Source organism: Roseateles paludis (assembly GCF_039872745.1).
Classification (GTDB): Bacteria; Pseudomonadota; Gammaproteobacteria; order Burkholderiales; family Burkholderiaceae_C; genus Pelomonas; species Pelomonas paludis.
In genome coordinates this window covers 1-54,007 of sequence record NZ_JBDPZD010000001.1, presented here as the reverse complement: position 1 = coordinate 54,007, position 54,007 = coordinate 1, and the positions used below count along the sequence as shown (strand labels likewise).

Here is a 54,007-nt window from a genome sequence, read left to right as displayed (position 1 = left end):
GCGTAGAACAGCACCTCGCCGTCGCTCAGCTCGGCCATCTCGGCAAGGCGCGGGTCAGCGGCATGGAGCACGGCGGCGCCGTCGGACAGCACCACGTCCACTTGCGTGCGCATGACCTTGAACATCTTGTCGGCATCCTGGATGTCATGGTCCGCCAACTGCTCCATGCCGCCCATGTCGGTGACGACGCCGACGTTGCAGCGGTCGTAGGAGAGGCCGTCGGTCAGGATGGAGCGCGCGTCGTTCTCGATCACGGCGGCGTTGACGACACGGTTCATCAAGAGGCGATGGGCCGAGTCCCAGCGCGAGGAATCGCGCTTCTCGACGCAGCGGGTGCCGAGGAACAGGCCCTCGCGGCAGGCCAGGCCCACGTGCTTGCCATTCAGGTGCAGCAGCCAGGCGACGAGGCGCGACACGATGCTGCCCCCGCGCGAGCCGGCCACGCCCACGATGGGGATGCGGCCGGTTTCGTCCTCGGCAAACAGGTGGTCCACGATGGCCTGGCCCACGGGCTGCGGGCTGCCGGTGGCGGGCTTCAAGTGCATCAGCAGGCCGGGGCCGGCATTCACCTCGACGATGGCGCCGCCGGTCTCTGAGAGCGGCCTGCTGATGTCGGGGGTGACGAGGTCGATGCCGGCGATGTCGAGGCCCACGGTGCGTGCGGCCAGCGACACGGCATGCGCCACCTCGGGGTGGACCAGGGCCGTGCAGTCGTTGGACACGGTGCCGGTGCGCTGCACCATCACCTGCTTGCCGGCGGGGGGCACGTCGTCCGGCCCAAAGCCCTGGCGCTGCAGGTCGAGGCAGATGACGGGTTCTTCCTCCAGCACGATGAGGCTGAGCGGGAACTCCTCGGCGGTGCCGCGCCGGGGGTCGGTGTTGAGCTGCTGTTCGATCAGCTGGCGCACGGTGTGCGTGCCGTCGCCGGTGACGTGGAACTCCTCGCCGCGCGAGGCGGCCACCACGCGGCCGCCCACCACCAGCAGGCGGTGTTCGACGCCGGGGATGAAGCGCTCCACCAGCACCTCGGTGCCTTCCTTGTCGGCCAGGTGGAAGGCGGCGTGAATGTCGTCCTGCTTGCGCAGGTCGAGCGTGACGCCGCGCGCATGGTTGGCGTCCGAGGGCTTGACGACCACGGGCAGGCCGATGTCCTGCGCGGTGGACCAGGCTTCCTCGGGCGACTTGACGGCCGAGCCTTCCGGCACGGGCACGCCCACGGCCTTGAGCAGGGTCTTGGTCAGGTCCTTGTCGCTGGCGATGTTCTCGGCGATCGCGCTGGTCATGTCGGTCTCGGCCGTCCAGATGCGGCGCTGGCGTGCGCCGTGGCCGAGTTGCACCAGGTTGCCGTCGTTAAGGCGGATGTGCGGGATGCGGCGGTCCGTGGCGGCCGAGACGATGGCGGCGGTGGAGGGCCCGAGGTAGCAGTCGTCCAGCTTGTCGCGCAGCCGGGCCACGGCGGCGGGCACGTCGAAGGGCTGGTCGTTGATCATGGCCATGATCAGGCCGTGCCCTTCCGCCAGCGCAGCGCGGGCCACCTGCTCGTCACGGGCGCGGAAGACCATGCGGTAGACGCCGCGCTTGGAGGTGGAGCGCGTCTGGCCAAAGCCCGTGGGCATGCCGGCCAGGTTGAGCAGTTCAATGACGATGTGCTCCAGCACATGGCCGCACCAGGTGCCCTCGTGCAGACGCTGGATGAAGCCGCCGCGCTCGCCCACGCCGCAGTGGTGCTCGACCAGGGCCGGCAGGGCGGCGGTGAGGCGCTCGTTGAAACCCGGCAGGGTGTTGGACGGGAAGTCTTCCAGCTCCCCCAGATCCAGCCAGACCTCCAGCACCGGCCGGTAGGTCCACATATTGGGGCCGCGCAGGTAGTTGATGCGCAGCAGTTGGATGTCTGGTTTCATGGGCGATGGGGTGGGGATCGGGTACTGCCGCGTGGATTGTCTGCTGAGAAAGAGGCGAGCTTTGAGGGGAGAATTCGGCGGCTCAACGCCTCCGCTTCCATGCATTCACCGTCAGTTACGAATCCTCAGCATCCTCAAGCTGCCGCCCTCGAAGCGAGGCTGGCGTCCGGCGAGAACGTGCTGACGCGCCTGGAGGTTGACCTGGACGCGCAAGGGCGCTTCGCCCGGCCGCTGCTGGTGCTCACCACCCAGCGCCTGCTGGCCTGGGAGCCGGTTGACAACAGCTGGCGTGACTGGCGCCTGGCGCCCGGGCAGAGCCTGCGCTTGAGCGACCACGGCGGCCTGGCCCTGATGGAGCTGCTGGCGCCGCAGGGGCGGCTCGCTCAGTTCCGCTTCACGCTGGCGCACAACGTGGCGGCCACGCGCTTTGCCGAAGCCTTTGACCGCCAGGTGCAGCTACTCACCGGCATCGCCCCCGAGGCCACGGACGACGCCGCCCTGTGCCCCAGCTGCCAGGCCCCGCTGCCGCCCGACAGCGAAGACTGCCCCATCTGCGAGCGCGAACTGCACACGCCGCCCTCCACCTGGGTGCTGCTGCGGCTGTGGCGCTTTGCCAAGCCCTACCAGGGCCAGTTGCTGCTGGGCTTTGCGCTGATGCTGGGCTCCACGGGCGCGACCCTGGTGGCGCCCTACCTGACCATGCCCTTGATGGACAAGGTGCTGATCCCCTTCCAGAACGGACAGGCCATCGACCCCAGCCTGGTGGCCATGCTGCTGAGCGGGCTCTTTGGCGCGGCGCTGGTGTCCTGGTCGCTGGGCTGGGGCAAGACCTATCTGCTGGCTCTGGTGTCGGAGCGCATTGCGGCCGACCTGCGCACCACGACGTTTGAGCACCTGCTGGGCCTGTCGCTCGAATACTTCGGCACCAAGCGCACCGGCGACCTGATGGCCCGCATCGGCTCCGAGACCGACCGGATCTCGATCTTCCTGTCCTTGCACGCACTCGACTTCATCACCGACGTGCTGATGCTGACGATGACCTCGATCATCCTGTTCAACATCCACCCCGGCCTGGCGCTGGCCACGCTGCTGCCGCTGCCCTTGATCGCCTGGCTGATCCACCAGGTGCGGGACCGCCTGCGCACCGGCTTCGAGAAGATCGACCGCGTCTGGGGCGAGGTCACCAACATCCTGGCCGACACCATCCCCGGCATCCGCGTGGTCAAGGCCTTTGCGCAGGAAAGCCGTGAGGCCAAGCGCTTCAAGGACGCCAACGCCAAGAACCTGCAGGTCAACGACCGTCTCAACCGCACCTGGAGCCTGTTCACGCCCACGGTGGCCCTGCTCACCGAGATGGGCCTGCTGGTGGTCTGGGGCATCGGCATCTGGTTGATTGCCGGGGGCAGCATCACGGTGGGTGTGCTCACCGCCTTCCTGGCCTACATCGGGCGCTTTTACGGCCGGCTTGATTCGATGAGCCGCATCGTCAGCGTCACGCAAAAGGCGGCGGCTGGCGCCAAGCGCATCTTCGACATCCTCGACCATGTGTCGAACGTGCCCGACCCGGTGAACCCGCTGCCCTACGAGAAGGCCAGCGGCGCCATCAGCCTGCAGGGCGTGAACTTCCGCTATGGCTCGCGCTCCATTATTCGCCAGCTGGACCTCGACATCCGCCCCGGCGAGATGGTCGGCCTGGTGGGCCACAGCGGCTCGGGCAAGAGCACGCTCGTCAACCTGATCTGCCGCTTCTACGACGTGAGCGAGGGCGCCATCAAGGTGGATGGCGTGGACCTGCGCCGCATCAAGGTGGCCGACTACCGGCGCCACATTGGCCTGGTGCTGCAGGAGCCCTTCCTCTTCTTCGGCACCATCGCCGAGAACATCGCCTACGGCAAGCCCGATGCAAGCCGCGCCGAGATCGTGGCCGCTGCGCGCGCCGCGCATGCGCACGAGTTCATCCTGCGCCTGCCGCATGGCTACGATAGCCTCGTCGGCGAGCGCGGCCAGGGCCTGTCGGGCGGTGAGCGTCAGCGCATCTCCATCGCCCGCGCGCTCTTGATCGACCCGGCCATCCTGATCCTCGACGAAGCGACCAGCGCCGTGGACACCGAGACCGAAAAGGAAATCCAGAAAGCCCTGGACAACCTCGTCAAGGGCCGCACCACGATTGCCATTGCCCACCGCCTCTCCACGCTGCGCAAGGCCGACCGCCTGGTGGTGATGGACCGTGGCGAGATCGTCGAGCTGGGGCCGCACGATGAACTCATCGCCAAGCAAGGCCACTACTGGCGTCTCTGGGAAGCCCAGGCCCGCAAGGCCGAAGAGGCTGAGGACGGCGGCTTGATGGTGGTGGCGCCCAACCCACATGCCCATACGGTGAACGCATGACCACACGCGACAAAGCTTTCGAGAAAGCCTGCAAGGACCACGGGCTCGACCCTGCCGCGCCGCTGGTGGTGGGCGGCAACTACCTGCCCCTGGCGCAAGACGGCAAGACGGTCTACCTGGCCGGCCAGATCCCCAAGGTGGGCGACAAGGTCATCGTCACCGGCAAGCTGGGCAACCCGCTCACCGTGCCGCAAGGCCAGATTGGCGCGCGCATCTGTGTGCTGCGCGGCTTGATCGCACTGCATCAGCACCTCGGGTCGCTGGACAAGATCAAGAGCGTGCTCAAGCTCAATGTCTACATCCAGTGCACGACCGACTTCACGCTGCACAGCGAAGTGGCGGACGGCGCATCGGACCTGCTGGTGAGCATCCTTGGCCCGGCGGGCGCGGCGCCGCGTCTCTCGGTGGGCTGTGCGCAGCTGCCCAAGAACGCCGCCATCGAGCTCGACTTCATCGTGAACACCGTATGAGCACGCCTTTTCAAAGCCTGCACCGTGATGCCTTCGGCAAGCTCGTGCTGGTGGCGCTGGATGGCGACACCCATGTGGGCGTGACGCCCGTGCGTGCCCATCCTTTGAGCGCGCCGGACGAGGGCCTGTCTCTGGTGGGCTCGCATGGGCACGAGGTGGCCTGGGTCGAGCGCCTGGCCGACCTGCCCGACGCCGCGCGCGAGCTGATCGAGGTCGAACTGCGCCAGCGCGAATTCCACCCCCAGATGCGCAAGCTGCTGGCCGTCAGCACCTTCTCCACGCCCAGCCAATGGACGGTCGAGACCGACGTTGGCAGCTTTGACTTCCTGCTGCGCAGCGAGGAGGACATCCGGCGTCTGGATGAAGGCCGACTGATGATCACCACCAGCCACGGCGTGCAGCTCTTCGTGCCGGATCGCTGGAGCCTGGACCGGCACTCCAAGCGGCTGCTGGAGCGCTTTCTCTAACCTAGATCCGGCAGTTGGGCGCGCCCGAGGGGCTGGCGGGGCGGGTTGCCAGCAAGGCGCGACGACGCAGCGGGCTCGTGCCCGCCAGGAGGAGCAACGCCGCTGGCGGCCCGAAACGACAGACCAGCGGGCGTGCAGCGTTCTCTACCTGCGTGGTGAAGTTCGACATAGCCCCAAGGTGTTGATCCACGGGAACTTTCGGTGAGTAGTGAGCGGTCAACTGCCGGATCTAGGTTCAATCAGCTCGCGTACTTGACCGAGCAGCCGTAGGGCAGGGTGCTGGCGTCCTGCACCTTGCGGCCGGCCGCCAAGTCGGCCAGCGCGGCGGGCACGTACTGCTTGGCCTTGGCGATGTCGGCGGGGTCGGCGCTGGCGATGGCGTCGATGCCGCCCTTGTAGGCCAGGCGGCCATCGGGGCGGATGATGAACAGATGCGGCGTGGTCTTGGCCGCGTAGGCCCGGCCGATCTCGCCTTTGGGGTCGAGCAGCACGGCGGTCGCGGCGGCGCCGCGGCTCTGGTTGAGCTTGAGCGCCGTCGGGCCATCCACATGGCCTTGCTCGCCCGGTGCCGAGCTGATCACTTGCAGCCACACCACGCCTTGCGCTGCGGCCGCCTTTTGCTGGCTTTGCAGGTTGCCGGCGCCGTAGTGTTTGCGCACATAGGGGCAGTCGTGGTTGGTCCACTCCAGCACCACAGTCTTGCCTTTGAGGTCGGCCAGCTGGAGCGGCTTGCCTTCGGCGGTGAGGGCCTGGAAGGCGGGCGCGGGCGCGTCCAGCACGGGCGTGGCGAGGGCAGTGCCGGCGGTGGCGGTGATCAGGCTGGCAAGCAGCAGGGTGCGGCGGGTGGGCATCGGTGGACCTCCAATGCCGCGCAGCATACGGAGGCCGCGAGGCCCTGTGCCGATCAGGGGTTTGTGCCGGGCAGGCTGAGGCGCACGCGCAGGCCGCGGCCGTGGGCGCCGTCGAGCAGGTCGAGGTGGCCGCCGTGGCGGGTGGCGATGTCGGCCGCGATGGCCAGCCCGAGGCCGCTGCCCGTGCCGGCCGTCGCCTTGCCGCGCCGGAAGCGCTGCAGCGCCGAGGGCCGGTCCTCGGGGGCGATGCCGGGGCCGTTGTCCTCGACCTCGATCCAGGCCTCGGGGCCCGTGCTGCCGCAGCGCACGGTGACCTGCGCGGCCGGGCCCGCGTAGTTGACGGCGTTGTGGACCAGGTTCTCCAGCAGCTCGCGCAGCAGGAAGGCATCGCCGCGCACGGCGGCAGGCGCCAGCTCAAAGCCCAGGTCGAGCCCCACGGGCAGCTCGCGGCGCGCCCAGTCTTCGCCCAGCTGGGTGGCCACGTCGCGCAGGTCCAGGATCTGGTCGGGCGGCTCGGTGTTGGCCTCGCTGCGGGCCAGGGCCAGCAGCTGCTGGGCGAGGCGGGCGCTGCGGTCCACGCGCTGCTGCAGCCGGCCAAGCAGGCCGTTCACGTCGAGCGCGCTTTCGCCCTTGTTGAGTTCGAGCATGGCAAGTTCGATCTCGGTGCGCAGCGTGGTCAGTGGCGTGCGCAGCTGGTGGGCCGCGTCGGCCAGGAACTCGCGCTGGGCTTCGGCGGCGCGGGACAGGCGGTCAAACAGGCGGTTGAAGGCGGCCTGCAGCGGCGTCAGCTCCTCGGGCAGGGCCGAGGCCAGCGGCTGCAGGCGGTGCAGGTCGCGCTGCTCCAGCTCCAGGCTGAGCGCGGTGACCGGGCGCAAGCCCTGGCGGATGGCCCACCACACGGCGGCCGCCATCAGCAAGGCCAGCCCGATGCCGACGATGACGAGGTCGGCCCCGATCTCGGCCAGCAGGGAATGGCGCTTGCGCAGGGTCTCGGCCACCAGCACCTGGCAGGTGTGGGCGCCGCAGGGCGTGCCCAGCTGCACCAGGCGCAGCTCGCGGCCGTCGAGTTGCACATTGGACTGGCGGTGCTGCCCGGCCTTCAGCGTCTCGGGGGCCGGCTGCACGCGCAGCAGGGCCGCATCGCCCAGCAGCGGCCGCTGCCCCGGCGCGACGGCCACGTAGAGGATCTCGTCCTGGCTGTCAAAGCGCAGGGCCTTGTCCATCGGGTTGGAGATCTCGATGCGCGGCTCGTTGCTGCGGGCGTCGAACTGCGCGGCCAGTGTGAGGGCAATGTCCTCCAGCGCTTCGTCCAGCGAGCTGTTGGCCGCGCGCTCGATCTGGTCAAACAGCAGCAGGCCCAGCAGCGGCATCAGCAGCAGCACCGGCACCATCAACCAGCTGAACAGCCGGGTGTGCAGGCTGGCGGGCCGGACGGACATGCGCAGCAGGCGGTCGGCGCTCACGCGATCCAGCGATCAGGACGGCGTTTCTTCGAGCAGATAGCCCAGGCCGCGCACGGTGCGCAGGCGCACGCCAGCAGGCTCGATCTTGGCGCGCAGGCGCGACAGGCAGACCTCGATGGCGTTGTCGCTCACGCCCTGCTCCCAGGCATTGCTGGACAGGGCGATCTGCTCCTTGCCCACCACCTTGCCAGCGCGCTGCATCAGGTAGCCCAGCACGTCCCACTCGCGGGCCGACAGGGCCAGCGGCTCGCCGCCCACATAGCCGCGCCGGGCTTCGAGGTCGAGCCGCAGACGCGCCAGGCTCAGGGTGTTGCTGGTGCGGGCCTGGCTGCGGCGCACCAGCGCGCGCGCGCGGGCTACCAGCTCGCTCAAAGCAAAGGGCTTGACGAGGTAGTCGTCGGCGCCGGCCTCCAGGCCACGCACGCGGTCCTCGATGGCGTCGCGCGCGGTCAGCAGCAGCACGGGCAGGCTGATCTCGGCGGCACGCACGCGGCGCAGCGTCTCGTAGCCATCGATGCCCGAGAGGCCGATGTCGAGGATCAGGATGTCATAGGGGTCGCTGCGCAGCGAGGGCAGCACTTGCTCGCCGCGCGCGCTGCAGTCCACCACCCAGCCTTGCGAGCGCAGCGCGCGCGAGGTGGTTTCAACCAGTTGTTCGTCGTCTTCGACCAGCAGGATACGCATGGAGCAAGTATGCGTTGGCTGGCCTGAGATGGTGCTGACGGTCGGCTGACGCCGCCGCCGCTCCCCGATCCAAAGGGGGTGAGGACAGCTGGGGGCAAGCTCATGGAACTGTCCCTGACGGGCTCGAATTCGACACTTGGCACATGTCCCTGAGTCCTGATGCGGCGCCGCTGTCGCGCCGCCCCGCCGTGCTGCTGTTGCACGGCCTGTGTGCCAATCCCCTGGAGCTGATGCCGGTTGCCAAGGCCCTGCGGTCGGTGGGTTACGTGGTCGAGGTGCCGGCCATGGCGGGCTATGGCATCACCGCTGCCGCCGGCTTGAGGGCGCCCGTGCCGCCCTTTGAAGACTGGCTGGCCGAAGCCGAGCGCCGCTTCGATGCGCTGGCCGCCGAGCACGACAGCGTGGCGGTGGGCGGCCTGTGCATGGGCGCGGTGCTGGGCCTGGCGCTGGCCGCGCGGCGCCCGGCGGCGGCGCTGGTGCTGATGTCCACCACGCTGCACTTTGATGGCTGGAACGTCTCGCCCTGGCGGCGCCTGCTGCCGCTGGCCTACCTGCCCTTCCTGCGCCAGCGCATGAGCTTCCAGGAGACGGCGCCCTTCGGGCTCAAGAACGAGCGGCTGCGGGCCTGGGTGGCCCAGGCCATGGCCACCAGCCAGGTCTCGGCGGTGGGCGCGGCGCGGCTGTCGGCGGCGGCGCTGTATGAGTCCACGCGCTTGATCCGCCATGTGCGGGGCCGGCTGGGCCAGCTCGGCCAACCCGCGCTGGTGCTGCATGCCACCGAGGACGACGTGGCCGGGCCGCGCTCGGTACACGAGCTTCAGGCCCGCCTGGGTGCTGCGCCCGAGGTGCATTGGTTTGGCGACAGCTATCACATGCTCACCCTCGACAACGAACGCGATGTCGTCGCCCGCCGGGTGTGCGACTTTCTCTTGCGCCACCTGCCGGTGGCCTCTTCCCCCTCTGGAGTGCTTCATGACCACCACCACGCTTGAACGCCTGTGCGCCATCGCTGAACGCGAGCTGGCCGTCGAATCCCTGGCGGACAAGGTCGACACGCCCTTTGCCGAGCTGGGCATCGATTCACTCGGGCTGGTGGACTTCATGTTCACGGTCGAGGACGAGCTGCACGTCAACATCGAGCATGACCGCGCGATGCGCACGCCCACGCTGGCCGGTCTGGCCGGCTTGGTGGACGAACTGCTGGCGGCCAAGGTCGATGTTTCGACCGCCGCCGTGGCCTGACGCCGAGCGCGCATGCGCATCCTGATCACGGGCCTGGGCGCCATCAGTGCGCTGGGCGCCGATGCTGAGGCGCTGAGCGACGCGCTGGAGGCCGGCCGGTCCGGCGTGGTGGCCCACCCGGGCAGTGCCGAGCACGGCCTGGCACCCTGCGCCGTCGCGCCGGTCACCCAGCCGCTGGCTGTGGGGCTGTCACCCGCGCAGCGCAATCTGCATGACCGGCACAGCCTGCTGGCCCTGGAGGCCTGCGCTCAGGCCTGGGCCCAGGCGGGCCTGCCCGAGAGCGCCAGCGAGCCCGACCGCGCGGCCGTGGCCTGGGGCACGGGCCTCGGGGGCTCGACCTCGATGGAGGCCTCCTACCAGCAGATGTTCACCGCGCGGCCGCCGCGCATCCACCCGTACACGGTGGTGCGCGTGATGGCCAACTCGGCGGCCTCGCATCTGTCGATGAAGTACCAGTTGCGCTCGGCGCAGCTGGCGGTGTCCAACGCCTGTGCATCCTCAGCCCAGGCGATTGGTGAGGCCCTGTGGCTGCTGCGCACGGGGCGGGCTGACCTGGCCCTGGTGGGCGGCTCGGAGTCGCTGCTGCACGTGGGCAGCCTGCTGTGCTGGCAGGCCATGGGTGTGATGGCCAAGCTGGACGCGGCCGCACCGGCCGAGAGCTGCCGGCCCTTTGACGACGCACGCCAAGGCCTGGTGCTGGGCGAGGGCGCAGCGGCCCTGGTGCTGGAGACCGAGGCCCACGCCTTGGCCCGGGGTGCGCGGCCGCTGGCCGAGCTGGCCGGCTATGGCCACAGCACCGATGCCGTTCACCTTTCGCGGCCCGATGCCGCCGGCCAGGAGCGTGCGATGCGCATGGCTTTGCAGGACGCTGGCCTGCGCCCGGCCGACATCGGCTACGTCAATGCCCACGGCACCGCCACCGACGCCGGTGATGCGGTGGAGGCGGCCTCAGTGGCCGCAGTGTTTGGCGCCCGAGGCGTGCCGGTCTCGGCCACCAAGGCCCTGCACGGGCATTTGATCGGCGCCGGTGGCGCCCTCGAACTCGTGGCCACGATCCAGGCGCTGCGGCGTGGCCGCTTGCCGGCCAATGCCCATTTGCGGTCCAGCGCCTTGCTCGATCAGCTCGACCTCATCCAGGGCGCGCCGCGTGCGGTGGCGGCCGAGGCGGCGCTGTCCAACTCCTTCGCCTTTGGCGGCAGCAATGCCAGCCTGGTGGTGCGGCTCTAAGTGCGGCCGGCCAAGGCCTCGGTCACGATCGACGGCGTCAGGATCTGCGGCAGCACCACGGCCTCGGCGGCGCCCGGCGCAAAGTACAGGTAGAGCGGCACGCCCGAGCGGCCATAGGCCTTGAGCAGGGTGGTGATCTTGGGGTCCTCGCGCGTCCAGTCGCCCTTGAGGTAGGCCACGCCGTGCTGCGCAAAGGCGGCCTGCACCTCGGGGCGCGACAGGGCCACGCGCTCATTGACCAGGCAGGAGATGCACCAGGCCGCCGTCAGGTTGACGAACACCGGCTTGCCGGCAGCGCGCAGCTCGGCCAGGCGCTCGGGGGCATAGGCCTCCTCCTGCGCGCTGGGCGTGGCCACGGCGGCGGGGCCCTCGGTGAGGTGCAGTGCCTGGCTCAGCAGCAGGGCCACGGCAATGCTGCCCAGCAGCGCCGCGCGCCCCAGCAGCGTGGGCCCGGCCACGCGACGCCACCACAGGCCAAAGGCCACGGCCACCAGCGCCAGCAGGGCGACGGCCACGCCGTCGGGCCCGGCTTGCTGGGCCAGCACCCAGAGCAGCCAGACGACGGCCGCCAGCATCGGGAAGGCCAGGAACTGACGGAAGGTCTCCATCCACGCCCCCGGGCGCGGCAGCCAGCGCTGCGCCGCCGGCCAGAAGGCCAGCACCAGGAAGGGCAGGGCCAGGCCCAGGCCCAGCGCCAGCAGCACCGCGATCAGGACCGGCGCCGGTTGCGCCACGGCAAATGCAATCGCCGCCCCCATGAAGGGCGCCGTGCAAGGCGTGGCCACCACGGCCGCCAGCACGCCGGTGAAGAAGGTGCCGACCCAGCCCTGGCGCGCGGCCAGGCCCGAGCCCAGGCCGGCCAGCGAGCTGCCGATGTCAAGCAAGCCCGCCAGGCTCAGCGCCACCAGGAAGAGCAGCACCGCGACGACGTAGACGAACACCGGCGAGTGGAACTGGAAGCCCCAGCCGATCTGCTGCCCCCCGGCCCGCAGCGCCACCAGCACCGCGCCCAGCAGCGCAAAGCTGGCCAGCACGCCGGCCGTGTAGGCCAGGCCTTCGGCCTTGTGGTCACCACGCTGCACCAGGGCCAGGGCCTTGATGGACAGCACCGGGAAGACGCAGGGCATGAGGTTGAGGATCAGGCCGCCCAGCAGCGCCAGGCCCAGCGCGGCGGCGAGGCCGAGGTCGGGCTCAGGCGGTGCGGCGATGGGCTCAGCCGGTGCCAGGGCTCCCGGCGCCGGGCCGGTGCCAGCGCCTTCGGGCATGGGCGTCGAGACCTGGTAGGCACGGCTGCCGTCGGCGGTAGTCAGCAGCAGCACACCGGCCAGCGGCTGTCCGGCGGGCAGGGGCGGGTCGCCAGCGGTCAGCAGCAGCTGCGCCTGGGCGCCTTCGCTGCTCAGGGCCTGCGGGCTGCTGGGGTTGACGGCACCCGGAGTGGCCGCAAAGAAATAGGCCTTCTTCAAGGGGCCCGAGGGCCAGACGAGGCGCACGCCCTGCGCAGCGGGCTCGGCCTTGAGGGCAAAACCGGCGGGCTCGGGCAGCGCGGCGCGGTAGGCCTTGAGCTGGGCAGCGTCGGGGCTGTCCGTGCCGGTGGCGGCCACGGGCAGGTCGAGCCCCAGGGTCACCTGCTCCGGGATGCAGATGTCCTTGCACACCAGCCAGCGCACGGCGGCCGTGGCCGTGAAGCGCGAGCCCGGTTTGGCGTCAGCCGGCACGCTGAGCTGCACAGCCAAGCCGACCTGGCCCTCGTAGCCGTAGTTGACCAGCGGGCCGATGGGCTGCACCGAGGGCGTCGGCCATTCGATCTCGCCGGCTTGGGCGCCGGCTGGCAGCGTCCACTGGAGGCTGGTGGCCTGGCCCGAGTCGCCAGGGTTCAGCCAGTAGGTGTGCCAGTGCGGCTTGATGCGCTGCTCCAGCGCGACGCTGAAGCGCTCGCCCGGCGCCACGCTGCTGCGGCTGCTCAGCAGCCGGGCCTGGACGTGGTCAGTGCTGGCCTCAACGGGCGCCGCCGCCAGGGCGGGCAGGCTGCCCAGCAGCATGGCGAGGCAGAGGGCAAGGAAGCGTGCGTACATCCCGCCATGCTATTGCCGTCCGGCCCGGCGCAGGCCCTCGGCCACGAAAGACCTGAATCCGGCCAGCAGGCTCAGGGGGCGGGCGGGTCGGCCGCCGGCCGGGTCGAGGGCACCGTCTGGAGCTGGGCCGGCACGGTGCTGGCCTCCTCGGCGCCCGGCTCGGCCGGCAAGGTGCTCGGGCCCTCATCCAATTCATCGCCGGCAGCGGTGCCCGCGCCATCGGCGGGCTTGCGCCGGCGGCTGGAGGGCAGCTTCAACTGCACCCGCTTGGCACCCAGGGCGCCCAGGTAGGCGCCGCCCACCACACCCAGGATGTTGAAGATGCCGAACAGCGGCGGTGCGCTGGAGTTGAACAGCAGCGTGGTCAGCGGCTGGGAATAGGTCTTGGGGTTGAGCGCGAAGTAGAACGCGCCGTAGATCAGCCAGCCGGCCCAGGCCACGCCGATGCCCCACAACAGCCAGGCGATCTGCGGGCGGTGGCGGCGCTTCTTGGGCTTGAGCGTGAAGAAGGCCCAGACCATGGCGATGACGCCGAGCAGCAGGGCGACGACGATGGCTTCACCCACCACCACCGACACGGCGTTGCGGCCGCCCAGCGGCGCATACCAGTGCCGGGGCAGGCCATTCTTGGCGTAGCGGATGGCCGCCACGTTGCAGGCACTGAACATCAGCAGGCCGGAGATGAAGGCGGTGGCGATGCGGGCAGCTCTCATGGCGGCGCATTGTGGGGCTGTGACGCTGGAGCGGTACCGGCAGTAATCCCGGGGAGGCCGGGATTCATGAGCGGCATGGCCTGGATGCGGGATTCGATCAGGGCCATCAAGCGCCGGTAGCCGGGGCCGTTCAAGCCGCCATACAGCTGCTTGAGCTGGGCTTCGGTCAGGAACTCGGGCAGGTCGGCCACCTCGGGTAGCAGCAGGCTCTCGGCATGGGGGCGAGCGAGCAGGCGCTGCACATGAAGGGGCTGGCTCAAGGCCAGCTCGCCAACCCGCGAGCCAGCGCGGTCGGCGGCCAGGTCGTTGAAGCTGAAGCCGCTGCCGCCGCGGGCGTCTGCCAGTTCCTTGTCGATGCCGATGATGTCGGACAGCGGGCCACCCGCTGCGGCGGCGATGGCGGCCGAGTAGGCCCAGTGCAAGGGGAAGTCTTCGCGGCCCACCAGACGCAGGTTGAGCGGCGGCAGCGCCGGCCAGGCCTGGGCCATGGGCAGCAGCTTGGCCCAGCCCCGGCCTGACATGTTGACGGCGAGGGTCAGCAAGGCCATGCGGTTTTCGGCGGCCGGGTCGGCGCCGGCGGCGGTGCGCTGCTCGGCCAGGGCAAAGAGGGTGGTCAGCACCTGGGCCAGTGAGACCGGGGTGCCTGCCTGGCGCTGGCTGGCCCAGCCGGCCAGGGCTTGCTGGTAGACCAGCGCGCGCTCGCGCTCGGCGGGTGGCCAGACGCCATTGAGCAAGCGCTCCACACTGTCGGGCCGCCAGCGCAGCATCACGTGCACCTGGCCCGGGCGGAAGCGGATCTGCTCGGCCAGGAAGCGCAGCGCCCGCAGCGGCTCCAGGGCGTTCTGCCGGTCCAGCCAGGCCAGCAGGGCCCAGCGGGTGAGTGAGGCCGGCAGCGGCAAGTGCCCCAAGCGAATGCCATGCAGGCTGGGCCAGCCTTCTTCCTGCTGCAGTTCGGCCTGCAGGTTCAGCCAGAAACCGCCCAGCGGCACGCTGGCGCGCACCAGCAGGCGGGCGTCCTGGACATCGAGGCGCACGCCGGTGCCCGGGCGCTGCTGGGCGGCCAGCGACAGCAGCAGGTTCAGCTCGGACTCGGTGGCCGCCAACAGTGCCGGGCGCAGATGGACCATGCGGCGCGGGTCGAGGCGCTGCACCAGGTCGCGCAGCGCCGCGCCGTCAGCGGTAGTGGGGGTGGCGGTGGGGGGCACCACCGGGGCAGTCTGCAAGGCCAGCGCGACGAGGATCGCCAGGCCCAGCACCAAGGCCAGCAGGCCTCGCAGGATCCATTTCATGTCGCGCAGTCTGCCAGCAGGCAATAAAAAAGCCCGCCATCGTACTGACGGCGGGCTGTCGGGGTGTGCGGTGCTGCGCGGGGAGACTCAGCGCTTGCGGTCCATGCGGGTCACGAGGTCCAGGCGACGGCCCCAGGGCAGGGCGGTGTCGAAGGACTCATGCTTGCGACCTTTGTCGGCATTCCATTCGCTGCTCAGGTCCGGCATCGGGTGACGGCGGGGCAGGGCGGCGTGGCGGGGCTGGACTTTCATCAACATGGCTTTGGCCTGATCTCGCGCTCCCGAAGGGGTGCGATTGCGGGCTCAACGACGCCCGGGCCGGCTTGGTTGACAGCGCCGGCAACAAAACTTCGCGTTTACGCGTTTTCCCTAGGTTTTGGGTGTTTGGGGGCGCGGGCCGCGGCGTCCTGGTTCGGCGTTGCGGCGGTCGGGGCCGGGCTTGCGGCCGTCCCGCTGGGGTGGGCGGGGGCCGTCCCGGCGGGGTTCGGGCGGCTGCTCGGCGCGCTCCTTGCGGGCGATCTCCAGCAGCCCGGGCAGCTCTTCGGCGGTGACGCCCTTGAGTGCACAGAAATTGCCTTCGGTCAGCGTGGTGCGCTCAAAGTCGTACAGCAGCTGGGCGCGGTTGCGGCGCTGCTGGTCTTCCAGGGCCTGGCGCTCCTGCTGCAGGCCACGGCGGCGCGCCAGCTCCTCGCGGGCGACGTTGCGGTGCTCGTCGGTGATCTCGTCGGCTGGCTGGCCGTCCAGGTCAAACCGGGTCTTGGCCTGGGTGATGCCGACCAAATAGGTGGTGCTGCCGGTGTGGCGGCGCAGGAACTGGCTGAGCTGCGCCTTGCTGAACTCACCCGGCGCGCGGGCCTGGATGTCGGCCTGGATGCGCAGCTTGAGCGGCTTGCTGCGGCTGGCAAACACGGCGGGGAAGCGTGCCTTCAGGGCGGCTGCCACCTCGTCGGGCGAGCGGGATGCGCTCCCGGCTGGGGCGGGGGTGGCCGTGGCCGCCGGGGCAGTTTCCGGCGTCTGCGGCATCGGGGCCTCGCTGGTGGGCTGGGGCTCGGGGGCCGGCTGTGAGGTGGGGGCGTCGGAGTGCATCGTGCTGCAAAAGGGTGGGCGCGGATTATCAGGGGCGGGCAAAGTGCGCGCTTGGGGGTCGACGACCGCTGCCGTGCGGGCATGATGGGAATAAACCGCCCGCCCCGCCCGTCCATCCTCTCGCCTGCCGCCGTCTCGCACCCGATGTCCGACGAAAACGACCTGCTCAGCTGGGTGCCGCGCCTGCGCCGCTACGCGCGGGTGCTGCGCCACGATGCCGATGAGGCCGACGATCTGGTGCAGGACACCTTGGAGCGTGCGTGGTCGCGCGCGGGGTTGTGGCAGGGGGTGACGGACATGCGTTCCTGGCTCTTCAGCATCATGCATAACCTGCACGTCGACGCCCTGCGACGCGGCAGGCTCATGACCGTGCCCCTGGATGACGATGAGGCAGCGCCTGGGCCCGCAACGCCAGCAACCGGCGGCAGCCCCTTCGGCCTGCTGGTGGTGCGTGACCTGCAGACCGGCCTCGATGCCCTGCCGCCCGAGCAACGCGAGGTGCTGCTGCTGGTGGCGCTGGAGGGCATGTCGTATGCCGAGGTGGCGCTGTTGCAGGGCGTGCCTATCGGCACCGTGATGTCGCGCCTGTCGCGGGGGCGCGAGCGATTGAGACAACACATGGAGGGCGGCCGCCCGGCGGCCAGCAGCCCGGGGGCGAGGAACTGAGATGAGTGCAACGACGCCGACCCCAGCGCCGGGGATGATTGATGACGCCGAACTGCACGCCTTTGTCGACGGGCAGCTCGACCCTGCGCGCCGCGCCGCCGTGGAAGCCTGGCTGGTGGCCAACCCCGAGGCCGCTGCCCGTGCGGCTGACTACGCCGCACTGAACGAACAGCTGCGCGCCCACTTCGAGCCCGTGCTGGCTGAGGCGCCCCCGACGCGGCTGCGCACCAAGGCAGCGCCTCTGGCGCGCCCACGCCCGGCCTGGAGCTGGGCGATGGCAGCGAGCCTCGCGGGGGTGCTGGTGTTGGGTGGTGCGCTGGGCGGCGCGCTGGGCTATGGCCTGCGGGGTGCGGGGCCGGGCGAGACGCAGCTCGCCATCGCACCCGGGACAGCCGCCGTGCCTGGTTTTGCCGAGCGGGCGGTCGTTGCCCACACCGTGTTTGCGCCCGATCAGCGACGGCCCGTCGAGGTCGACGGTGAGCACGAGGAGCAATTGGTGCGCTGGCTGTCCAAGCGGCTCGGGGCGCCGATGCGCGCGCCGCAGTTGCAGACGCTGGGCTATGCGCTCGAAGGCGGCCGGCTGCTGCCCGGTGGCCAGGGTCCCGTCGCCCAGTTCATGTACCGCGACAGCCAGGGCGGCCGCCTGACGCTCTACGTCAGCAACGAGGCCCAGGCCGGCGCTGCAGCGGCGGGCGGCGAGTTCCGCTACCTCGAAGACGGCGCGGTGCGCAGCTTCTACTGGGTGGACGGCACCTTTGCCTACGCCATCACCGCAGGGCGCGACCGGGCCGACCGCCGCGTCCTCGGGGACGTGGCGCATGAGGTCTATCGGCAGCTGACGCAGCCGGTGGCGGCTTCAGCGGCGAGCTCTTAGTTCGCGTCCACACAGGCCGCCACCAGGCGGCGGGCCAGCGGCGCCACGACCAGCACCGTCGGGAAGGCGATGGCCCAGGCGGTCAGCCAAGCCAGCGCCCACAGGCCCGGGAAGGCCGGCGACCAGCCCAGGTTGCGATAGGTCGAGATGCCAGCCACCAGCAGCGACATCAGGCCCGACAGGATGAAGCCGAACAGCAGCGGCGCGAGCTTAGGCGGCAGGCGGGCCATCACGCCACCTCCGCCACTGACTGGACGCTGCCCAGGCGCAGCAGGGTCTGGGCAAAGTTGCGGCCAAACAGGCGCGCGGTCTTCAGGTCACCCGGCGAGAAGGCGTCGGCCGGCGCGGCGTGGCCCGACTGCGCCATCAAGCCCGACCAAGAGCCCAATCGGTTGGCCGCTTCGGCCTCGGGCACGCCGTCGTGCTGCTCGGGCAGGATGGGGTTGCCCACCCACAGCATGCCGTGCTGCATGCAGAACACGAACATCGACTGCAGCGTGGACTGCTTGTCGCCTGCCGGCAGCGAGGACACCGTGAAACCCGCCGCCAGCCGGCCCTTGAGCCCCTGCTGGCGCCACAGGCGGCCGGTGGCGTCCATGAAGGTCTTGAAGGTGCCCGACACGCCGCCCAGGTAGGTGGGGGAGCCGAGGATCAAGCCGTCAAAGGCGGTCAGCGCGTCCGGCCGCGCAGTGAGGCTGGCGGCCTCGATGCGCTCGACCTCCACCCCCGCTTCTTCGCGGGCACCTGCGCAGACCTGGCGGGCCAGATGGGCCGTGTGCCCATGGGCACTGTGATAGACGATGGCAATACGTGGCATGGAAGTTCCTTAGCGTTGAGTCAGTGAGAGAAATCAGGCCAGCACCTGGGCCAGCAGTGCAGCGGCCAGGTAGAGCCCCAGCCCGAACACCGTGTGGTTGGCCAGGCTGCGCAGGCGGTTGTGAAGCGGCGTGGGCGTCTTGCTGGCGGCAAAGCCCAGGCCCATGGCGGGCTGCATCACGGCCAGCGGCATCACCACCGTGGCGGCGCCCACCAGCACGGCCGGCAGCAGGGCCGGTGCTTGCAGCCAGCCGGGGCCCTGCACCCCCACCAACAGGCCGGCAAAGGCGATGCCGACGCCGTAGTGCGTGAGCCAGCCCAGCAGCAGCTCATGCGGCACCGGCGCGGCCCGGCCGATGGCGGCGTGCCGCAGCTGGCCGTGCGCCATGTGCCCGACCCAGCGCCCGATCAAGGCAAAGCTGCCGGTCGGGACGCCCAGCCGCTGCAGCAGCCAGAGCCAGGCGTCCAGCAGGGCGGTGGCGCCGATGCCGACGAGTGCGATATGGGCCAGATCCGGGGTGGTGGGCAGCATGGCGGGGTCCTTTCTCGGGTTGACGCGGGAGTGCTTTGATGTGACTCTAGAAGTTGAAGTCAAGTTCAAGTCAAGCGAGGGGCCGCCGTATGGACATTGCCGAAGTTGCCAAACGATCCGGGGTGCCCGCGTCGGCGCTGCGCTACTACGAGCGGCGCGGCCTGATCCGCTCGCTAGAGCACGATGGCGCGCGCCGCAGGTTCGCGCCCGGCGTGCTCGATCAGCTCGCGCTGATCGCCCTGGGCCAGGCGGCCGGTTTCTCGCTTGACGAGATCCGCACCATGCTCACCGCCGAGGGTGGGGCGCAGATCGACCGCCGCCAGCTCAGCGCCAAGGCCGACCAGCTCGACCAGGCCGCGCGGCGCCTGCGGGCCGTGAGCCTGGGGCTACGGCACGCCGCCGTCTGCCCGGCGCCCAGCCATGCCCAGTGCCCCTCGTTCCAGCGCCTGCTGAAGGCGGCCGCGGCCGGGGCCTTGGAGGCGCGGCGGGAGGCCAGCCAGGCGCGCAAGGGCCGGGGGTCTGGGGATTGAGCTTCTAGGGGGGCTGGGGAATGGACGCCGGCCGCACGCGTCCATCACTTTGACGGCCGCACCGGCCTTCGCCCCTCAACCCCTCCCGGAGCCCACCATGCACCTGAAGCACTTCACGCCGCGCCCCTTGCTGACGGCCCTTGGCCTGCTGCTGGCTGCCGCGCCGCTGGCCCACGCGGCCGATGCCATCAACGACGCCGCTGGCGACTACCTCGGCAGCTTCACCGGCGCCCATGCGGGCGACCTCGACGTCCTCTCGGCCACGGTGCTGTATGACGCCACCAGCCACCTCTTCAGCCTCTCGGCCACCTTTGCCGGCAATGTGGGAACGACGCCCTCGGCCTTCTTCGTCTGGGGCGTGAACCGGGGCAGCGGCACGGCCGGCTTTGCGGCCCAGGGGGTGGGTGGCGTGCGCTTTGACCGCGTCATCTTCCTGCGCCCCGGCGGCACCAGCAGCGTGCAGGTGGCCGGCAACCTCGCGCCCGGCTCGGTCACCTGGAGCGGCGCCACGCTCACGGCCATCATTCCGGAGGCCATGCTGCCCAGCAATGGTTTTGCCAACAAGCTCGACTACACCTGGAACCTGTGGCCGCGTGACGGGGCCGTTGGGGGCTTTGCGGCGATCTCGGACTTCGCGCCCAACAACGCCAACTTCACGACCACGGCTGGCACCGTGACGGCAGTGCCGGAGCCGGCGACAGCCGCCCTGATGCTGGGCGGCGTGCTGGGCTTGCTGGCCTGGCGCCGCCGCCAAGGCTGAACCAAGCGAGTTACCGGGCCTCGGCGATGCGATAGCCCACGCCGGGCTCGGTCAGCAGCACGCTGGGCTCGGAGGGGTTGGCCTCCAGCTTGCCGCGCAGCTGGGCCATGTAGAGCCGCAGGTAGTGCGTCTGCTCGCAGTGCACGGCGCCCCAGACGTCGGTCAGCAGCTTGCGGTGTGTCACCACCTGGCCGGCCTGGCGGACGAGGCGGGCCAGCAGGTCGAACTCGCGCGGGGTGAGGCGCACCTCGGCGCCGTCGCGGCGCACGCGGCGCAGCTTGAGGTCAATGTCGAGGCCGTCTCGCTGGTAGTGCGTCACCGCGGCCTCGAGTAACCGGCCCCGGTGGCGCAGGGCCACGCGCATGCGGGCCAGCAGCTCGCCAATGCCAAAGGGCTTGACGAGGTAGTCGTCGGCGCCGGCGTCGAGCAGCTCGATCTTGGCGCCCTCCACCTGCCGGGCCGAGATCACGATCAGCGGCGTGGACTGCTTGCGCCGCAGCTCCAGCAAAAAGTCGGTGCCGTCGCCATCGGGCAGGCCCAGGTCGAGCAGCACCAGGTCGATGCCTTGACCTTGTGCGCATAGCGCATGGGCCGCCAGCGCGCGGGCGTCGGCCAGGCTGGCGGCTGGCAGCACCTCGTAGCCTTCGACGGCCAGGGCCTCGCGCAGCGTGGCGCGCAGCTCGCGGTCGTCTTCAACGAGCAGCACGCGCATCAGACCTCCTCCATCGCCGGCACGTCGCGCAGCGGCAGCCGGAACTCGAACGCCGTGCCGCCGTGGCCACGCGGCCGCAGCTTGAGCGAGCCGGCGTGCGCCTCGGCAATGGCGCGGCACACGGCCAGGCCCACGCCCGCCCCGGCGCGGGCGCCCTGCGGGCCGGCGTCGCCGCGCTTGAAGACCTCGAACACCCGCTCGCGGAAGGCGGGTTCGATGCCCGGCCCCCGGTCGCGCACCGCCAGCAAGGCGTCAGCGCCGGCACGGTGCACCAGCAGCTCCACGGGCGCATCGGCGGCGCTGTACTTCAAGGCGTTGTCCACAAGGTTGTCCAACAGTTGCGAGACCAGCAGCGCGTCGCACCACAGCAGCGGCAGGCCAGGCTCGACATGGGCGTGCACGCGGCTTCCTTCAGGGCGGCGGCGCACGCGGCGCAGGGCCGTGGCCACGATCTCCTCGGCCGACTCCCAGTCGCAGCGCAGTTGCATCCCGGGCGCGCCCAGGCGAGCCAGCTGCAAGGTGTTGTCGGTCAGACGCGCCAGGCGCGAGACCTCTTCGACGATGCCCTGGGCCAGTTGCTGGCGCTGGGCCAGGCTGAGCTTGTCTGACTGCGTCTCCAGCGAGGTGGCCGCGCCCATGATGGTGGCCAGCGGCGTGCGGTAGTCGTGCGAGATGGCGGCCAGCAGTGCGTTGTTGAGCGCCTGGGCCTGCGCGCGCTCGCGGGTGTCGCGGTCGCGCTCGCGCTCCAGCCGGCGCTCCACGGCAAAGCCGCATTGGCCGCAGAGCGCCTCGGCGTGGCTCAGCATCCAGGGCGGCAGGCGGCGCCCGCCGCTACTGGCCAGCACGGCCACACCGAGCACGAGGTCGCGGCCTTGCAGCGGCAGGTAGAGAAAGGGCTGGGCCTCCTCGCGGCCGGTGCCGGGGCCCAGGGAGCGGGCGCCATCCAGGCAGTAGCGGATGCCGGCGCGCTGCTCGGCGCTGAGCTGGCCGATTTCGTTCAGCTCAGGCACGGCGTCAGGGTCGGTGGGCAGCGCGCGGCGCAGGGCCAGGCTGACGCTGCAGCCGGTGAACTCCTGCAGCCGCCGCTGCAGCGCCTCGGCCTGCGCGGTCGGCGAGGGCGCGTCGCGCAGTTGCTCGCCAAACTTGCGCAGGCTGCGCTCGCGCTCCGCGCGGCGGTGTGCGGCCTGCGCCCGCTTCATGGACCAGAGCGTCTGGCCCACCAGCAGCACGGCCCCGGCGGGCAGCAGCCAGTTCATGCGCGCAGCGTCCTTACTTGGGCAGTTGCATCAGCGCCGTGGTGCTGCCGCCCAGTTGGGTGGTGGGCAGCTTGCCGTCCCACTTGTCGATCCACTTCAGCTGCACGTACTCGGCACCGCCCTGCTTGTTGATGGCTTCGGCCTGGGCGCGGATGGCCTCGGCCTCGGCCTTGGCCGTGGCCACGCGTTGCTCGCCCTCGGTCTTGATGCGGGCCAGGTCGTGCTCGGCCTTCTTGGCTTGCTGCTCGGCCGTCACCTTGGCCTCCACGGCCTGGGCAAAGCCCTTGCTGAAGCTGAAGTTGGTGATGTTCATGTCCTTCACGGTCACGAAGTGGGGTTGCAGGCCGGTGCGGATCGAGGCCAGGAGTTTGTCCCGAACCGACTGGCGCTGCGTGATCAGCTGCTCGGCGGTGTGCTGAGAGGCGGCGGCCTTGAAGGCCTCCTCGATCACCGGCTGCAGCGCGCGGGCCTGCAGCGTCTCCACGTCGCGGTAGTTGCGGTAGACCTCCTTCACGTCAGGCTTGTCCACGCTGTAGACCACCGCCACCTCGGCCGTCACGCTCTGCAGGTCGCGCGTGCCGGCGTCGATGCCCTTGCCTTGAAAGGTGAGCGTCTGGGTGTTGACGGCGTGGGCGCTGTCGATGATGGGCAGCTTGAGGTGCAGGCCTTCGTCATAGATCGTGTCCTGCACGCTGCCGGCGCGCGTGACCACGCCGCTGTAGCCGGGCGGTGTGATGAACCACGAGCCCATCACCACCCAGAGGCCCAACAGCCCCACGGCCCCACCCGTCACCCAGCGGCCAAGGCGCGCGGGCGACGATGGGGTGGCAAAGGTGTCGGAAGCGGACTTGAACACGGCGTTTCTCCTTGAGGATGGTGACGTCGCCCGGTTGGCGACGGCTGGACTGTCGCCGACGCGGCGTTAGCGGCGCATATGGATCAACCCGCTGGCTCAGTTTCCGCTACACGGGGCTGGCGGCTCTCGCGCACGAGATTGGCCAGCAGCACATCCACCAGCGTGCCGCCACCCGCCGCGCCCACGCCGCCACCGGCCACGACGTCGGGCACCAGCTTGACGCCGCCTTGCGCCAGCGCCTGGGCCACCTGCACGACCGCGTAGTTGCCAGACTCCATCGAGTCAATCTTCTGGCGGATCACCTCGGCCTCGGCTTGACCGACGGCAAGCGTCTTGCCAGCTTCCGCCTGGCCGGTGACGCGGGTCACTTCGGCATCGGCCTCGGCATTGATCTTCTTGGCGCGCGCCGCGCCGTCGGCGGTCTTGACGGCGGCCTGGGCGCTGAACTCAGCAATCGCCACCTTGCGCTCGGCGTCCACCACCTGGGCCTGGGTCTTGGCCAGGGCGGTGGCTTGCTCCAGCTGCTGCTTCACCGCCTGGGCTTCCATCTGGGTGTTGTAGGTCACCTTCTCCTGCTCGGCGATCTTGCGGTCGGTCAGCGTCTTCATCAGGTCGGCCGGGGGCACGATGTCGCCGATCAGGGTCTCGACGGCGCCGACGTCATAGGCCTTGAGTGCCACGGCGATGGCCGCCTTGGCCTCGTCCTGGCGCTCACTGCGCTTCTTGAGGAAGTCGATCACGTCGGAGTTCTGCGCCGCGTTGCGGAAGTAGTTGCCGATGGTGGGTTCGAGCACCTGGGTGACGAGCGCCTCCATGCTGCCGAAGCGGGCAATCACCTTGGGCGCGTCGTTGCGCGGGATGTGGATGATCTGGCTCACGTCGAGGTGGAAGGTGAAGCCATCGGCCGAGCGCACGATGATGGTCGAGAGGTTGGCGTCGAGCTTGTGGGCCTCGGTCTTGCCGGTGGCCCAGTTGAGCACCACGTTGGCCGTGGGCACGATGCGGATCTTGTGCGTGTAGGGGTTGATGGCGTACTTGCCGGGGTCGAGCACGTCGACCCACACGCCCTTCTCGCCACGGCGGACCATGTTGGCGTGGCGGAAGCCCTCGCCCGTCACGTCCTCACCCGCGCGGCCCACATAGGCCACGACCACGCCGACCGAGGCGATGGGCACCTCCGTCATGTCCACGATCTCGACCGTGGCGAACATCGGGTTGATGAAGTAGCGGCCGGCCAGCAGCACCTGCTCCTGCAGGCCTTTGGTGCCGCCAGAGGCGACGAAGCGCTGCGGGTCCTGGTACATGTTGTGGCCGGTGATCTCGGGGCCGGCGATCTCGCCGGTGGCGAGCGGCGCGCCTTCACGCGTGGTGACGATGCCGACCTTGTTGTCCGGTACGTCCAGCACGGCCACCTGGGTGACCTTGAAGTGGTGCGGGTTGATCCGGTACTTGCCCTGGGGCACGACGTTCATCTGCGGGCCACGCTGGCCGCCGGCGCGCATGAAGGCAGCGGGGTCCTGGAAGGAGTCGCAGCCCACGGCGCGGCCGATCACACGGCCGCCCGACAGCGGCTCGCCGTCACGCGCCTCGACCATGCCGATCTTGCCCGGCTCGATCGCGGTCATGCGCTCGACGTTGACCGTGAACAGCAGGGTGTTGATGCGCCAGCTGCCGGGCGGGATCACGCTCATCTGCAGGCCGCGCTGGCCGCTGAGCAGGAAGGCGCGCGCGTCCTGGAAGTTGTCGCAGTCCACCGGGTGGGCCAGCACGCGGCCATCGGGCAGCGGGGCGCCGTCACAGGCCTCGATGATGCCGATGGCGTCGTCGGGGATGACAGTGAACTTGACCAGGTCCACCCGGTACTGCCAGGGCCAGTAGAAGAAGTGCAGGCCCGGGGCGAGCGTGCCCGCCTGCAGGCCGGCCTCGCCCTGCAGCGCGACGATGCGCCCGGGCGGCAGCTCGCGGTGGCTGCCCAGCAGCTTGAAGAACTTGGTGACCGTGCCGATCGAGTCGTCGGGCACGATGACGATGCCCAGCAGGCGCAACGCGCGGCGGTACTGCCAGAGCGCGATCAGCGCCGCAAGCGCGGCCGCCGGCCACGCGAGGGTGGAGACGGGGTTGTAGTTGGTGTAGTCCATGTGCACTCCCAAGTTGACGGGGTGCCTGGACTGTCAGCGGCCGCGCGTTAGCGGCGCATAAGTGGCGAAGTTTTGGGGCAGGATTTGCGGGCCGCGCTCGGGTGGCCGGCCGTTCAAGCGCGGGGCGCGTCGGGCGCCTCGGCGGGATCGACGGAGTCGGACAGGGCGTTGAAGCCCGAACTCGGCGTCACCGTGAGCACGGAGTTCGGCGCCGAGGTCTCGGCGTCGAGCAGTGCAGCGTTGGCGTTGGCCTGGGGCTTGGCGGCTGCTGTGCGGCGATGGATGCGGCACACCAGCAGGCCAGCCAGTGCGGCCACGGCCACCAGGGCCAGGCCGGCGGGCTCGGGCACGCGGGCCTCGCCCTGAGGCGGCACGATCAGGCTGAGCGGCTGGTGGTTGCAACCCAGCGCGCACTCGGCCAGGGGTGGTGGGCCGATGGCGTCGAGCGGCGCGTCCTCCGACACGCTGCGTGCCAGGGCTTGGGTCGATGCGGGCGACATCGGCGACACCGGCACATGGCCCGCCTGGGTGGGGCCGAGGAGCCCCGCCAGCAGGGCGAGGCCAAAGGAGAAGGTCTTGAACATCCGAGTCCCAAGCAGGCGCCAGCGGCGCCAGTACTGCACAGACCCGCAGCGCGCAGGAGGCGCGCGGCAGGCTGGGCCGGACTCTAGGGAGTTCCCGTAGAAGACGGCCCCCCCTGCTCCGGGTGGAGACAAGGCTGTCGCGTGACGCGCTTGGCAGTCGGCGAGGCACTTACCCCGCGTTCGCGGGGGCTGTGTGCTGTCGCAACTCGGCGCGAGCGTGGCCGATCACGCTGCGCGCGCTGAGCAGCGCGAGGACCGCCATGCCGGTGGCCACCAGCAGGTCAGGCCAGCCAGCGCCGCTGCCAAAGACGCCCAGCGCGGCGGCCACCACGGCCACATTGCCCAGCGCGTCGTTGCGGGTGCACAGCCACACGGCGCGCATATTGGCGTCACCCTCCCGCCAGGCGTAGAGCACGGCGGCACTGCCCAGGTTGGCGGCCAGTGCCAGCAGGGCCACGACGCCCATGGTCACGGGTTCGGGCGGCTGGCCGGTCAGCAGCGCCTGCAGCGCGCGCAGCAGCACCAGCACCCCAAAGCCCGCCATGGCCGCCCCCTTGGCCAGGGCCAGGCGAGCGCGCCAGATGGGCGCCGCGCCCAGCGCCCAGAGGGCCAGCGCGTAGCCCACGGCGTCGCCAAAGAAGTCGGCCGCATCGGCCCACAGGGAGACCGAGCCCGACTGCACGCCGGCCACCATTTCGGTGATGAACAACGCCACGTTCAGCAGCAGCGCCACGCTCAGCGCGCGGCGGTAGCCGGGGCCGGCATGGGCGGCGGAGGGCGCGCAGCAGGCGTGGGCGTGATCGTGGGGGTCAGAGTGCGAATGCATGGCCAGTTCTTTCATAGGGGTTTGACGCGTTGGCGACATTCGAAACCTTGGAGCCAGTGCAGAGTCAAGTCCGCATCCCCTTAGACCCTTATTTGCAGACTGCGCACGATGAAAATTGGCGAACTGGCCCGCGCGACGGACACCCCGACGGAGACCATCCGCTTCTACGAGCGCGAGGGCCTGCTGCCCGCGCCGCCGCGCACGGCGTCCAACTACCGGCGCTATGGCGAGTCCGAGGTGCGCCGCCTGTCGCTCATCCGGCGCTGCCGGGCGCTGGATATGAGCCTTGCCGAAGTGCGGGCTCTGCTGAGCCTGAGCGACGCACCGACCAAGGCCGGCCATGAGGCCGACGCGCTGCTGGACGCCCACATCGGCCATGTCGAGGCGCGGCTGCGCGAGCTGAAGCAGTTGCTCGCCGAGCTGACCGACCTGCGCCAGCATTGCCGCAGCGCCGCGCCTGCTGCCGACTGCGGCGTGCTGGCCGAGCTGCTCACGCCCGAGGCGCCGCCAGCAGCCAGCGTGAGGGGCACCGTGCGCCCGATCGGGCGTGTCACCAAGCACGTCCCAGGCTCGGACTGACCCCAAAAGCAAAGGGGGCCCTGCGGCCCCCTTTGCTCGTGTGCGGATGGCCGCAATCAGAAGCTGTGGCGCACACCGAAGCCGTAGCTGTAGCCGGAACTCAGGTTGTCGACCTTGTCGTCCAGGTAGATGGCATAGAGGTCGGTGCGCTTGGAGATGAAGTAGTCGTAGCCGAATGCAAAGCCCTTGCGGCCGGCGCCTGCGCTGGCCTTGGTCTGCGTGTACTGCAGCAGCACCTTGCCCGGGCCGGCCGGGACGGAGGCACCGACGGCGGAGATCTTGTAGTCCACGTTCTTGGTGTCGTTGTCGACCTTGAAGTACTGGCCGAAGAGCTTGACGGCGCCGAAGTCATACGAGGCGTGGACCGACGAAGTGGTGGTGTCGTCCACGGTCGCGCCCTTCTTCACTTGTTGGTAGGACAAGGCACCGCTGAAGGCGCCGCTGGAGTAGCTGCCCGAGAGTGCGGTGTTGCGACCACCGCCGCCTTCACCGGCAGCCATCATCGCGACGGCACTGAAGCCGCCCATGTTCGGCGTCGAGTAGCTGACGGCGTCGCTCCAGCCGGTGTCGCCCGTCACCGTGCCGGAAGTGAACACCTGGCGGATCGACGGCGAGAAGCCGAAGGAGTCGCCGAGCGCGTTGTGGACCAGCGTGGCGATGAAGAAGGGCGTGGTGATGCGCCCGAGGCGCAGCGTGCCGGCTGACTTGCTGCTGAGGCTGACATTGGCACTGCGTGCCCAGAAGTTGTCAGTCGCGAAACGGCCGGCGGCGCCGGCATCGGGCCGGAGGAAACTTTCGACCGTGAAGCTGGCCGTGAGGCCGCCGCCCAGGTCTTCGCTGCCCTTGAGGCCGAAGAAGCTGGTGGTCATGTTGCCGCTGTCCACGGACTTGACTGCACCGGAGGTGCCAGGTGCCTTGGTCTGGCCGACGCTGAGGTCCAGCAGGCCATAGAGGTTGACGCTGCTCTGGGCCTGCGCCGTGGAGGCTGCGGCCAGGGCCATCAAGCCGGCGACGAGGGTGAGACGAGGTTTCATGCTGAAGACTCCTTGGAGGTAAGAGCGGAAGAACTGCGGTGAAGGGAAACGTGTTGCGGTCACGACTGACTGCCGCGATGGGCCCAGCCGGTGAGCCGGCGTTCCAGCCAGGCGAAGAACTCGTACATGACCATGGCCATGGCGCCGACGACCAAGAGGCCGGCGAAGGCCAGGCCCATCTGCATGGAGGAGCCGGCGGAGATGAGCAGGTAGCCGATGCCCTCGTTCGAGGCCGTCATCTCGGACACCGTGGTGCCCACAAAGGCCAGCGTGATGGCGACCTTCAGGGCGCCGAAGAAGTAGGGCATGCTGCGCGGCAACCCCACCTTGAGCAGCACATCGGTGCGGCGCGCGCCCAGCACGCGCAGCACGTCTTCCAGCTCGGGCTCCAGCGTCGCCAAGCCCGTGGCGATGTTGACCATGATGGGGAAGAAGCTGATGAGGAAGGCCGTCAACACCGCCGGCCCCACGCCGATGCCGAACCACACCACCAGGATGGGTACGAAGGCCGCCTTAGGTAGCGCATTGAAGCCCGTCATCAAGGGGTACATCGCCGCGTAGGCCAGGCGCGAGCTGCCCATCAGGCAGCCGAGCAGCACACCCACCACGATGGAGATGGCAAAGCCCAGCATCGTGACCCAGAAGGTGCGCCAGGCGTGGCCGAGGATGGTGAGGTGGTGCTCCCAGAACGAGGCCGCGATGCGCGAGGGGCTGGGGAAGATGAACTCCGACACCTCGAAGAGCCCGCACAGGCTCTGCCAGAGCGCCAGGATGGCGACGAGCAGGATCCAGTGCGCTTGGGCCTGCAGCTTCATTGCGCGATCTCCATGCCCTGTTTCTTCAACGCGCCAATGTGGCCCCGCAGCTCGTGCACGATCTCGCCGAAGGCGGGCGTGTAGGTCACGTCCAGGTCACGCGGGCGCGGCAGGTCCACTTCGCGGCGCAGCACGATGCGGCCCGGGCTCTTGCTCATCACGTAGATGGTGTCGGCCAGGAAGACGGACTCGCGCAGGTCGTGCGTGACCAGGATGACGTTGAAGCCCCGCTCGGCCTGCAGGTCGCGCAACATGCACCACAGCTCTTCGCGGGTGAAGGCGTCGAGCGCGCCAAAGGGCTCGTCCAGCAGCAGCAGCTGGGGCTCGTGGATGAGCGCGCGGCAGATGCTGGCGCGCTGCTGCATGCCACCCGAGAGCTGCCAGGGGAATTTGTCCTCGTAGCCGCCCAGGCCCACGCGGGCCAACAGCGCGCGGGCGCGCGCCTCGAACTCTGGACGCCGTGTCTTGAGCTCGCTGCGATAGGGCTCCACGATCTCCAGCGGCAGCATCACGTTCTGCAGCGTGGTGCGCCAGGGCAGCAGCGAGGCCGATTGGAAGGCCATGCCGCTGATCTTGAGCGGGCCATGCACCGTCTTGCCCGCCACGCGGATCTCGCCGCGCGAGGGCGGCTTCAGGCCCGTGGCCAGCTTCATGAAGGTGGACTTGCCGCAGCCCGAGGGGCCGACGATGGCGATGAACTCGCCGGCTGTGACCTTGAGGTCAATCGCCTCGACGGCGAACTTGCCCTCAGCCAGCAGCTCGTCGTTGTAGGCCAGCCAGACGTCGCGAAAGTCCACGAACGCCGGGTCGCCCGGCTGGCTGGTCTCGTCGGCTGTCGTCATGCCGCGCTGCGCTTCACTTCTTGACCGGGGGGAGGATGTTCAACTCGGCGGTGCTCGGCAGGAAGCTGCCGTTCCACACCACGGTCGGGTCCACGCGCGTCTTGGTGCCGTAGGCGTCGGACACCTGGCTGGCCATCAGCGTCAGGCGCGGCAGCGAGAGCTGGCCAAAGCCCTCGGCACGCGCATCGGGGCTGGCGATCACCGCGTCGATGGCCAGGCGCAGACGGCGCTTCTCCAGGTCGACATTGATCAGCCCATCACGCTCCTTGATCGCGGCCACGGCCTCGTCGGGCTTGGCCAGCACGTCCTTGGCACCCTTGGTGAAGGCGCGCAGGAAGGCCTTGAGCTGCTCGGGCTTCTCCTTGATGAACTTCGGCGTCGCGATGATGACGTTGCCGTATAGCTTCACGCCGTTCTCGGCGTAGGGGAAGACAGCCACGTCCGCCGCCTTGGCGCCGCGCGCCTCCAGGTTCAGCAGCGACGTGAACGAGAAGCCGGTGATGGCGTCCACGTCACCGCGCATCAGCATGGTCTCGCGCAGCGGCGGGTCCATGCTGATCCAGGTCACGCCCTCGATCTTGTTGGCCTTGGCCAGGATCGGGAAGCCGCGCCGCCCGGCGTCAAACACCGGCGCGCCGAGCTTCTTGCCCTTCAGGTCGGCCAGGGTCTTGATGCCGCTCTTCTTGAGCGCGAGCACCGCCGCCGGCGTGTTGTTGTAGACCACCATCACCGCCACCGGCTTGTTCGGCGCGTCCGGGTTGTTGGCGTGGAACTCCATCAGCGCGGCCATGTCGGCAAAGCCGATCTCGTAGGCCCCCGAGGCCACGCGCGTCACCGCGCCGCCCGAGCCATTGCCGGCGTCGATGCTCACGTCCAGCCCCTCGGCCTTGAAGTAGCCCTTGGCCGCAGGCACCAGGAAGAGCGCGGACGGGCCCTCGAAGCGCCAGTCCAGCTGAAACTTGATCGGGGTCTGGGCCGACGCCAGTCCAGCGGCCACCATCAGCAGGCAGCCAAGCCAGGCGTGGATCAAACGGGCGCGGGGGACAAGACGCATGACGGGCTCCGAGACAGTGCCGAGCGCGGGGTCGCTCTGTCACAAATCTGCAAAGTCCATGCCATGCGCACGGGGTGTGCCTGGTATACCAATTTGCCACCCGTCGGGGCGTCACTGCACCAGCAGGACGCCCTTGCCGGCCCTGCTGCGCCCTTTCAGTGCGACTTCCTAGCCGAGCAATTCAGCCAGCGTGCGCGCAATCACCAGCGTGGCGCGCTGCAGGTCGGCGAGCAGAAGGTGCTCGTCCGCCCGCTTGGCATTGCTCTCCAGCACCGTCCTCGGCCCCGCGCCATAAATGGCCGCTGGGATGCCACGCGCTGTGTACAGCCGCACGTCGGTATAGAGGGGCGTGCCCGAGGTCGGGATGGGTTCGCCAAAGACCTCGCTCGAGTGCTTCTGTAGCGCGGCCACCAGCGGCGCGGCGCCCGGCAGCGGCTGCATCGAGTGGGCCAGCAGCAGGCGCTTGATGTCGAGCCGGATGCCGGGGCAGGCCGCGATGGTCTGCTCGATCAAGGCCCGCACCTCGGCTTCAACTTCGGCCGCGTCCTCCTCCGGAATCATCCGGCGATCCAGCTTCAGCACCACCTTGCCCGGGATCACATTCGTGTTGCTGCCGCCTTCGATGCGGCCGACGTTCAGGTATGGGTGGTTGATGCCTGGGACCTGCGAGCGCCGCGTCTTGAGCACCTCGTTGTGGGCATAGAGCGCGGTCAACAGCTTGTTCGCCGCCTGCAGTGCGTCGACGCCCGTCCCCGGGTAGGCCGCATGCGAGGCCAGGCCGCGCAGCGTCACCTCCAGCTGCAGACAGCCGTTGTGGGCGGTGACGACTTGGTAGCTGAAGCCGGCGGCAATCAGGTAGTCGGGTTTGGTGAGCCCCTGCTTCAGCAACCACCCCGGCCCCAGCTCGCCACCGAACTCCTCGTCGTAAGTGAAGTGGAGTTCGACGCTGCCCATGAGCAGCAGGCCCGAGTTCTTCAGCGCCAGCAGCGCAAACGTGTAGGTCGCAAAGTCGCTCTTGCTCACGGCGGCGGCGCGGCCGTAGAGCTTGCCGTCCACGATCTCGGCGCCATAGGGGTCGTGGGTCCAGCCCTCACCCGGCGGCACCACGTCGCCGTGGGCGTTGAGCGCGATGGTCGGGCCGTCGTCGCTGAAGCGATGGCGGACGATCAGGTTGGTGATCGACTGCATCCCAGCTGCCTGCACCTCGGCGGCGGGCACAGCGTGCTTCTCAACGCTGAAGCCCAGGGCCGTGAGCAGCTCGGCCGTGCGCTCCGCGTGCGGCGCGTTGTTGCCGGGCGGGGTGTCGGTGGGGATGCGGACGAGGGATTGGAGGAAGGCGACTTCGGCGGCGAAGTGTTTGGCGATGGTGGTGTCAAAGCGATTCATAGGGCACCTTCAGTCAACGAATGCCGCGCAGTCCTTGGAACTGAAGTGCGTCGAGAAAGTTCTGAATCATTTGCTCCTTCGTCGAATCGGAAATCCGCTCGGCTGAGTTCAGCCAGCGGTTGAAGCAGGCGGGATCAAAACCGATCGCGTCATTTCCGGAAGGCTCTACGTCAACGACCAAGCGGCGCGCGCCTTCTCGGTACTCGATAGTGAAACGACCTGTGGATTGCACTTCAAACCCAGCAGCACTGCGCACACCTTGCTTGTTGATCCAAGTGAACACGCTGTTTCCTACGAGAGTTGAAGAAGGGTCAACATCGCACTGATGGCCAACTCCGCATCCTCCACCGTCACCGACTCCAGCGGGTTGTGGCTGATGCCGCCATTGCCGCCGCGCACAAAGAGCATGGCCTGGGGGAGCCGCTCGTGCAGCTTCATCGCGTCGTGACCAGCGCCGGAGGGGAGGTGGTGGAGGGGCAGGCCGAGCGCAGTGACGGCGGCCTCCCAGCGTGCCTGCCAGGCAGGGTGGCTGGGGGCGGCGCTGGCGGCCATGGTGGGGGTCAGGCTGAAGCTGAGGCCACGGCGCTCGCAGATCTCGTGCAGCTTGGCGCGCACGTCGGCGTCGAGGGCATCGCGCGCGGCATCGGTGGTGGCGCGCAGGTCGAGGCTGAAGCGGCAGCGGCCGGGGATGACATTGATGGAGCCCGAGGGCACGTCGAGCATGCCCACGGTGCCGACCACATCGGGCGCAGCGGCGGCGGCGCGTTGCTCGACGAAGAGGATCAGCTCGGCCACGGCGGCGGCAGCGTCGCGGCGCTGGCCCATGGGCGTGGTGCCGGCGTGGCTGGCCAGGCCGACGACCTCGCCGGTGTAGCGGCGGGAGCCATTGATGCTGGTGACGATGCCGAGCGGCAGGTCCAGGCTGTTGAGCACGGGGCCTTGCTCGATGTGGACCTCGACAAAGCCGAGGTAGCGCGCGGGGTCGCGCTTGAGGGCGGCGATGGCGTCTAGGGTGCCCGGCAGGCCGGCGGCCTGCATGGCGGCGCGCAGGGTGGTGCCGTCGGCATCCAACTGGTCGAGCCAGGCCGGGTCGAAGCTGCCGGCCAAGGCGCTGGAGGCCAGGAAGGTGGCGGCAAAGCGCTGGCCTTCTTCCTCGGCAAAGGCGATGACCTCGATGCCAAACGGCAGGCGCTTGCCGGTGCGGTGCAGCTCACGCACGGCGAGCAGGGGCGCAAGGACGCCGAGCCGGCCATCAAAGCGGCCGGCGCGGCGCACGGTGTCGTAGTGGCTGCCGGTGAGCAGGCGTTGCTCGCCCTGACCCCGGTAGAGACCCACCACGTTGCCAACGGCGTCGCGGCAGACGTCGTCAAAGCCGCTGTCGCGCATCCAGGCCATCAGCTGCTCGGCCACGGCCGTGTGGGCGGGGGTGCCATAGAGGCAAGTCAGCCACTCGGCGTCGTCGCTGTGGCGGGCCAGCTCGGCGGCCCAGTCCCAGAGCTGTTGGCCGAGCTTTGGTTCAGCGCCGAACTTGTCGGCGAGCCGGATCTCGGCGATGCGGTGGATCTGGCGCAGGCACTCGGCGCGCTCCAGGTCGGGGTGGGCGCGCAGGCGGCGCTCGAAGGTGGAGATGATTTCCTGGCGAGTGAGGCCGGTGCCACGCGGCCCGCGCACGGCCAGGATGAAGGGGAAGCCGAACTTGGCGTTGTAGTCGGCGTTCAGCCGCTGCAGGGTGGCGAACTCCTCCGGCGTGCAAGCCGTGAGGCCGGCCTTGTGCTGCTCATTGGTCGATTCGGCCGTGAGCACGCCCGCCACGGCCGCCTTGCCCGCTAGCTCGGGGTGGGCGCGGATCAGCGCGAGCTGCTCGTCAATGCTCGCCTCGCGCACCACGCGAGCGAGGGCGACCTTGAGCGCGGCGAGTGTCAGATACGGCCGCGCCGCCGCGGCACGCTCGGCGATCCAGGGCGAGTGCTCGTAGGTGCCGTCGAGCAGTTCGACGAAGTCACCGCTGCTTGCAGCATTCAGGGCGTCGAGCGTCAGCGCCATACAAAGGCCGTTCGCTCGTCGAAGGGGTGCGTCGCCTTCCAGTGCCGGGCGATGTCGATGCGCCGGCAGACCCAGACGCGGTCATGCGACTCGATGTGGTCCAGAAAGCGCTGCAGCGCCTTGAAGCGCCCGGGCCGCCCGAGCAAACGGCAGTGCATGCCGATGCTCATCATCTTGGGGGCCTCAGCGCCTTCGGCATAGAGCACGTCAAAGCTGTCGCGCAGGTACTCGAAGAACGGGTCGCCGTGGCTGAAGCCCTGGGGCAGGGCAAAGCGCATGTCATTGCAGTCCAGGGTGTAGGGCACGACGAGGTGGGGCGCCAGGCTGCCATCGGTCTTCTTGACCTGCAGCCAGAAGGGCAGGTCGTCGCCGTAGTAGTCGCTGTCGTACTCGAAGCCGCCGTAGTCAGCCACCAGGCGGCGGGTGTTGGGGCTGTCGCGGCCGGTGTACCAGCCAAGCCCGTGCGGGTCGCGCCCCAGGGTCAGGCGTTGCAGGCTGGCCATGGCGCGCTCCAGGTGCTCGCGCTCCTGCGCCTCGTCCATGCCTTGGTAGTGGATCCAGCGCCAGCCGTGCGAGGCGATCTCGTGGTCCAGCTCGACAAAGGCCTGCGTCACATCCGGGTGGCGCTCCAGCGCCATGCCCACGCCAAACACGGTGAGCGGCAGCGCCCGGCGCTCGAACTCCTTGAGCAGCCGCCACACGCCCACGCGCGAGCCGTACTCGTAGATGCTCTCCATGCTCAGGTGCCGGGCCGGGTAGCTGGCCGGGTTGAACATCTCGGACAGGAATTGCTCGCTGCCGGCATCGCCATGCAGCACCGAGTTCTCGCCGCCCTCTTCGTAGTTGAGAACGAACTGCACCGCCACGCGGGCCTGGCCCGGCCATTGCGGGTGAGGGGGGTCCTCGCCGTAGCCGATGAGATCGCGCGGGTAACGGGCAGATTCGGGCAGGCTCATGCCTAAACTTTGCATCAGTTTCAGGAGCGACCATGGGCAAATTGACAACGCATGTGCTCGACACCGCCAATGGCTGCCCCGCCGCGGGCATGGCGGTGCGCCTCTACCGGGTCGATGAACACGGCCTCACCCCCGTCAAGGCCCTGCGCCTGAACCACGATGGGCGCGCCGATGCACCACTCCTGGAGGCTGATGCCCTGACCGTGGGCCGCTACCGCCTGGTCTTTGAAGTGGCGCCCTACTTCAGGGCGCGCGGGGCGGAGCTGCCCGAGCCGCCCTTTGTGGACGAAGTGCCGCTCGACTTTGGTATCGCCGACGCCACATCGCACTACCACGTGCCTTTGCTCGTGAGCCCCTGGGCCTACTCGACTTACCGGGGCAGTTGATGAGTGAGCCGAAGCGCGCCCGCAATCGGCTGGCGGAGTCGTTGGCGGACGTGGTCGATGTCGTCGGGATGGCGACCTTTGGCTCGGGGGCGGCGGCGGGGGTTGCCTTCGGTCGCTTCTTGTTGGGCGGAGCGCTGACGGCGACCGCGCTCGGTGTCTATCTTCGTTTTGCGCGACGGCGCAGGTTGCGTCGGTGATCGGCCCCGTCGTTCTCGTCACCGTCGCCCGCGTCGAAGGCAGTGGCCCGCGCGAGGTGGGGGCCTGGATGGCGGTCTCTGGCACCGAGACGCGCGGCACCGTGGGCGGCGGGCATCTGGAGTTCGACGCCATCGCCCGCGCGCGCGCCGCCTTGGCCGGCGATGCGCTGGACGAAGAAGTGCGCTACCCCCTGGGCCCCAGCCTCGGCCAATGCTGCGGCGGCGTGGTGTGGCTGCGCTTTGAGCGCCGCGATCAGCCCCCACCCGAGCCGCGCGTGCCGGTAGCGCTGTTCGGCGGCGGCCATGTCGGCCAGGCACTAGTGCGCGTGCTGGAGGCGCTGAACTTTGACCTGCACTGGATCGACAGCCGCGAAGGCGTGTTCCCCGCCGACGTCAAGGCCCGGCTTGAACACGCCGACCCGGTGCAGGACGCCGTGCCCGACCTCGCGCCGGGTAGCCACGTCGTGATCATGAGCTTCTCGCACGCTGAGGACCTGGATATCCTCGCCGCCGTGCTGCGGCGCCAGCGCGAGCAGCGAGACCTGGCCTTCATCGGCCTGATCGGCAGCCGCACCAAGTGGGCGCGTTTCAGGCACCGGCTGGAGGAGCGCGGCTTCACGGCGGAGGAACTCGCGCAAGTGCATTGCCCCATCGGCTGGCCCGGCCTGCCCGGCAAGCGCCCCGAGCAGATCGCCGTCGCGATTGCCACACAGCTGCTCGCCGAGCCCACCCTGGCGCGTGACGTGCTTGCTCCTGGCTCATCTTCAGCCTGATACAACCCCCGCATGGACACCGCCTACCTGCTCGACTGGGCCAATCTGCTGCTGCGCTGGCTGCACGTCATCACCGTCGTCGCCTGGATCGGCGCGTCCTTCTACTTCGTCTGGCTCGACAACCACCTCGTCAAGCCGGAGGCCGATGACCTCAAGGCCAAGGGCGTGGACGGCGAGCTGTGGGCCGTGCACGGCGGGGGCTTCTACAACCCACAGAAGTACGTTGTCGCGCCGGCCACGCTGCCCAAGGACCTGCACTGGTTCTACTGGGAGAGCTACTGGACCTGGATGAGCGGCTTTGCGCTCTTTGTGGTGCTCTACCTCGCCAATGCCAGCCAGATGCTGGTGGACCCGCGCGTGCACGCCTGGGGCGCGCCCTGGCAGGCGGTTTGTGCGGCGCTGGGCTTTCTCGTCGTCGGCTGGCTGCTTTACGACGCGGCCTGCCACGTGTTCGGGACGGCACGTGACGGCGCGGTGCTCGCGGTGTCGGCCGTCATCGTGGCCGTGGCTGCCGTGCTGGCCTGCCATCTCTTTGCCGGCCGCGCGGCCTTTCTGATCGTCGCGGCCATGCTCGCCACCTGGATGACGGCCAATGTGGCGCACTGGATCATCCCGGGCCAGCGCAAGGTGATCGCCGCCATGCGCGCGGGCCAGAAGCCCGACCCCATCTATGGCCAGCGCGGCAAGCAGCGCAGCGTGCACAACACCTGGTTTGGTCTGCCGGTGCTGATTGGCATGTTGTCCAACCACTACGGCATGCTCTGGCAGCACCCGCAGAACTGGGCCGTGCTGCTGGTGCTGATGGCAGCGGCCGTCGCCATTCGCATCTTCTTCGTCAAGCGCCACAAGGGCGTGAGCGACTGGCGTGCGGTGGCGGTGGCCTTAGGTCTACTGGCCGGGCTCGTGGTGTGGCTGGCGCCCAAGCCCGTGGCGGCGGTGGCCGCGCCGGTCAGCACGGCGCAAGTGTTGGCCATCGCGCAGCAGCGCTGCATCGTCTGCCATGGCGAGGCGCTGGCGCAAAAGGGTGTGCGGCTCGACAGCACGGAGGGCCTGGAGCAGCACCGCGCCCAGATCCACCAGCAGGTGGTCGTGCAGCGCGCCATGCCGCTGAACAACGCCACCGGCCTCACCGAGGACGAGCGCGCGCTGGTAGCGCGCTGGACGGCTGGGCCTTGAGCAAGGGGCAAGTGGATCCGGCCGCGTTGCTGCGGCAGATGTTCGACGCCGCCGTTGCCGCCGCGCAGCCGGCGCGCGTGCTGCCGGCGCATCTGCCGCCACCGCCTAAGGGTCGCACGCTCGTGCTCGGCGCCGGCAAGGCCAGCGCCGCCATGGCTCAGGCGCTGGAGGCCGCCTGGCCGGCGGATGCGCCGCTGAGCGGCCTCGTCATCACCCGCTACGGCCACGTGCCGCCGAGCGCTGCGCCAGGCCGCATCGAGATCATCGAAGCGGCTCACCCGGTGCCCGATGCAGCAGGCGAAGCTGCCGCCGTACGTCTGCTCAGCCTCACGCAGGGCCTGACCGAAAACGACCTCGTCATCGCCCTCATCTCTGGTGGCGGCTCGGCCTTGCTCAGCCTGCCGGCGCCGGGCCTGACCCTGGCCGACAAGCAATCGCTCAACCGCCAGCTGCTGGCCTGCGGCGCCTCCATCCAGGAGATGAACACACTGCGCAAGCACCTATCCAGCCTCAAGGGCGGGCGCCTGGCGCTGGCCTGCCACCCGGCGCGGGTGCTCACTCTGGTCATCAGCGACGTGCCGGGCGACGATCCGGCCGTCATTGCCTCCGGCCCGACGGTGCCCGATGCCTCCACCTGCGCGGACGCCCTGGCCGTGGCCGAGCGCTATGGCCTGCAACTGCCCGAGGCCGCGCTGGCGGGCCTGCGCTCCGGCGCCTTCGAGACCCCCAAGCCCGGCGACCCGCGCTTTGCCGGCCACCGGCTCCGCCTCATCGCCACCCCGCGCCAGAGCCTCGACGCCGCTGCCGCCGTGGCCCGCGCGGCCGGGTTGCCCGTGCAGCTGCTGGGCGACGCGCTGGAGGGCGAGGCGCGCGAGCTGGGCACCGCCCACGCCGCCCTGGCCCGCAGCGCGCCCGGCCCCTGTGTGCTGGTGTCCGGCGGCGAGACCACGGTGACGCTCGGCAGCGCGCCACCGGGCCGAGGCGGCCGCGCCACCGAATACCTGCTGGGCTGCGCGCTGGCGCTGCAAGGCGACGCACGCATCTGGGCGCTGGCGGCCGACACCGATGGCATCGACGGCGTGGGCCCCCACGCGGGCGCGCTGCTGCGGCCGGACAGCCTTGCGCGCCTGCGCGCCGCCGGGCTCGACCCTGATGCCTGCCTGCACGCTCATGACAGCGCCTCGGCCTTTGATGCCATTGGCGACATCGTCAGCTCCGGGCCCACGTTCACCAATGTGAACGACTTCCGCGCTTTGCTGGTGGGCTCGCCCGGCACAATCAGCCGATCTGATTTGGAGCCTTGATGTCGAGAAGTTTTGTGCTGGCCTGGGCCATGGCACTGGCGGCCAGCCTGGCCTGGGGCCAGAGCGCGGCGCCCGAGCGCCCGCCGGTGATCAGCGGCGCCGCCATCGCACAGCCGCCCAAGACCGGCGCCAGGTCTGCGGCCAAGCCGGCCGCCCCGGCCATCAAAGCGGCCCTGCCCGCCATTCCCCCAGGCGCCGGCTACCGCTTCGGCCCGCAGCCGGCCTGGGTCAAGCCGGTGCCGGCGTCCAGCACCGCGCCTGCGCTCACAGAAGCGCGCGCCGCCGCCTCGGGTAGCCGCGCGCTGCGCCAGTTGCTGGTGGACGTGCAGATCCTGCAAACCGCCAAACCTGGCCCACAGTCCAGCGCCTACTTCGTGCGCGTGCAGACCATGGCGCTCGATGCCTCCACGCTGCGCGAGGTCTCGGAGCCGCAGATCAGCTTCAACCCCGCCTACCAGCAGCTCATCATCCACAGCGTGGCCGTGGTCCGTGATGGGCAGCGCAGCGAGCGCCTGGCCAGCAGCCGTGTGGAGCTGATGCGGCGCGAGCACAACCTCGAGCGCCAGATGATCGACGGCGTGCGCACTGCGCTCGTCGTCATCAACGATGTGCGGGTGGGCGATGTGGTCGAGGCGTCCTACACCGTCGAGGGCGACAACCCCATCTTCGAGAACCGCCTGGCCGCCGGTGCCCAACTGGCCGACGACGTGCCGATTGACCGCCTGCACTGGCGCCTGGAGGCGCCGCTGGAGCGCAAGATCGCCGTCAAGGCCCTGGCCAGCGACCTGGTGCCCGAGCGCTTCGAGGAAGGCGGCCGCCAGGTGCTGCGCGTGCTGCGCGAGCGCGTGGCCCCGGTGCAGGGCGAATCGAACACGCCGCCCTGGTTCAAGGTCTACCCCGCACTGGCCGTGACCGACTACACCGGCTGGGACGAAGTGGACGCCTGGGCCCAGCGCCTCTTCGCGCCCGAGAAGCCCCACGCCAGCGTGCTGGCGCAGGCCGAGGCCATCAAGGCCGAGGTGGCGCGCAAGGGGGGCTCGCTCCAGGACCAGGTGGCCGCCGCGCTGCGCTTTGTGCAGGACGAGGTGCGCTACTTCTCGGTGTCCCTGGGTGAAAGCTCGCACCGCCCCAAGCCCGCCAGCCAGACCCTGGCCGAGCGCCTGGGTGACTGCAAGGACAAGACCCAGCTGCTCAACGCCCTGCTCACCGCGCTGGGCGTGGAGGCCAAGCCGGCGCTGGTGTCCTTCCGGCGCAACCGGGGCGTGGCCAACTACCCGCCCTCGCACGCCGAGTTTGACCACGTGATCAGCCGCGTGCGCGTCGGTGACGCGGTCTACTTCCTCGACTCGACGATGAACGGCCAGGGCTACTCGCTCGCCACGCGCGGCTACTACCCCTATGGCCTGGCCCTGGTGGTGGGTGAAGGGGCCGCTGGCCTGCAAAGCGCGATGCCGCCGGCCAGCGCGCTTGACGGCATCCGCTACCAGCAGGACTGGGACCTGGGTGACCTGACGCGCCTGCCCCAACTGCGCGTCAGCTTTCAGGCCGAGGGCCTGGCCGCCGAGCGCTGGCGCGGCCATGCCGCCCAGGCTGGGGTCGAGCGCGTGAGCGAGTACTTCAGCGGCCTGTACGTGAAGGCCCTGCCCGGCCTCGTCGGCACGGCGGCGCCCGAGTGGCGGGATGACCGTGAGGCCAACCGCATCGAGCTGGTGCTGCGCTTCGAGCACCCGCAGCTGGGCCGCTACGGCCGCGCTGCGCTGGAGCTGGACCTGCCCACGCCCGAGCTTGCCGACGTGCTGATGCTGCCCTCTGAAGGCCGGCGCCGCATGCCCTACATGCTGGATGCGCCGCGCCAGTTCGAGCTGCGCACCACCATCCATGGGCCGCGCCCGCTCACCAGCCAGACCCCGGCCCCCCAGCAGGTGGGCGACAAGCACTTCAGCTTCCTGCACCGTGCCGAGGTGGTGAAGGGCGATGCCGTCTTCACCAGCCGCTTCGAGCGCCGCAGCGACGAAGTGCTGCCCGCCGACATCGACGGCTACCGCGAGCGCATCAGCCGTGCACGCACCGTCTCCGGCCAGAACGTGCGCCTCGCGCTGGTGGACCGCAAGGGCCTCGAGCCCGAGTACGAAGCCATCGACAAGCGCCTGGCCAAGTTCCGCCGTGGGCCCAAGGGCGACGGCCTGTGGGATGTGCTGGTGGCCAACGAGGTGCTGCGCAGCTATGACAGCCTGCTGCTCGAACGCATCGGCCCGCAAGGCCCGCTGCGCCCCCGCGTCCTGATCGAGCGCGCCAAGGCCAGCAACCTGCTCGGCGACTTTGCTGCCGGCCTCGCGGATGCCGACGCCGCCTTGCCGCGTACGGAGCCCACAACCCCGGCCACGCCCCCATCGCGCGGCGCTGGGCTCAACGCTGAAGACCTGGCTGCCGCCCACGAGGCGCGCGGCGTGGCCCTGGCTGGGCTCGGCCGCATGCAGGACGCGCAAGCCGCCTTCCAGGCCCAGCTGGCCGCCAGCGGCGCCGGCTCGCCCAGCTCCTGGCTCGGCGTCACGCACTTCATGCTCGGTGACTTCCAGGCCTCGGAGAGCGCGCTGCGAGAGACCCTCAACAACGCCAGCGGCGAGGACCGCAGCTTCACCCTCATCTGGCTCTACCTGGCCAGCGAGCGCCAGCAGCCCGGCCGTGGCAAGCAGGCCCTGCGCGACGAGGCCGAGCGCGCCGACGCCAGCCAATGGAGCGGCGCCCTGATGCGCCACCTGGCCGGCCTGATCGACCGCGAGGCCCTGCTGCAGATGGCCCGCGCCAAGCCCGAGATGGAGCGCCTGCGCCTGGCCGAGGCCTACTTCTACATCGGCCAGCAGGCCTTGGTGGCCGGCCAGCGCGCCGACGCCCAGCCCTGGTTCGAGCGCAGCGTGGCCACCCAGGCCGTGCCCTACCGAGAGTTGAGCCTCGCGCGCTGGGAGCTGAGGCGGCGCTGAACGAGCACCCTGCGCGCCGCCCTTACCATCGCGCCCCATGAATTGGCCGTTTGAACTCCAGGTCGGCTGGCGCTACACCCGGGCTGGCCGGGGTGGGCGGCGCAATGCCTTCATCAGCTTCATCTCGGGCGTGTCCATCCTGGGCATTGCGCTCGGGGTGGCGGCGTTGATCATCGTGTTGTCGGTGATGAACGGCTTCCAGCGCGAGGTGCGTGACCGCATGCTCGGCGTGATCGCCCACGTTGAGCTGCTGGCCTACCGGGGCGAAGCCGTGGAAGACTGGCAGGCCCTGGCCGCCCGGGCGCGCCAGAACCCGGCCGTGGTGGGCGCGGCGCCCTTTGTGGCGACCCAAGCCTTGATCGCGCGCGGTGACGACATGAAGGGCGCCATGGTGCGCGGCATCTCGCCCGCCGACGAAGCCACCGTCACGCCGCTGGGCCAAGACCTGGCCAAGATGCCCTTGACGGCTGGCAGCTGGAACATCGTGCTCGGCCAGGAGCTGGCGCGCCAGCTCGGCGTAGGCGAGGGCGACAAGGTGACTCTGGTGGCGCCCGGCGGGCAGGTCACGCCAGCCGGCGTGTCGCCGCGCCTGCGTGCCTTCACGGTGGTGGGCATCTTCCGCGCCGGGCACTACGAGTACGACAGCGGCCTGGCGCTGATCCACATGGACGACGCGGCCAAGCTCTTCCGCACCGGCGGGCCCACGGGCGTGCAGCTCAAGCTGGCCGACGTGCACCAGGCCCGCGACGTGGCCCGCGCGCTGAGCATGAGCCTGGGGCCCGAGGTGCAGGTGCGCGACTGGACGCGCCAGAACGCCACCTGGTTCGACGCCGTGCAGATCGAGAAACGCATGATGGGCCTGATCCTTACCCTCATCGTCGCGGTGGCTGCCTTCAACCTGGTCTCGACTTTGGTGATGACGGTGACCGACAAGCAGAGTGACATCGCCATCCTGCGCACCCTGGGCGCCTCGCCCGGCGCGGTGATGCGCATCTTCATCGTGCAGGGCGCGTTCTCGGGCGTCATCGGCACGGCAGCCGGCGTCCTGCTTGGCCTGTTGGTGGCCTGCAATGTGGACGTGATCGTGCCGGCCATTGAGCGGGCACTGAATGTGAGCTTCCTGCCTGGCAGCATCTATCTCATCAGCCACATGCCCAGCGACCCCCAGGCGGCCGACATCGTGCCCATCACCGTTACCTCCCTGGTGCTGGCCTTTGTGGCCACGCTCTACCCCAGCTGGCGCGCCAGCCGCGTGCAACCGGCGGAGGCGCTGCGCTATGAGTGATCAGGTGTTGGTGGCCACTGGCCTGACGCGCCGCTTCACCGAGGGCGGCCTGGATGTGACGGTGCTCAAGGGCGTGGACCTGACGGTGGCGCGCGGTGAGACCCTGGCCATCGTCGGCGCCTCGGGCTCGGGCAAGTCCACGCTCTTGCATTTGCTCGGGGGCCTGGATGCACCCACCAGCGGCCGTGTCGAGCTGATGGGCCGCGACTTGTCCGCCATGGGCGAGCGCGAGCGTGGCGACTGGCGCAACCAGCAGCTGGGCTTCGTCTACCAGTTCCATCACCTGCTGCCCGAGTTCTCGGCGCTCGACAACGTCGCCATGCCGCTGCGCATCCGCCGCCAGAGCGTGGCCGAGGCCCGCGCCGAAGCGGCCGAGATGCTCGGCCGCGTGGGCCTGGCCCAGCGCGTGCAGCACCGACCCGCTGAGCTCTCGGGCGGCGAGCGCCAGCGCGTGGCCATCGCCCGCGCACTCGTCACCCGCCCGGCCTGTGTGCTGGCCGACGAGCCCACCGGCAACCTCGACCGCGACACCGCCGCCACCGTCTTTGACCTGATGCTGCAGCAAGCCCAGGGCATCGGAACCGCCTTTATCCTCGTCACCCACGACCGCGAGCTGGCCTCGCGCTGCCAGTCTGTCCGCCAGCTCGTCGCCGGGCGCTTTGAATCATGACCAGTCGCTTCATCCTCAAGCTCTCCTGCCCTGACCGTGCGGGCATCGTCCACGCCGTCACCGGGGTGCTGCTCCAGCAGGGCGGCAATATCCTGACCTCGGCCCAGCATGGCGATGCGGATCACCAGCGCTTCTTCATGCGCATCGAGTTCGAGGCACCGTCGGACGAGGCCAGCTTGCGCGCCGCCTTTGCCCCGCTCGCCGCCGAGTTCGGCATGGACTGGACCCTGGTGGACCGCTCGCGCAAGGCGCGCGTGCTGCTGTTGGTCAGCAAGTTCGGGCACTGCCTGAACGACATCCTCTTCCGCGTGGCCACCCAGCACCTGCCGATCGAGGTGGTGGCCATCGCCAGCAACCACCGCGACTTCTACCAACTCGCGGCCAGCCACAACATTCCCTTCCACCACTACCCGCTGCTCGGCGCCACGCCCGAGCAAAAGGCCGCGCAGGAGCGCAAGCTCATCGAGCTGATCGACGAGCAGCAGGTGGACCTGGTCGTGCTCGCGCGCTACATGCAGATCCTCTCGCCCCAACTCTGCGAGCACCTGTCCGGCCGCGCCATCAACATCCACCACAGCTTCCTGCCCAGCTTCAAGGGCGCCCGGCCCTACCACCAGGCGCATGAGCGCGGCGTCAAGCTCATCGGCGCCACCGCCCACTACGTGACCAGCGACCTCGACGAGGGCCCGATCATTGAGCAAGAGGTCAGCCGCATCGACCACAGCTACACCCCCGACCAACTCGCCGCCGTCGGCCGCGACACCGAATGCCTGGCCCTGGCCCGTGCCATTCAGTGGCACGCCGAGCATCGGGTGTTGTTGAACGGGAAGCGGACGGTGGTCTTTAGATAGGTCATGGACCTTCAAGGCAGCCCATGCGTTGGCATCGACGGTTGCCCGGCTGGGTGGCTCGCCGTTAGTCGCGACGCTGCTGGAAGTTTCTCGGGGGCCTGTTTTGGCAGTGCTGCCGAACTGTTTGACGCCTTTCCGGCGGCGCGAACTTTTGCGATCGACATTCCAATTGGTCTGCCGTCCAAGGGACTGAGGGCTACGGAATCGGTGGCCCGCAAGCATCTGTTCGGGCGAGCAAGCAGCGTGTTCAACACTCCGCCTCGGGCATGTTTTGAGCCAGGCTTGTCCTATGAGGCCGTGTGCCAGCAAGCGTTGCTGCTGACGGAGCGCAAGATCAGCAAGCAGAGTTTTGCCATCCTGCCCAAGATCTCAGAAGTTGATGCGTGTCTTCGCGCAGCACCTGGGCTCGCGGCGCGGGTATGGGAAGTCCACCCCGAGGTGAGCTTTGCCATGCTGGCTGGTGGTTCAGCCATGCGCCGCTCCAAGCATTCAGGTTTCGGATTTGTCGAGCGTTTGCGGTGGCTCGAAGCAGTGTTGCCAGGCGCGGCGGAATCGGTGCGTGAGCAAGTTGCCGAGAAGTCGGCGTCGGATGACGATGTTCTGGATGCTGTCGTGGCTTTCTGGACAGCCTTGCGTATCCAAGAGGGGCGTGCAGTCGCGATAGGGTCCGCTCGGGAACGAGATGCGCATGGCCTTCGTATGTGCATCTTTGCGTGAGCTTGTGAGCAATGGCCACGGTATGGATCGACACCCACTGCCACTGGGACGCCCCCGAGTTCGCACCTGACCGCGACGCGGTGCGGGAGCGAGCGCTGGCCGCTGGGGTGGCGCAGTTCGTGGTGCCGGCCGTGCAGGCGGCTGACTTTGCGTCCACCCAGCAGCTGTGCCGCGCGGCCGGCCAGCCCTATGCGCTGGGCATCCACCCGCTCTATACGCCGCAGGCGCGGGAGGAAGATCTGGCGACGCTGGACGAGATGCTCGCCGCAGCGGCCAGCGACCCGCTGCTGGTGGCTGTGGGCGAAATCGGGCTGGACTTCTTCGTGCCGGGCCTGGACGCCGAGCGGCAGCAGTTCTTCTACACGGCTCAGCTCAAGCTGGCGGCGCGGCATGGCCTGCCGGTGATCCTGCATGTGCGGCGCAGCAGCGACCAGTTGCTCGCGGGCCTGCGGCGCCAGCCAGTGCGGGGCGGCATTGCGCATGCCTTCAATGGCAGCCGGCAGCAGGCGGACGCCTTTGTGGACCTGGGCTTTGCGCTGGGCTTTGGCGGGGCGCTGACCTTTGGGCGCGCGCTGCAGATCCGCCGCCTGGCGGCCGAACTGCCGGCCGAGGCGCTGGTGCTGGAGACCGATGCGCCCGACATCCCGCCGCAGTGGCTCTACTTGACGGCTGAGCAAAGGGCCGCCGGCGCGCGCAGCCGCAACGAGCCAGCGGAGCTGCCGCGCATTGCCGAGACCCTGGCCGCGCTGCGCGGCTGGAGCTTGGCCGAGACGGCGGCAACGACCAGCGCCAACGCGCGCCGCGTGCTGCCCAAGCTGGCGCCGCCATGCTGAGCCAGGGCCTGGCCCCCGTGTGGCGGGCCGATGCCGAGCTGCTGCTGCTGGGCAGCTTTCCCGGCCAGGCCAGCCTGGCGGCGGCGCAGTACTACGCGCATCCGCGCAACGCCTTCTGGCCGCTGGTGGCGGCGTTGATTCAGGTGCCCGACCTGCCTGCGCAGCCCTATGCCCAGCGGCTGGAGACGCTCAAGCAGCACCGCGTGGCGCTGTGGGATGTTGTGGACCGCTGCGTGCGCCCGGGCAGCCTGGACAGCGACATCCGCGCCGCCGAGCCGACGGACCTGGCCACCCTGGTGCAGCAGCTGCCGCGCTTGCGCGCCATCGGCTGCAATGGCGGGACGGCGCACCGGCAGGCGCTGCGGGCACTGCAAGGGCTGGAGGGCTTGCCGCCGGTGCTGGCCTTGCCTAGCAGCAGCCCGGCGTTGGCGAGCTTGAGCTTCGAGGCCAAGCGCGAGCGGTGGCTGGCGCTACTGTCTCCGCTCAGAAATTGAGTTCGAGCGTGACCACGTCGCCCACGTTCAGGCGGCCGGCGCCCTCGCTGCGGGCATAGACGCCAAAGATCGTTGGCCCGGCCGGCTGGCGCGATTGGCTGAGTTCACTCAGCGACTGCCCAAAGCGCTCGTCCAGCACGGCAGTGGCGGGGTCGATGGAGGGCATCACGCAGCGCACGCAGGGCGTGGTGATGCTGAGCTGGGCCTCGGGCGTGCTCAGCCGCAGGGCCTGCTCTTCGATGAAGGGCGGGAAGTCCTCGCCATCTAGAGGTTCCAGCACGAGGTTGACGCGGGCACGGCGGGCGCGCATGTGCACCTCGGGCGTGGCTTGCTGCCAGGCGTCGAGCGACGGCTGGCTGATCAGGTGCATCGGGTTGGGGGCCAGGTGGCGGGCGCAGTCTTCGCTGAGGCGCACGAGGCTGAGCGGCTCGCCGGTGGCACGCATCAGCAGGGCGGCGGCCTCGGGGCCGGCGTCGAGGGCTTCGAAGCTGTTCCATTGCTTGGCCGTGTCGTCCCAGGCGCGGATGGTGACCGCGCGGCCGGCGTGCGGGGCGAGTGTGAGTTCGCTGCCGTCACGCCCCATCAGGTGCAGGCCGGCCTCACCCACTTGGCGGGCTTGCACCCAGGTCAGGCGCGGCAGGCCGCCCATCCATTGCAGCTCGGCGGCGGAGTTGACGACAGCCCAGCGCCGGTCGCCCACGGGGCGGCCTTCACTGTCGAGCACCAGGGTCTTGAGCGATTCGCCCGAGCAGGACTTGACCGGGTAGCGCCAGAGTGACTGGATGCGGGCTTGCATGGCGGTGTTGTGCAGGGCTCAGCTGCGCAGGCCGAGGCCATAGGGCGCGAAGCGCTCGCGCGGCGCGATGGGCGTCTCGGGCAGCGGGTAGCCAGCGGCGGCGAAGGTGGCAACGATGGTCTTGTAGGTGTCGAAGTAGACCTGCCAGTAGTGGTCGTTGTGGCAGTAGGGGCGCACGGTGAGCTGCGGGCCTTCAAGGGTGATGGCCAGGATCTCGATCTCGGGCACCGGCTCGGCCACCACATTGGCGATCGCGGCGATGGGGCCGCGCAGCCGGGCGATGGCCTCCAGCGGGTCCACGCCGTTGGCCAGGCGCACGGCGGTGTCCACGCGCCGGTAGGGCAGGGCCGAGTAGTTCTGGATCACGCCATTGACGATGGCGTTGTTGCCCACGATGGTGCGCACGTTCTCCAGCGTCACGAGGGTGGTGTTGAAGAGCCCGATCTCCCGCACCCAGCCGGTGACGGAGCCGGCGGTGACGTAGTCGCCCACCTTGAAGGGCCGCTGCAACTGCATGAAGACGCCCGCCGCAAAGTGCGTGAGCATGCCGCCCCAGGCCGTGCCAACCGCCAAGCCGGCGCCGGCCAGCAGCGCGGCAAAGCTGGTGGTCTTGACGCCAAAGATGTCGAGGATGGCCAGGACCAGGCCGATATTGAGCGCCACCCGCAGGATGGCGCGCAGGTAGTGGGCCAGGGTGGCGTCCACCTTGGCGCCGCGCTTGAGAGCGCTGCTGAAGAGCTTCAGGCCCAGGGCGATCAGCCAGCGCCCGACGATCCAGGCGGCCAGCGCGGCCAGCACTTTGAGCCCGAAGTCGGCGCCCTGGGTGCTGAGGAGGTGCCAGAGGGAGTCCGTGTTGATGCCGCTCATGCCATGCAGTTCGTGAATCAGTGCGCGCGGATCGTCGCATGCCGGGGACGCATCGGCACAGTGGCGGCCCTATGCTGCCCGGCAATGAAAGCAACGACCTCGTGGGCGGAAGCGACGCTCAGTGAATTTGATGGGGTGCGCTTCCTCCACCTGGATTCGATCTGGGTGCAGGGGGCGATGCGCATCCGCAAGCCCAACCAGCTGGAGCTGGAGTATGTGCAGCGCATGATGGCCTGGCTGCTGTGGCGCGACATTGACGCGCTGGAGCGGGAAGCGGGCGAGCTGCACGCCGTGCAACTGGGCCTCGGCGCCGCCGCGCTGACGCGCTTCTGCCTGCACGAGCTGCGCCTGCGCACGACGGCGGTGGAGATCAACCCGAGCGTCATCGCGGCTTGCCGGCAGTGGTTCCGCCTGCCGCCGGATGGCCCGCGCCTGACGGTGCTGAACCAGGACGCCCGCCAGTGGGTGGACGACCCTGCCCACCTGCAGACCGTGGACGCTTTGAACGTGGACCTCTATGACCACGAGGCCGCGTCCCCGGTGCTGGACGACGAGGACTTCTATGCCGCCTGCCGCAGCGTGCTGCAGGACGGAGGGCTGATGACGGTCAACCTGTTTGGCCGCCGCGCCAGTTTTGCGCGTAGCAGCCTGCGCATCGCCAAGGTGTTTGGCTCGGACCAGGTCTGGCAGCTGACGCCGACCAAGGAAGGCAACACGGTGCTGGTGGCCGGCCGCGGTGTGCGCGTGCCTGACCGCGAGACGCTGTTGGCCCGCGCCGCTACGATCGAATCCCGCTACCGGCTGCCGGCCCGCAAGTGGCTGCGCCTGGTGCGTCCGCTCCCGATGAGCATCCTGCAAGGGCTTCAGACATGAACGCCAAGACCGCCGCTAGCCCCAAGCCCCTGCCTGGCGCCAAAGCCCCTGCTTTGGCCGGCAAGCCCGAAGGCCGGCTCGACTGGCGCAGCTGCCTGCACTGGCTGCTGGAGGATGGCCTGATCGACCAGGAGCAGGTGCTGCGCACCGAGGCCCGCTTTGCGGCCGGCGACAGCGCCCTGCACCCGCTGGTGCGCCTGGGTCACGCCAATCTCGTGCGCCTGGCCAATGGCAAGCCGCTGGATGTGGATGCGCTGACCGAATGGCTGGCCAGCCGTGCCCGGATGCCCTATCTGCGCATCGACCCGCTGAAGGTGGACGTGGGCCGCGTGGGTGACGTGATGTCCATCGGCTACGCCGAGGCCAAGCGCTGCCTGCCGGTGCAGTTCGGCATCACCGAGGTGACGATCGCCACCAGCGAGCCCTTCGACACGGCCTGGGTGGCGCAGATCGAGTCGCACGTGCGCAAGCCGGTGAAGCTGGTGGTGGCCAACCCGCTGGACGTGGCGCGCTTCACCACCGAGTTCTTCACGCTGGCGCGCTCGGTGCGCGCGGCGGTCAAGGCGGGCGAGCAAAGCCAGATTGCCAGCTTTGAACAGCTGGTGGAACTGGGCAAGAGCAACAAGGCCCTGGATGCGAACGACCAGGGTGTGGTGCAGGTGGTGGACTGGCTGTGGCAATACGCCTTTGACCAGCGCGCCAGCGACATCCACCTGGAGCCGCGCCGCGAGATGGGCCTGATCCGCTTCCGCATCGACGGCGTGCTGCACACGGTCTACCAGCTGCCGCCCACGGTGCTGGCGGCCATGACCTCGCGCATCAAGCTGCTGGGGCGCATGGACGTGGTCGAGAAGCGCCGTCCGCTGGACGGCCGCATCAAGACGCGCAACCCGGCCGGCGAAGAGGTGGAAATGCGCCTCTCGACCCTGCCAACCGCCTTTGGCGAAAAGATGGTGATGCGGATCTTCGACCCCGACACGGCGGTCAAGGATCTGTCGATGCTGGGCTTCACCCCGCACGACGCCGAACGCTGGGAGAACCTCGTCAAGCAGCCGCACGGCATCATCTTGGTGACCGGCCCCACCGGCAGCGGCAAGACCACCACGCTCTACTCGACGCTCAAGCGCCTGGCGACCGATGAGGTCAATGTCTGCACCATCGAGGACCCGATCGAAATGATCGAGCCCTCGTTCAACCAGACCCAGGTCCAGCCCCAGCTCGACTTCAGCTTTGCCGAGGGCCTGCGCGCGCTGATGCGGCAGGACCCGGACATCATCATGGTCGGCGAAATCCGCGATCTGGAAACCGCCGAGATGGCCATCCAGGCCTCGCTCACCGGTCACCTCGTCTTCTCGACCCTGCACACCAATGATTCGGCCTCGGCCATCACCCGGCTGACCGACCTGGGCGTGCCGAGCTATCTGATCAGCGCAACCGTGATCGGCATCCTGGCTCAGCGCCTGGTGCGCACCCTGTGTGCACATTGCAAGGTGCCCGACCCCAACGTGACGCGCGACGGCCTGAACGACATGCTCAAGCACTGGCGCCTCGGCGGCGGCGTGCGGCCCTACAAGCCCGTGGGCTGCCTGGAATGCCGCAACACCGGCTTCCGTGGGCGCGCGGGCCTGTACGAGTTGCTGACGGTCAGCGAGTCCATCAAGGCGGCTATGCACCCGTCGCCCGACATGCCGACGCTGCGCCGCCATGCCGTGCAGGAGGGCATGCGCCCGCTGCGCCTGGGCGGGGCGATGAAGATCGCCGAAGGCCTGACCACGCTGGAAGAGGTGCTGCGCAGCACCCCAACCTGGGGCGACTGAGTCCTTAGGGGGTTTCCAGCGTGGACCCCGCCGGCTTACGTGAAATCCACAGGGCTGCATTCCAGCCCTGCCTCCAGAATCCGCCGCATCAATGGATTCAAGCGCCGCTGCGGCGCCTGGAGGCTGCATGCGCATCAAGAGTCAACGCGATTTCTGGTCAGGGCTGATGTTCCTGATCGTCGGAGTCGCCTTCGCCGTCGGCTCGCTCGACTACTCGTTCGGGACCTCGGCGCGGCCGGGGCCTGGCTACTTCCCGTTCGGCCTGGGCGTGCTGCAGGCGCTGCTGGGCGGTGTCGTGCTGTTCAAGTCGCTCACCATCGAGACCGAGGGCGGCGACCCCATCGGTGCCGTGGCCTGGAAGCCGCTGCTCGTCATCGTGGCGGCCATCGCGGTGTTTGGCTTCCTGCTGCCGCGCCTTGGCATGGTGCTGACCCTGCCCGTGCTCGTCTGCATGGCCTCACTCGCGGGCGATGAATTCCATTGGAAGGACGCGCTGATCAGCTCGGTGGTGCTCACTGTCGGCAGCTGGATCATCTTCATCTGGGGCCTGCGCTTGACCATCCCCACCTGGCCTCCTTTCCTCCAGCCTTGAGGGCGCGCGCATGGACTTGCTAAACAACCTCGCGCTCGGCTTCGGCGCAGCGCTCACGTTCCAGAACCTGCTGTACGCCTTCTTCGGTTGCGTACTGGGCACGCTGATCGGTGTGCTGCCAGGCCTCGGTCCCGTCGCCACCATTGCGATGCTGCTGCCGTCGATCTACACGCTCGACGCGACGCCCGCGCTGATCATGCTCGCCGGCATCTACTACGGCGCCCAGTACGGGGGCTCCACCACCGCCATCCTGATCAATGTGCCGGGCGAGTCGAGCTCGGTCGTCACCGCCATCGACGGGTATCAGATGGCCCGCCAGGGGCGCGCGGGCGCAGCGCTGGCCGCCGCCGGGCTGGGCTCCTTCTTCGCTGGCTGTGTTGGCACCGTCATCATTGCCGCCTTCGCGCCGCCGCTGACCGAGCTGGCCTTCAAGTTCGGCTCGGCTGAGTACTTCTCGCTCATGGTGCTGGGCTTGGTCGGCGCGGTGGTGCTGGCCTCAGGCTCCCTGGTCAAAGCGATTGCCATGATCGTGCTGGGCCTGCTGCTGGGGCAGATCAACACCGACGTCATTTCCGGCACCCCGCGCTTCTCCTTCGACATCCCCGAGCTGACCGACGGCATCGGCTTCGTCGTCATCGCCATGGGCGTTTTTGGCTTCGGCGAGATCATTGCCAACCTGGGCCAACCGGCCGAGCACCGCGAAGTCTTCACCAAGGACGTCAAGGGCCTCTGGCCCACCAAACAGGACTTCCACGAAGCCTGGCCGGCGGTACTGCGCGGCACGGCCCTGGGCTCGGTGCTGGGCGTGCTGCCGGGTGGCGGCGCGCTGCTGGCGTCCTTCGCGGCCTACACGGTCGAGAAGAAAGTGGCCAAGGATCCGTCCCGCTTCGGCAAGGGCGCCATCCAAGGCGTTGCCGGCCCTGAGAGCGCCAACAACGCCGGTGCGCAAACCAGCTTCATCCCGATGCTCACGCTGGGCATTCCGCCCAACGCCGTGATGGCCCTGATGGTGGGCGCCATGACCATCAAGGGCATCCAGCCCGGCCCGCAGGTCATGTCCAGCAACCCCGAACTCTTCTGGGGCCTGATCGCCTCCATGTGGGTCGGCAACCTGATGCTGGTGGTGCTCAACCTGCCGCTCATCGGCATCTGGATCAAGCTGTTGACCGTGCCCTACCGCTTCCTCTTCCCGGCCATCGTGGTGTTCTGCTGCATCGGCACCTACACGCTGAACAACAACAACTTCGATGTCTACCTGACGGCAGCCTTTGCCGTGGTGGGTTTCGTCTTCTACAAGCTCAGCTGCGAGGCAGCGCCACTGCTGCTTGGCTTCATCCTCGGTCCCATGATGGAAGAGAACCTGCGCCGTGCCTTGCTGCTGGCGCGTGGGGACTGGACGACCTTCGTTACCCGTCCGTTGTCCGCCGGGCTGCTCTTCGCCGCCGCGGCCATGGTGCTCGTCGTCATGCTGCCCTCCATCCGCAACCGACGCGAAGAAGCCTTCCACGAGGACTGATGGGGCGCCAGACCCCCTTGAACGAACACGGCGCCCCAGGGCGCCGTGTTGCATTGAGGCTGGGCTCAAATGCTTGATTGATCGGGGCGCTGTGATGCCCTGCGTGTGCGCGATCAGTTCGGTGGGTTGAGTGACCTGGCCCGCCCACCTGCGCAAGCCTGCACACCTTGAGCTGCGATCTGAACCAGGACTTCCCAAGCCCGTAAACCTGTGCTACAGTCTATGGCTCTGCTGCAGACGGCCAAGCCGGTTTGTAGCGGGGCAAGCGAGAGGCGCACGATGTGCGCTTTCGTTGGAGCTGGTCCTGGTGCGCGAGCGCTGGGCGGCGCTGCTGAAAGCCCCTCAAACTCGAGCTGATGCTTGGTTTGGGTAGGTTGAGTAGGTAGGGTCTAGCGAGTTCGGTGGTTTGAAGATTTTTTCAAAATCACTTGACGACAAGCTAGAAGTTCTGACAGAATCTCGCTTCTTTGCTGATCACTGATCAGCGCGCAAACAAGGCGAAAGCCGATGGCGAAAAAGCTGCAAAGCAAAAGCTAGTTTGCGATGTTCTTTAAGAATTCACAGCCGATAAGCGTGGGCGTTTGAGGCGAAGTGTTGATGTCAAGTGATTGGTATCAAGTCTTCGGACTTTAAACGCTCACGGAAAAAGAATGAAGCTATGTAAATAGTCTTTGTTCGATTCCGTTGAGTAATCAAGATCGAACTGTAGAGTTTGATCCTGGCTCAGATTGAACGCTGGCGGCATGCCTTACACATGCAAGTCGAACGGT

General features: G+C 69.2%; 55 protein-coding genes and 1 rRNA gene (1 of these 56 cut by a window edge). 28 read left to right on the top strand and 28 right to left on the bottom strand.

Features of this window, described 5'->3' with window-relative positions; all coding sequences use genetic code 11:
- Window positions 1–1,901 carry the 5' portion of a cyanophycin synthetase gene (locus ABDJ85_RS00280; protein WP_347702724.1) on the bottom strand. It extends 268 nt beyond the left edge of the window, so 1,901 of the gene's 2,169 nt are visible here — the first part of the coding sequence; it begins with the start codon at window positions 1,899–1,901; its stop codon lies beyond the left edge, outside the window.
- Window positions 1,902–2,000: 99 nt separating this feature from the next.
- On the opposite strand from ABDJ85_RS00280, the gene ABDJ85_RS00275 reads away from it, so the two are divergent.
- Genes ABDJ85_RS00275 through ABDJ85_RS00265 form a run of 3 tightly spaced genes read left to right on the top strand, consistent with a single transcriptional unit; the run spans window position 2,001 to window position 5,226 of the window.
- The gene (locus ABDJ85_RS00275) at window positions 2,001–4,289 is read left to right on the top strand and encodes a cyanophycin metabolism-associated ABC transporter (protein WP_347702723.1); all 2,289 of its coding nucleotides are present in this window, start codon (window positions 2,001–2,003) and stop codon (window positions 4,287–4,289) included.
- Window positions 4,286–4,759 (top strand): RidA family protein, encoded by a 474-nt coding sequence (locus tag ABDJ85_RS00270; RefSeq protein WP_347702722.1) that lies wholly within the window; start codon window positions 4,286–4,288, stop codon window positions 4,757–4,759. The genes ABDJ85_RS00275 and ABDJ85_RS00270 overlap by 4 nt, the downstream gene beginning before the upstream one ends.
- Window positions 4,756–5,226: a cyanophycin metabolism-associated DUF1854 family protein gene (locus ABDJ85_RS00265; protein WP_347702721.1), complete on the top strand. Its 471-nt coding sequence runs from the start codon at window positions 4,756–4,758 to the stop codon at window positions 5,224–5,226. The genes ABDJ85_RS00270 and ABDJ85_RS00265 overlap by 4 nt, the downstream gene beginning before the upstream one ends.
- Before the next feature lie 239 nt (window positions 5,227–5,465).
- Here ABDJ85_RS00265 and ABDJ85_RS00260 read toward each other — a convergent pair whose 3' ends face one another.
- From ABDJ85_RS00260 to ABDJ85_RS00250, 3 genes are read right to left on the bottom strand one after another with little or no spacing between them, the layout of a single operon-like run.
- Window positions 5,466–6,077 carry a redoxin domain-containing protein gene (locus tag ABDJ85_RS00260; RefSeq protein WP_347702720.1) on the bottom strand — a complete coding sequence of 204 codons (612 nt, stop codon included), beginning with the start codon at window positions 6,075–6,077 and terminating at the stop codon, window positions 5,466–5,468.
- 53 nt (window positions 6,078–6,130) lie between these two features.
- On the bottom strand, window positions 6,131–7,540 hold the full coding sequence (locus tag ABDJ85_RS00255) for a sensor histidine kinase (RefSeq protein WP_347702719.1): 1,410 nt from the start codon (window positions 7,538–7,540) through the stop codon (window positions 6,131–6,133).
- Window positions 7,541–7,552: 12 nt separating this feature from the next.
- Window positions 7,553–8,224 carry a response regulator gene (locus ABDJ85_RS00250; RefSeq protein WP_347702718.1) on the bottom strand — a complete coding sequence of 224 codons (672 nt, stop codon included), beginning with the start codon at window positions 8,222–8,224 and terminating at the stop codon, window positions 7,553–7,555.
- 143 nt (window positions 8,225–8,367) lie between these two features.
- Between ABDJ85_RS00250 and ABDJ85_RS00245 the strand changes: the two genes are divergently transcribed.
- Genes ABDJ85_RS00245 through ABDJ85_RS00235 form a run of 3 tightly spaced genes read left to right on the top strand, consistent with a single transcriptional unit; the run spans window position 8,368 to window position 10,693 of the window.
- The gene (locus ABDJ85_RS00245; protein ID WP_347702717.1) at window positions 8,368–9,216 is read left to right on the top strand and encodes an alpha/beta hydrolase; all 849 of its coding nucleotides are present in this window, start codon (window positions 8,368–8,370) and stop codon (window positions 9,214–9,216) included.
- Complete coding sequence (locus ABDJ85_RS00240) at window positions 9,197–9,466, top strand: acyl carrier protein (protein WP_347702716.1); 270 nt, start codon at window positions 9,197–9,199, stop codon at window positions 9,464–9,466. The genes ABDJ85_RS00245 and ABDJ85_RS00240 overlap by 20 nt, the downstream gene beginning before the upstream one ends.
- Before the next feature lie 12 nt (window positions 9,467–9,478).
- Window positions 9,479–10,693, top strand: coding sequence for a beta-ketoacyl-[acyl-carrier-protein] synthase family protein (locus ABDJ85_RS00235; RefSeq protein ID WP_347702715.1), 1,215 nt, complete (start codon window positions 9,479–9,481; stop codon window positions 10,691–10,693).
- On the opposite strand, the gene ABDJ85_RS00230 is transcribed toward ABDJ85_RS00235, so the two are convergent.
- The 5 genes from ABDJ85_RS00230 to ABDJ85_RS00210 all read right to left on the bottom strand — a co-directional run bounded on the left by ABDJ85_RS00230 (window position 10,690) and on the right by ABDJ85_RS00210 (window position 15,853).
- Window positions 10,690–12,765, bottom strand: coding sequence for a protein-disulfide reductase DsbD family protein (locus ABDJ85_RS00230; RefSeq protein WP_347702714.1), 2,076 nt, complete (start codon window positions 12,763–12,765; stop codon window positions 10,690–10,692). The two genes, ABDJ85_RS00235 and ABDJ85_RS00230, sit on opposite strands and share 4 nt — an antisense overlap.
- Window positions 12,766–12,836: 71 nt before the next feature.
- A complete protein-coding gene (locus tag ABDJ85_RS00225; RefSeq protein WP_347702713.1) occupies window positions 12,837–13,478 on the bottom strand; it encodes a hypothetical protein in 642 nt (213 codons plus the stop codon).
- On the bottom strand, window positions 13,475–14,767 hold the full coding sequence (locus ABDJ85_RS00220) for a hypothetical protein (protein ID WP_347702712.1): 1,293 nt from the start codon (window positions 14,765–14,767) through the stop codon (window positions 13,475–13,477). The genes ABDJ85_RS00225 and ABDJ85_RS00220 overlap by 4 nt, the downstream gene beginning before the upstream one ends.
- 87 nt (window positions 14,768–14,854) lie before the next feature.
- Window positions 14,855–15,019, bottom strand: a complete 165-nt coding sequence (locus ABDJ85_RS00215) for a hypothetical protein (RefSeq protein WP_347702711.1) — start codon at window positions 15,017–15,019, stop codon at window positions 14,855–14,857.
- Between the two features lie 117 nt (window positions 15,020–15,136).
- The gene (locus tag ABDJ85_RS00210; RefSeq protein ID WP_347702710.1) at window positions 15,137–15,853 is read right to left on the bottom strand and encodes a ProQ/FINO family protein; all 717 of its coding nucleotides are present in this window, start codon (window positions 15,851–15,853) and stop codon (window positions 15,137–15,139) included.
- A 144-nt stretch (window positions 15,854–15,997) separates the two neighbouring features.
- On the opposite strand from ABDJ85_RS00210, the gene ABDJ85_RS00205 reads away from it, so the two are divergent.
- A complete protein-coding gene (locus tag ABDJ85_RS00205; protein ID WP_347702709.1) occupies window positions 15,998–16,519 on the top strand; it encodes an RNA polymerase sigma factor in 522 nt (173 codons plus the stop codon).
- A gap of 34 nt (window positions 16,520–16,553) precedes the next feature.
- A complete protein-coding gene (locus tag ABDJ85_RS00200; RefSeq protein ID WP_347702708.1) occupies window positions 16,554–17,393 on the top strand; it encodes an anti-sigma factor family protein in 840 nt (279 codons plus the stop codon).
- Here the strand turns inward: ABDJ85_RS00200 and ABDJ85_RS00195 are convergent.
- Genes ABDJ85_RS00195 through ABDJ85_RS00185 form a run of 3 tightly spaced genes read right to left on the bottom strand, consistent with a single transcriptional unit; the run spans window position 17,390 to window position 18,741 of the window.
- On the bottom strand, window positions 17,390–17,623 hold the full coding sequence (locus ABDJ85_RS00195; RefSeq protein WP_347702707.1) for a DUF2798 domain-containing protein: 234 nt from the start codon (window positions 17,621–17,623) through the stop codon (window positions 17,390–17,392). The two genes, ABDJ85_RS00200 and ABDJ85_RS00195, sit on opposite strands and share 4 nt — an antisense overlap.
- Window positions 17,623–18,210: a flavodoxin family protein gene (locus ABDJ85_RS00190; protein WP_347702706.1), complete on the bottom strand. Its 588-nt coding sequence runs from the start codon at window positions 18,208–18,210 to the stop codon at window positions 17,623–17,625. Before ABDJ85_RS00190 ends, ABDJ85_RS00195 begins: the two co-directional genes overlap by 1 nt.
- Window positions 18,211–18,243: 33 nt before the next feature.
- On the bottom strand, window positions 18,244–18,741 hold the full coding sequence (locus tag ABDJ85_RS00185) for a DUF2938 family protein (protein WP_347702705.1): 498 nt from the start codon (window positions 18,739–18,741) through the stop codon (window positions 18,244–18,246).
- Window positions 18,742–18,830: 89 nt separating this feature from the next.
- Between ABDJ85_RS00185 and ABDJ85_RS00180 the strand changes: the two genes are divergently transcribed.
- Together ABDJ85_RS00180 and ABDJ85_RS00175 are read left to right on the top strand one after the other, a co-directional pair.
- A complete protein-coding gene (locus ABDJ85_RS00180; RefSeq protein WP_347702704.1) occupies window positions 18,831–19,271 on the top strand; it encodes a helix-turn-helix domain-containing protein in 441 nt (146 codons plus the stop codon).
- 97 nt (window positions 19,272–19,368) lie between these two features.
- Window positions 19,369–20,031, top strand: a complete 663-nt coding sequence (locus ABDJ85_RS00175; RefSeq protein ID WP_347702703.1) for a PEP-CTERM sorting domain-containing protein — start codon at window positions 19,369–19,371, stop codon at window positions 20,029–20,031.
- Window positions 20,032–20,041: 10 nt separating this feature from the next.
- Here the strand turns inward: ABDJ85_RS00175 and ABDJ85_RS00170 are convergent, their stop codons facing one another.
- The 6 genes from ABDJ85_RS00170 to ABDJ85_RS00145 all read right to left on the bottom strand — a co-directional run bounded on the left by ABDJ85_RS00170 (window position 20,042) and on the right by ABDJ85_RS00145 (window position 26,403).
- Window positions 20,042–20,743 carry a response regulator gene (locus ABDJ85_RS00170; protein ID WP_347702702.1) on the bottom strand — a complete coding sequence of 234 codons (702 nt, stop codon included), beginning with the start codon at window positions 20,741–20,743 and terminating at the stop codon, window positions 20,042–20,044.
- Entirely contained in the window at window positions 20,743–21,999 is a 1,257-nt protein-coding gene (locus ABDJ85_RS00165) for a sensor histidine kinase (protein ID WP_347702701.1), read from the bottom strand. The genes ABDJ85_RS00170 and ABDJ85_RS00165 overlap by 1 nt, the downstream gene beginning before the upstream one ends.
- A gap of 13 nt (window positions 22,000–22,012) precedes the next feature.
- A complete protein-coding gene (locus ABDJ85_RS00160) occupies window positions 22,013–22,855 on the bottom strand; it encodes a prohibitin family protein (protein WP_347702700.1) in 843 nt (280 codons plus the stop codon).
- Between the two features lie 83 nt (window positions 22,856–22,938).
- Complete coding sequence (locus tag ABDJ85_RS00155) at window positions 22,939–24,993, bottom strand: SPFH domain-containing protein (RefSeq protein ID WP_347702699.1); 2,055 nt, start codon at window positions 24,991–24,993, stop codon at window positions 22,939–22,941.
- A gap of 113 nt (window positions 24,994–25,106) precedes the next feature.
- A complete protein-coding gene (locus ABDJ85_RS00150) occupies window positions 25,107–25,577 on the bottom strand; it encodes a hypothetical protein (protein ID WP_347702698.1) in 471 nt (156 codons plus the stop codon).
- 169 nt (window positions 25,578–25,746) lie between these two features.
- Window positions 25,747–26,403, bottom strand: coding sequence for a cation efflux transmembrane domain-containing protein (locus tag ABDJ85_RS00145; RefSeq protein ID WP_347702697.1), 657 nt, complete (start codon window positions 26,401–26,403; stop codon window positions 25,747–25,749).
- 108 nt (window positions 26,404–26,511) lie between these two features.
- Between ABDJ85_RS00145 and ABDJ85_RS00140 the strand changes: the two genes are divergently transcribed.
- The gene (locus ABDJ85_RS00140) at window positions 26,512–26,982 is read left to right on the top strand and encodes a Cd(II)/Pb(II)-responsive transcriptional regulator (protein WP_347702696.1); all 471 of its coding nucleotides are present in this window, start codon (window positions 26,512–26,514) and stop codon (window positions 26,980–26,982) included.
- Window positions 26,983–27,038: 56 nt separating this feature from the next.
- On the opposite strand, the gene ABDJ85_RS00135 is transcribed toward ABDJ85_RS00140, so the two are convergent.
- The 8 genes from ABDJ85_RS00135 to puuE form a co-directional block, all read right to left on the bottom strand.
- Window positions 27,039–28,016: a porin gene (locus tag ABDJ85_RS00135; RefSeq protein WP_347702695.1), complete on the bottom strand. Its 978-nt coding sequence runs from the start codon at window positions 28,014–28,016 to the stop codon at window positions 27,039–27,041.
- 59 nt (window positions 28,017–28,075) lie between these two features.
- A complete protein-coding gene (locus ABDJ85_RS00130; RefSeq protein WP_347702694.1) occupies window positions 28,076–28,831 on the bottom strand; it encodes an ABC transporter permease in 756 nt (251 codons plus the stop codon).
- Window positions 28,828–29,673 carry an ABC transporter ATP-binding protein gene (locus tag ABDJ85_RS00125; protein ID WP_347702693.1) on the bottom strand — a complete coding sequence of 282 codons (846 nt, stop codon included), beginning with the start codon at window positions 29,671–29,673 and terminating at the stop codon, window positions 28,828–28,830. The genes ABDJ85_RS00130 and ABDJ85_RS00125 overlap by 4 nt, the downstream gene beginning before the upstream one ends.
- A 13-nt stretch (window positions 29,674–29,686) precedes the next feature.
- Window positions 29,687–30,673: an ABC transporter substrate-binding protein gene (locus tag ABDJ85_RS00120; RefSeq protein WP_347703807.1), complete on the bottom strand. Its 987-nt coding sequence runs from the start codon at window positions 30,671–30,673 to the stop codon at window positions 29,687–29,689.
- Window positions 30,674–30,895: 222 nt separating this feature from the next.
- Window positions 30,896–32,113, bottom strand: coding sequence for a M20/M25/M40 family metallo-hydrolase (locus ABDJ85_RS00115; RefSeq protein ID WP_347702692.1), 1,218 nt, complete (start codon window positions 32,111–32,113; stop codon window positions 30,896–30,898).
- Between the two features lie 13 nt (window positions 32,114–32,126).
- Window positions 32,127–32,396 (bottom strand): hypothetical protein, encoded by a 270-nt coding sequence (locus tag ABDJ85_RS00110; RefSeq protein WP_347702691.1) that lies wholly within the window; start codon window positions 32,394–32,396, stop codon window positions 32,127–32,129.
- Between the two features lie 8 nt (window positions 32,397–32,404).
- Complete coding sequence (uraD, locus tag ABDJ85_RS00105; RefSeq protein WP_347702690.1) at window positions 32,405–34,156, bottom strand: 2-oxo-4-hydroxy-4-carboxy-5-ureidoimidazoline decarboxylase; 1,752 nt, start codon at window positions 34,154–34,156, stop codon at window positions 32,405–32,407.
- A complete protein-coding gene (gene puuE / locus ABDJ85_RS00100) occupies window positions 34,147–35,112 on the bottom strand; it encodes an allantoinase PuuE (RefSeq protein ID WP_347702689.1) in 966 nt (321 codons plus the stop codon). Before puuE ends, uraD begins: the two co-directional genes overlap by 10 nt.
- Before the next feature lie 32 nt (window positions 35,113–35,144).
- Between puuE and uraH the strand changes: the two genes are divergently transcribed.
- Genes uraH through ABDJ85_RS00040 form a run of 12 tightly spaced genes read left to right on the top strand, consistent with a single transcriptional unit; the run spans window position 35,145 to window position 46,776 of the window.
- Window positions 35,145–35,498, top strand: a complete 354-nt coding sequence (uraH, locus tag ABDJ85_RS00095; protein WP_347702688.1) for a hydroxyisourate hydrolase — start codon at window positions 35,145–35,147, stop codon at window positions 35,496–35,498.
- Entirely contained in the window at window positions 35,498–35,695 is a 198-nt protein-coding gene (locus tag ABDJ85_RS00090; RefSeq protein ID WP_347702687.1) for a hypothetical protein, read from the top strand. The genes uraH and ABDJ85_RS00090 overlap by 1 nt, the downstream gene beginning before the upstream one ends.
- Window positions 35,692–36,468, top strand: coding sequence for a xanthine dehydrogenase accessory protein XdhC (gene xdhC, locus ABDJ85_RS00085; protein ID WP_347702686.1), 777 nt, complete (start codon window positions 35,692–35,694; stop codon window positions 36,466–36,468). The genes ABDJ85_RS00090 and xdhC overlap by 4 nt, the downstream gene beginning before the upstream one ends.
- Window positions 36,469–36,480: 12 nt before the next feature.
- The gene (locus ABDJ85_RS00080; protein ID WP_347702685.1) at window positions 36,481–37,644 is read left to right on the top strand and encodes a urate hydroxylase PuuD; all 1,164 of its coding nucleotides are present in this window, start codon (window positions 36,481–36,483) and stop codon (window positions 37,642–37,644) included.
- Window positions 37,645–37,682: 38 nt separating this feature from the next.
- On the top strand, window positions 37,683–38,948 hold the full coding sequence (locus ABDJ85_RS00075; RefSeq protein WP_347703806.1) for a glycerate kinase type-2 family protein: 1,266 nt from the start codon (window positions 37,683–37,685) through the stop codon (window positions 38,946–38,948).
- The gene (locus tag ABDJ85_RS00070) at window positions 38,948–41,926 is read left to right on the top strand and encodes a DUF3857 domain-containing protein (protein ID WP_347702684.1); all 2,979 of its coding nucleotides are present in this window, start codon (window positions 38,948–38,950) and stop codon (window positions 41,924–41,926) included. Before ABDJ85_RS00075 ends, ABDJ85_RS00070 begins: the two co-directional genes overlap by 1 nt.
- Window positions 41,927–41,963: 37 nt before the next feature.
- Complete coding sequence (locus tag ABDJ85_RS00065) at window positions 41,964–43,211, top strand: lipoprotein-releasing ABC transporter permease subunit (protein ID WP_347702683.1); 1,248 nt, start codon at window positions 41,964–41,966, stop codon at window positions 43,209–43,211.
- Window positions 43,204–43,881: a lipoprotein-releasing ABC transporter ATP-binding protein LolD gene (gene lolD, locus ABDJ85_RS00060; protein ID WP_347702682.1), complete on the top strand. Its 678-nt coding sequence runs from the start codon at window positions 43,204–43,206 to the stop codon at window positions 43,879–43,881. The genes ABDJ85_RS00065 and lolD overlap by 8 nt, the downstream gene beginning before the upstream one ends.
- Window positions 43,878–44,732 carry a formyltetrahydrofolate deformylase gene (gene purU, locus ABDJ85_RS00055; RefSeq protein ID WP_347702681.1) on the top strand — a complete coding sequence of 285 codons (855 nt, stop codon included), beginning with the start codon at window positions 43,878–43,880 and terminating at the stop codon, window positions 44,730–44,732. Before lolD ends, purU begins: the two co-directional genes overlap by 4 nt.
- 3 nt (window positions 44,733–44,735) lie before the next feature.
- On the top strand, window positions 44,736–45,449 hold the full coding sequence (locus ABDJ85_RS00050; RefSeq protein WP_347702680.1) for a DUF429 domain-containing protein: 714 nt from the start codon (window positions 44,736–44,738) through the stop codon (window positions 45,447–45,449).
- 11 nt (window positions 45,450–45,460) lie between these two features.
- Window positions 45,461–46,282, top strand: a complete 822-nt coding sequence (locus ABDJ85_RS00045; protein ID WP_347702679.1) for a TatD family hydrolase — start codon at window positions 45,461–45,463, stop codon at window positions 46,280–46,282.
- Entirely contained in the window at window positions 46,276–46,776 is a 501-nt protein-coding gene (locus ABDJ85_RS00040) for a DNA-deoxyinosine glycosylase (protein ID WP_347702678.1), read from the top strand. The genes ABDJ85_RS00045 and ABDJ85_RS00040 overlap by 7 nt, the downstream gene beginning before the upstream one ends.
- On the opposite strand, the gene ABDJ85_RS00035 is transcribed toward ABDJ85_RS00040, so the two are convergent.
- Both ABDJ85_RS00035 and ABDJ85_RS00030 read right to left on the bottom strand, forming a co-directional pair.
- Window positions 46,766–47,572, bottom strand: a complete 807-nt coding sequence (locus tag ABDJ85_RS00035; protein WP_347702677.1) for an MOSC domain-containing protein — start codon at window positions 47,570–47,572, stop codon at window positions 46,766–46,768. The genes ABDJ85_RS00040 and ABDJ85_RS00035 overlap by 11 nt on opposite strands.
- A gap of 18 nt (window positions 47,573–47,590) precedes the next feature.
- Window positions 47,591–48,430, bottom strand: coding sequence for a mechanosensitive ion channel family protein (locus ABDJ85_RS00030; RefSeq protein WP_347703805.1), 840 nt, complete (start codon window positions 48,428–48,430; stop codon window positions 47,591–47,593).
- Window positions 48,431–48,523: 93 nt separating this feature from the next.
- On the opposite strand from ABDJ85_RS00030, the gene ABDJ85_RS00025 reads away from it, so the two are divergent.
- From ABDJ85_RS00025 to ABDJ85_RS00005, 5 genes are all read left to right on the top strand, one after another.
- Entirely contained in the window at window positions 48,524–49,312 is a 789-nt protein-coding gene (locus tag ABDJ85_RS00025) for a spermine/spermidine synthase domain-containing protein (RefSeq protein ID WP_347702676.1), read from the top strand.
- Window positions 49,309–51,129 carry a type IV pilus assembly ATPase TfpB gene (tfpB, locus tag ABDJ85_RS00020; protein WP_347702675.1) on the top strand — a complete coding sequence of 607 codons (1,821 nt, stop codon included), beginning with the start codon at window positions 49,309–49,311 and terminating at the stop codon, window positions 51,127–51,129. The genes ABDJ85_RS00025 and tfpB overlap by 4 nt, the downstream gene beginning before the upstream one ends.
- Window positions 51,130–51,256: 127 nt before the next feature.
- Window positions 51,257–51,721 carry a tripartite tricarboxylate transporter TctB family protein gene (locus ABDJ85_RS00015; RefSeq protein WP_347702674.1) on the top strand — a complete coding sequence of 155 codons (465 nt, stop codon included), beginning with the start codon at window positions 51,257–51,259 and terminating at the stop codon, window positions 51,719–51,721.
- Window positions 51,722–51,731: 10 nt separating this feature from the next.
- Window positions 51,732–53,237, top strand: coding sequence for a tripartite tricarboxylate transporter permease (locus ABDJ85_RS00010; RefSeq protein WP_347702673.1), 1,506 nt, complete (start codon window positions 51,732–51,734; stop codon window positions 53,235–53,237).
- A gap of 700 nt (window positions 53,238–53,937) precedes the next feature.
- A 16S ribosomal RNA gene (locus ABDJ85_RS00005) occupies window positions 53,938–54,007 on the top strand; the annotation flags it as partial.

Coding starts and splice junctions, on each gene's coding strand:
- ABDJ85_RS00265 (WP_347702721.1), top strand. CDS start 4,756: ATGAGCACGCCTTTTCAAAGCCTGCACCGTGATGCCTTCGGCAAGCTC.
- ABDJ85_RS00135 (WP_347702695.1), bottom strand. CDS start 28,016: ATGAAACCTCGTCTCACCCTCGTCGCCGGCTTGATGGCCCTGGCCGCA.
- ABDJ85_RS00090 (WP_347702687.1), top strand. CDS start 35,498: ATGAGTGAGCCGAAGCGCGCCCGCAATCGGCTGGCGGAGTCGTTGGCG.
- ABDJ85_RS00175 (WP_347702703.1), top strand. CDS start 19,369: ATGCACCTGAAGCACTTCACGCCGCGCCCCTTGCTGACGGCCCTTGGC.
- ABDJ85_RS00070 (WP_347702684.1), top strand. CDS start 38,948: ATGTCGAGAAGTTTTGTGCTGGCCTGGGCCATGGCACTGGCGGCCAGC.
- ABDJ85_RS00025 (WP_347702676.1), top strand. CDS start 48,524: ATGAAAGCAACGACCTCGTGGGCGGAAGCGACGCTCAGTGAATTTGAT.
- puuE (WP_347702689.1), bottom strand. CDS start 35,112: ATGAGCCTGCCCGAATCTGCCCGTTACCCGCGCGATCTCATCGGCTAC.
- ABDJ85_RS00010 (WP_347702673.1), top strand. CDS start 51,732: ATGGACTTGCTAAACAACCTCGCGCTCGGCTTCGGCGCAGCGCTCACG.
- ABDJ85_RS00155 (WP_347702699.1), bottom strand. CDS start 24,993: ATGGACTACACCAACTACAACCCCGTCTCCACCCTCGCGTGGCCGGCG.
- ABDJ85_RS00260 (WP_347702720.1), bottom strand. CDS start 6,077: ATGCCCACCCGCCGCACCCTGCTGCTTGCCAGCCTGATCACCGCCACC.
- ABDJ85_RS00200 (WP_347702708.1), top strand. CDS start 16,554: ATGATTGATGACGCCGAACTGCACGCCTTTGTCGACGGGCAGCTCGAC.
- ABDJ85_RS00195 (WP_347702707.1), bottom strand. CDS start 17,623: ATGGCCCGCCTGCCGCCTAAGCTCGCGCCGCTGCTGTTCGGCTTCATC.
- ABDJ85_RS00035 (WP_347702677.1), bottom strand. CDS start 47,572: ATGCAAGCCCGCATCCAGTCACTCTGGCGCTACCCGGTCAAGTCCTGC.
- ABDJ85_RS00015 (WP_347702674.1), top strand. CDS start 51,257: ATGCGCATCAAGAGTCAACGCGATTTCTGGTCAGGGCTGATGTTCCTG.
- ABDJ85_RS00250 (WP_347702718.1), bottom strand. CDS start 8,224: ATGCGTATCCTGCTGGTCGAAGACGACGAACAACTGGTTGAAACCACC.
- ABDJ85_RS00235 (WP_347702715.1), top strand. CDS start 9,479: ATGCGCATCCTGATCACGGGCCTGGGCGCCATCAGTGCGCTGGGCGCC.
- ABDJ85_RS00140 (WP_347702696.1), top strand. CDS start 26,512: ATGAAAATTGGCGAACTGGCCCGCGCGACGGACACCCCGACGGAGACC.
- uraD (WP_347702690.1), bottom strand. CDS start 34,156: ATGGCGCTGACGCTCGACGCCCTGAATGCTGCAAGCAGCGGTGACTTC.
- tfpB (WP_347702675.1), top strand. CDS start 49,309: ATGAACGCCAAGACCGCCGCTAGCCCCAAGCCCCTGCCTGGCGCCAAA.
- ABDJ85_RS00270 (WP_347702722.1), top strand. CDS start 4,286: ATGACCACACGCGACAAAGCTTTCGAGAAAGCCTGCAAGGACCACGGG.
- ABDJ85_RS00075 (WP_347703806.1), top strand. CDS start 37,683: ATGTTCGACGCCGCCGTTGCCGCCGCGCAGCCGGCGCGCGTGCTGCCG.
- ABDJ85_RS00205 (WP_347702709.1), top strand. CDS start 15,998: ATGTCCGACGAAAACGACCTGCTCAGCTGGGTGCCGCGCCTGCGCCGC.
- ABDJ85_RS00040 (WP_347702678.1), top strand. CDS start 46,276: ATGCTGAGCCAGGGCCTGGCCCCCGTGTGGCGGGCCGATGCCGAGCTG.
- ABDJ85_RS00130 (WP_347702694.1), bottom strand. CDS start 28,831: ATGAAGCTGCAGGCCCAAGCGCACTGGATCCTGCTCGTCGCCATCCTG.
- ABDJ85_RS00165 (WP_347702701.1), bottom strand. CDS start 21,999: ATGAACTGGCTGCTGCCCGCCGGGGCCGTGCTGCTGGTGGGCCAGACG.
- ABDJ85_RS00180 (WP_347702704.1), top strand. CDS start 18,831: ATGGACATTGCCGAAGTTGCCAAACGATCCGGGGTGCCCGCGTCGGCG.
- ABDJ85_RS00190 (WP_347702706.1), bottom strand. CDS start 18,210: ATGCCACGTATTGCCATCGTCTATCACAGTGCCCATGGGCACACGGCC.
- uraH (WP_347702688.1), top strand. CDS start 35,145: ATGGGCAAATTGACAACGCATGTGCTCGACACCGCCAATGGCTGCCCC.
- ABDJ85_RS00275 (WP_347702723.1), top strand. CDS start 2,001: ATGCATTCACCGTCAGTTACGAATCCTCAGCATCCTCAAGCTGCCGCC.
- ABDJ85_RS00220 (WP_347702712.1), bottom strand. CDS start 14,767: ATGAAATGGATCCTGCGAGGCCTGCTGGCCTTGGTGCTGGGCCTGGCG.
- ABDJ85_RS00125 (WP_347702693.1), bottom strand. CDS start 29,673: ATGACGACAGCCGACGAGACCAGCCAGCCGGGCGACCCGGCGTTCGTG.
- purU (WP_347702681.1), top strand. CDS start 43,878: ATGACCAGTCGCTTCATCCTCAAGCTCTCCTGCCCTGACCGTGCGGGC.
- lolD (WP_347702682.1), top strand. CDS start 43,204: ATGAGTGATCAGGTGTTGGTGGCCACTGGCCTGACGCGCCGCTTCACC.
- ABDJ85_RS00170 (WP_347702702.1), bottom strand. CDS start 20,743: ATGCGCGTGCTGCTCGTTGAAGACGACCGCGAGCTGCGCGCCACGCTG.
- ABDJ85_RS00215 (WP_347702711.1), bottom strand. CDS start 15,019: ATGAAAGTCCAGCCCCGCCACGCCGCCCTGCCCCGCCGTCACCCGATG.
- ABDJ85_RS00050 (WP_347702680.1), top strand. CDS start 44,736: ATGGACCTTCAAGGCAGCCCATGCGTTGGCATCGACGGTTGCCCGGCT.
- ABDJ85_RS00230 (WP_347702714.1), bottom strand. CDS start 12,765: ATGTACGCACGCTTCCTTGCCCTCTGCCTCGCCATGCTGCTGGGCAGC.
- ABDJ85_RS00150 (WP_347702698.1), bottom strand. CDS start 25,577: ATGTTCAAGACCTTCTCCTTTGGCCTCGCCCTGCTGGCGGGGCTCCTC.
- ABDJ85_RS00240 (WP_347702716.1), top strand. CDS start 9,197: ATGACCACCACCACGCTTGAACGCCTGTGCGCCATCGCTGAACGCGAG.
- ABDJ85_RS00065 (WP_347702683.1), top strand. CDS start 41,964: ATGAATTGGCCGTTTGAACTCCAGGTCGGCTGGCGCTACACCCGGGCT.
- ABDJ85_RS00185 (WP_347702705.1), bottom strand. CDS start 18,741: ATGCTGCCCACCACCCCGGATCTGGCCCATATCGCACTCGTCGGCATC.
- ABDJ85_RS00225 (WP_347702713.1), bottom strand. CDS start 13,478: ATGAGAGCTGCCCGCATCGCCACCGCCTTCATCTCCGGCCTGCTGATG.
- ABDJ85_RS00210 (WP_347702710.1), bottom strand. CDS start 15,853: ATGCACTCCGACGCCCCCACCTCACAGCCGGCCCCCGAGCCCCAGCCC.
- ABDJ85_RS00045 (WP_347702679.1), top strand. CDS start 45,461: ATGGCCACGGTATGGATCGACACCCACTGCCACTGGGACGCCCCCGAG.
- ABDJ85_RS00080 (WP_347702685.1), top strand. CDS start 36,481: ATGGACACCGCCTACCTGCTCGACTGGGCCAATCTGCTGCTGCGCTGG.
- ABDJ85_RS00145 (WP_347702697.1), bottom strand. CDS start 26,403: ATGCATTCGCACTCTGACCCCCACGATCACGCCCACGCCTGCTGCGCG.
- ABDJ85_RS00245 (WP_347702717.1), top strand. CDS start 8,368: ATGTCCCTGAGTCCTGATGCGGCGCCGCTGTCGCGCCGCCCCGCCGTG.
- ABDJ85_RS00115 (WP_347702692.1), bottom strand. CDS start 32,113: ATGAATCGCTTTGACACCACCATCGCCAAACACTTCGCCGCCGAAGTC.
- ABDJ85_RS00120 (WP_347703807.1), bottom strand. CDS start 30,673: ATGGTGGCCGCTGGACTGGCGTCGGCCCAGACCCCGATCAAGTTTCAG.